Here is a 57,671-nt window from a genome sequence, read left to right as displayed (position 1 = left end):
TTTCCGCAACGGAAATGCTGTTCAAAGAGAAAAATACCTACCTAAATTAATCGATGGCTCCTACATTGGTGCGCTGGCGATGAGCGAACCTAATGCAGGCTCAGACGTAGTCAGTATGCAGCTCAAAGCCGAATTAAGCGGTGATCATTATGTGCTGAATGGCACCAAAATGTGGATCACCAACGGCCCAGATGCGGACGTACTCGTCGTTTATGCTAAAACCGACCCTAGCGCAGCTTCACGAGGCATCACCGCTTTCATCATCGAACGTGATTTTGAAGGATTCAGTCACGCTCAAAAGCTCGACAAACTCGGTATGCGAGGCTCGAACACCTGTGAGCTGGTTTTCACCAACTGCAAAGTTCCCGTTGAAAACGTACTTGGTGAAGTAAACCAAGGCGTCAAAGTCTTAATGAGTGGCTTAGATTACGAGCGCGTGGTACTGGCTGCTGGCCCACTAGGTATCATGCAGGCTTGCTTAGACCTTGTTGTGCCTTACGTTCATGACCGTAAGCAATTTGGTCAGTCCATCGGTGAGTTCCAGTTAGTTCAAGCCAAGGTGGCGGATATGTACACCCGTGCCAACGCAGCACGCGCTTATGTCTATACCGTTGCCGCTGCCTGTGACCGCGGTGAAACAACAAGAAAAGATGCCGCTGGCGCGATTCTTTACAGTGCCGAATTAGCAACACAGCTTGCACTCGATGCCATCCAGCTGCTAGGCGGTAATGGATATATCAATGAATTCCCTGCCGGTCGCTTATTAAGAGACGCCAAACTCTATGAAATTGGCGCAGGTACTTCTGAAATTCGCAGGATGCTTATCGGGCGTGAACTGTTTGAAGAGTCACGCTAACGAGGATGTTATGGCAATCATAAAAACTAAAATCAAAACTGACTCTCCCCTGTTCACTAAAAATCAGCAAGCGATGAGTGGACTGGTCGAAAAATTGAACGCAGATGTTGAATCCATCAAACAAGGTGGTGGCGCTAGGGCTGTCGAAAGGCAGCGAAAGAAAGGTAAACTTCCGGTACGCGAACGTATTGATCTTCTGCTCGATCAAGGATCAGACTTTTTAGAAGTCGGTCAGTTCGCAGCGTGGAATGTTTACGAAGAATCAATCCCTTGTGCAGGTGTCGTTGCAGGTATCGGCAAAATAAAAGGGGTTACCTGTATGGTGCTCGCCAACGACCCATCAGTCAAAGGCGGTACCTACTACCCACTGACAGTGAAAAAACACCTCAGAGCACAAGAAATCGCTGAACGCTGCCACTTGCCATGTGTTTATCTGGTCGATTCGGGTGGTGCGAACTTACCTCACCAAGCTGAGGTGTTCCCAGACAAAGACCATTTCGGTCGGATTTTCTTTAATCAAGCACGCATGTCTGCCAAGGGCATACCTCAAATAGCGGTTGTTCTAGGGCCTTGTACCGCTGGTGGCGCTTATATTCCTGCGATGGCAGATATCTCTGTGATAGTGAAAAAACAAGGCACCATTTTCCTCGCCGGGCCTCCTTTGGTTAAGGCGGCCACAGGTGAAATCGTGACGGACGAAGAACTCGGCGGCGCGGATGTTCACTGCCGTAAATCAGGGGTTGCAGACTACTACGCAGAAAATGAGCAACAAGCTTTCCATATGGCGCGAGAAGCACTTGCAAGCAGCAACCAAGAGCCTGTAATACCGCAGACAGAAAAGGTGTTACCACCACGTCTACCCGCTGAAGATATCTACGGCATCGTCAATGCCGATCTGCGTTTGTCTTTCGACGTGAGAGAAGTGATTGCGCGCATAGTTGATGATTCCGATTTCGATGAATTTAAAGCTCTATTTGGCACAACGCTAGTGTGTGGCTTTGCTCGTATCGAAGGCAAGCTGATTGGCATCGTCGCGAACAACGGTATCTTGTTCGCGGAGTCAGCGCAGAAAGGCGCCCACTTTATCGAGCTGTGTGCTAAGCGAAAAATTCCATTGCTGTTCCTACAGAACATTACCGGATTCATGGTTGGCAAAAAAGTTGAGGAAGGTGGCATCGCCAAACATGGCGCCAAACTCGTCATGGCAGTGGCTTGTGCTGATGTGCCTAAATTCACCATCATCATTGGCGGCTCATACGGAGCGGGCAACTACGGTATGTGCGGTCGAGCTTACGAGCCAACGATGATGTGGATGTGGCCTAACGCTCGCATCTCTGTAATGGGAGGCGAGCAAGCAGCTGGCGTACTAACTCAAGTGAAGCGTGAAGTCCTGAAACGCCAAGGCGAACCTTGGTCAGAAATGGAAGAAGGCCAGTTCAGGCAAACCATCGTTGATCAGTATGAAGAACAAGGCCATCCATACTACGCCAGTGCTCGCCTCTGGGATGATGGCATCATTGATCCGAAAGAAACTCGACATGTTCTCGACCAAGCGCTCACCGCGACAGAACATGCTCCGATGCCAGATAGCCATTTCGGTATCTTTAGAATGTAGGAGCATGACATGACCACTTTGAAAGATACCGACTATCTCACTTGTAGCGTCGATACGTTCGGCGTTGCCAGTCTGTCACTTAACCGGCCAGACAAGCACAATGCGTTCAACGCGCAGGTTATCGAACAGTTGATAGAATCGATTAACTCACTGGCACAGCGATCGGACGTTAGATACTTGGTGTTACGTGGTAACGGAAAACATTTCTCCGCAGGCGCTGATCTTGGCTGGATGCAGTCAATGGTGGGTAAAAGTGAACAGGAAAATCAGGAAGATGCGTCAAGACTTGCTCAGTTGATGCGCTGCTTGGATAACTTCCCTCACCCTACTCTCGCTGTTGTGCATGGCTGTGCGTTTGGTGGAGCTCTGGGGCTCATCTGCTGCTGTGATGTCGCGATTGCTGATCATAGCGCCTTGTTCTGTCTCAGCGAAGTTAAGCTAGGACTGGTTCCAGCGACCATCGGGCCCTATGTGAACCGCGCAATTGGTGCTCGCCAGTCTAGACGTTACATGCTGACTGCTGAACGTTTTGACGCTAACAAAGCGCTTGAGATTGGTTTGATTCACGAAGCCGTCGAAGCCAGCGAACTGGAGAAAACCGTCACTGAAATGGTAAATCAGTGGCAGCTTAATAGCCCTGCTGCACTTACGCAAACCAAATCTCTGATTCGAGAGTGTGATTCTCAGGCGCTTGACGATGCTTTAATTGAATACACCAGTCAATTAATCGCAAAAGTCAGGGTGTCTGAGCAAGGGCAAGAAGGTCTTAAGGCTTTCTTTGATAAGCGACCACCAAATTGGGCAATGGGAGGCCGTGAATGACGACGACCTCGTTACTGCCAGAGTCAGTCAAAATAGTTGAAGTAGGTCCTCGCGACGGTTTGCAAAATGAGCAAGCCGTTTCAACCGAGGCAAAAGTCGCGCTGATCAATCAACTCTCTTCTTGCGGACTCACCCACATCGAAGCCGGATCATTCGTCTCACCAAAGTGGGTGCCACAAATGACGGACTCGTTAGAAGTCATGTCCAAAATTACTCGCGCGCCGAATGTTACGTACGCCGCTTTAACACCCAACATAAGAGGGTTTGAGCAGGCACTTGACGCCAACGCTGACGAAGTCGCGGTATTCACATCCTCTTCAGAAGGCTTTTGCCAAAAGAACATCAACTGTTCTATTGAAGAAAGCCTGGAAAGATTTCGCCCAGTGGTGGCTCAAGCAAAAGACAAAGGCATTCCGGTTAGAGGGTACTTATCCTGTATCGTCGATTGTCCTTATGACGGTCCAACCGAACCTAGTCAGGTCGCCAAGGTTGCTCAAGCACTGCTTGATCTTGGTTGCTATGAAGTTTCTCTTGGAGACACGATTGGTACGGGTACGCCAGTACGAGTTGCGAATATGCTAGACGCGGTTTTTGAGAGAGTGCCTTCACAACAGGTCGCCGTTCATTTTCATGACACCTGGGGGCAAGCTCTCGCCAATATATACCAAGCCCTTCAAATGGGCGTACGTGTTGTAGATAGCAGCGTAGCGGGTTTAGGGGGATGCCCTTATGCCGCAGGCGCTTCTGGTAACGTAGCGACCGAAGATGTCGTTTATCTTTGCCAAGGTTTAGGTATTGAAACGGGCGTGGATCTAAATCGTCTCGCCCAAGCCGGATGGGAAATCAGTGACGCCTTAGGGCGCCAGCCGACTTCCAAAGTTTCACTGGCTTTGCGTAGCTAACAAACTCTCTCTATTTTTGGGCTGATAGGATTGAAGTAACAAACAAACCATTATCAGCCCAATTCCTCCCCACCCCGACATGCCAATATGCTCTCCGACTACAACTACGGCAAATACAGCGGCTACAGCAGGCTCAAACAACGTCAACAAACTCGCTTTGCTGGCAGACACCGTTTTTAACCCATAACCAAAGCAGACATAGCCAAGAAACATTGGAACAAACGCCATGTACAAGGCGACGGATGTATTTATTGGTGTCGCAAACAAATTACCACCAGTAAAGAACAATGAAGGTAACAGCAATAGTGAACCCAGCCCGAAAATACTCCCCATCGCAGATTTGGAATGTATGCCTTCAGTGATGAGCATTTTGGCTGCCCACGCGTAAGTGGCATAGGTGAAACCCGCAAGCAATCCGAGCGCTATTCCTATGAATTTCATGTGTTGAATATCAGTTTGTGTGGAAGTTGATGTCTCTGATAGAGTCAGTAAAAGGATACCAGTTGCGCCCACGATGAGGCTTATCACCCAGCGGGTATCGATTGTTTTCTCTTTGCCAAACAGGCACTCCAGAAATGCAACGAAGAATGGCGCACTCGCGATAGACACTACCGTCCCAATCGCCACACCGGCCATTCTCATAGAGCTATAAAACGCGAGAGGGTAAACGGCCAAAGCAAGTGCTCCAGTCAACAAAATAGCTTTATTGGATTTCAATATGCGCCGATCTTTTCTGATCGTGTTGCAAGCAAACAGAGCCAGGAGAAGTCCACCCACACCCATAGAAAAAGCACCAATAGCCAACGGGCTTATATCAGGCGCATACGTAGCTGCGGTACCAGTCGTCCCCCACAATAAAGAAGCAAACAGGATGACCAGAACTCCAAGATGTTCATTGTGTGTTTTTAGCGTCTGACTCATAGCTGTACTCTTTGTATTTATCATTTTGATAAGCACAGCTTAAACAAGCAAAGAGCATAAGACTTTGCAGAAAAGACACTTTACTTGATTTTATAGACTCAATTTCATCAACCACGTAGCTCTCGGGGAGACAGCCCAAATGATAATGAAAAACGTCGGCTAAAGGCTGACAGGTCAGCGTACCCGACTCTCTCCGCTATTAACTGAACTGGGATATCTGTATGCGTAAGTAGTGCCTTGGCTTTTTCCATTCTTTGCTTGGTCACGTATTGCAGAACACTTAATCCAGTGGATTGTTTAAAAATCTTTTTAAACTGCGTCGGGCTCAAACAGGCAACCTTAGCTAAGTTATCTACCGTAATCTCTCTGGCTAGGTCTTCCTCAATATGATGCAGCACGGCTCTAACCCTATGATCAAGTTGCTGCCCGGCCTGTTGTTCCGCCAATAGCTTCATAAACATGTCGACCATTGGCTCTTCGATGGTAGGGGTTACCCGATGCTGAAGCTGAGATTCAACAAATGTTAGGTAGGACTGAAGTGGTGAAGAAATCGGAAAAACCAGAGTGTCCATATTCAATAAATTCTCTGGCAAAGTGTTTAAATCAGCAACAATGAAACGCGCAGCCTCATTAGCGCGAAAATGGTGAAAAGTGTTGGCTTGTATCACCACGCACTCACCGACCGACACTTTTCCTTGATAGCCTTCCAGCTCAATAATGATGGTGCCCAAAATAGGAAGTACAAGTTGATGATGTTCATGAGCGTGACCTCTACGTTGACGGGTATAGGCTCGAATGGTGAGATTGTTTTCCAACATCGGACTGGATTCACTCCACAAAGTGAGACTGATAAAACTTAGGTGTCACAGCAAGTTTCTTTTTGAAATGTCGCTGAAAATGCGCTTGATCTGAGAAGCCTAGATTGTTGGCAACATCAACAATATCTTCTCCAGACTTGAGCATCACTTTCGCACGCTTTATCTTTTCGTCCATAAGATAAGCGTATGGCGGTAACCCATAGTGGCCCTTGAAAGCACGTAGAAGCTGATACCGGCTCATTCCCACTTCCTCTGCTAACGCTTCTAGGGAATGAGAGTTACTCAGTTCATCCATTAACTTCTCGCGCACCACCGCAAGACTTGACAAGCCGGTCTTTGCCATCGGTTTAACTCTCTGTCGAGAAGTAAACTCAATAAAATCATACAAACAAGATTGAGCTAACAACACATTTTCTTCGCTCTGAAGCGCGGAAAAAAGTGCTAAATACCGTTGCTGAAATTCCGGATGACGCTCTAAATCACTCTCAAAAGCTAAGTAGTCATATTGTTGATTCGAACTCATTTCTTGCTGGATTTGTCCCATCTCCAATGCATCAACAAACAACATACTATAGGACCAAGTACCTTGGTGTGGATTACACGAATGAATATCTGCAGGGTTAATAGTAACGATATCCCCCTGCCCAATCTGATGTGTATTGCGTCGATTTCGGTAATCTGCACGGCCCTGATTGATAATGCCAAATGAAAATTCATCATGGGAGTGAGCGTCATAACATGCCGTCGACTGATTGGCGACACGTAATTCGATCCATGGAAGAACCGTACTCTGCTTGAAGCTCGCACTTTTATCTTTCTTCATTCACTCACCATTGCATTCAGAGCCAAATCATCACGACAGACGAGCATAACATCATTGCCATGAATCTATTAAATTGGCGATGAGCTCGTGGATTTGCAAGTCGATTCGCTAAAACACTGCCAATCATCGCCCATATGCCAACCCCGATCACACAGACTAGTAATGAGACCAGAGTAAAGAGCCACAAGGAATATTGTTCATTTTCCTGCCCTATTACGTAAAGACTTACGCCGGACATCGCAACCAACCATGCCTTAGGGTTGAGTATTTGAGTCAAACTTCCAGTCACCCAGCCGGAACTTTGCCCTTGCTGCACAGTGACACCTTGTACCGGCGCTGCAAAGATTTGGTAAGCAAGATAAAACAAGAAGCTACTTCCAACTAACTGCATCCAAAACTCAAGCTTTGGTAACGTGGAAGCCAGCGTTTGCATCATCTGTCCGGTACCAAATACAACAACCGCATATGCTATCGATGCGCCCAGAACGTGCTTGGACGCCGCCCTTAGCCCATCATTTACCGCAGTGGTTGTCGCTAACAGATTCACCGGGCCAGGTGTCACGGCTCCAACAAATGCAAACACCACCATCACCAATATCAAATTTTCCATCTCGTTATCTCCTCTTTTTCACCAAGATAACGACTAGGAGAGAGACAGTATTGAACGATATTGCAGAGCATCACTCATTGGAAACAGGCTAAATAGCAACAAGGCAGCCAGAACATCTATTACCTTTACCATTGCGGTAGCCAACCCAATCTTGCCAAAGCCCCTAAGAACTTGGCCTCTCCTTTCCCAAAACGCGGTTATTCAAATATTTCGAACGAGTATGTTAATTTTCTCCGATTTTTTCTCACCTCATCAGCGCCTAAACTCAGTTTTAACCAATGAGGGAAAGAAATAAACCCTCTACCAATGAATTTGAAAAATTTGAGGATGACACTATGAAAGCTCTACTAAAAACACTGACAGAATCAAAAGTAGGTTACAGCGCTCTGGCGCTACGTATTCCAGTTGGGAGCATTTTTATGGCGCATGGAGCGCAAAAACTGTTTGGCTGGTTTGGTGGTTATGGGCTGGAAGGGACAGGTCAGTGGATGGCATCTATCGGTCTAGGGCCTGGTGTTCTAATGGCATTCTTAGCAGGTAGCGCTGAGTTCTTTGGTGGCCTTTTCATTTTGCTTGGCCTTCTTACACGTCCAGCTTCCATTGCTCTTGCATTTACTATGCTTGTCGCCATTTTCTCAGTTCACTTTGAGAACGGACTTTTCATGTCAAACAACGGCTATGAGTTTGGCCTAGCCCTTATGGCAGCGAGTGTATCACTGGCATTATCAGGTTCAGGCAAAGCAGCAGTTGATCAATTTATCGCAAAGAAATTCGCTTAATATCGAACACTGGAGGGCAATATTATGATTACAGTTAGACACTCAGATGATCGTGGCGGTGCTAGTTTTGGCTGGCTTGATAGTAAACATACGTTTTCCTTTGGAGATTACTATGATTCACAGCACATGGGGTTTTCTGCTTTACGAGTGATTAATGATGACATTGTTCAGCCAAGTTCTGGTTTTGCAACACACGGTCACAGAGACATGGAGATCATTAGCTATGTTTTGGAAGGCGCCATCGAACATAAAGATAGCGAAGGTAATATTCAAACCTTGCCGGCTGGAGAGTTCCAACTAATGTCCGCTGGCCGTGGAATTTATCACAGCGAATACAATGCATCCGACTCTGATACTCTGCGATTTCTACAGATTTGGATTCAACCAAACACGTTTGGTAATGAACCTGGCTATCAACAGAAGGACTTTGGTAAATCGGAAGGGTTAACGCCTATCGCAACACCCGATGGTCGCAATGGCACTCTGCATATAAAGCAAGATGCCTCTCTTCAACAGTTGATTTTGGCTTCTGGTCAGCGCATTACTTATGAGATTGCACAAGGCAGAAATCTCTACATCCACCAAGTAGAAGGACAATTGACCGTCGACAGTACCATTCTTAAGCCAGGTGATGGAGCAAAAGTTGATGCAACGACATCGGTTTCTTTCGAAAACACAGGAGATGCACCAGTTACTGCTCTAATCTTTGATCTCCCCTAGTTATGTAATCAAGCCTCGGAGCGAGTAAGATCTCTGAGGCTTAAAAGCTTTGGATATCTAGGCTTATATTGCAGCTGGTTGCGATATGAGCTTTAGCATAAGTGCCTCTCTGCGAAGCTCAAGAATATCTTCAATGATTCGCTCTTTTGCATTGAGACCAAAATGTTCCGCATAATTCTTAATCGTATCCACTTCGTGCTTTTCCAGCTTATACACATTGCGCTTTAAATACGCTTCAGCTTCGCTTTTGATAAATCCATTATCCTGAAGGTTCTTGATGATCACATCATCTAGTTCACTCAACTTTCTTGTCATTTTCTTCTACTTCTGGCTACAACACTCGTACATCATTCTAAAAAACATGCTAAAGGTGATATTCCGTCGGAAAAATACTCTCAGAGTATGACAAGAAAGTGACAGCGTTCTATAAGCTCTATAGTGGGCACATTTTACTCTCTGCCCGCCACTTGCAAAGCCTCTCTAGAACCACATTAGGTCAGTTTTAAGAGAGTGACTGGAACCGATATCCTCTCCGCACATTTCATCGTAAGCACTTTGATGAACCAATGACGCACTGTGGTAATGCTGGTCCTTAAAGTGTTCTTTTGCTTGAGATAAACTGCAAAATTTCAGCGGATTTTGATTGGTATCGCGCAAAAGCAATCTATCGCCTTCATCAATCGAATAAGCCAAGTAAATGCCGCCTTCCAATGATTCAATTTGAAGTTCCATACCTTATTCTCCTCTCGTGTCTTAGGAACCTATACGAGAGATACAGTAATTTTGATTACCACATTGTGAATTAGGCTCGTGAATACTCACAAGTGGCGAGTTAAACACCGTGAATCAATATTCACCTAAAGAATATAAATCATCACAAATCACTTCTTATGAGCCCTAACGCAAATTTGTCTGCTGTTCAAACTTTAATCACATAGTTTTATATTTCAGCTGCGAATACAGTATTAACAACTATATTAGAAACCGAATTATCATCAATAATTCCACCTTTAAGGCAAAAAGCAGTGAAGAAGTTCAATTTACCCGTCTCGAGTTAGCGAATATCAGAATTGTTTGCTGGATCAAGTTTTCCGCCAAAGATGTTGCGGACCTATTTATAAAATGAATAATACCAATTTGTTACACACATGTAACAAACACAACATCTATATAAATAATATTCATATAAACCATAATGCATAGGCAGGAAAAGCATGACAAAGCGTATATCGCTTGCCGTTTTGGCAAGTCTTTTTGCGGGTAGCGCTGCGGCATCCAACTTGGATGACAAAATCAACGAAGTCGTTGCACCTATCGTCAACCCATTTGTAGGTATGATCTTCTCGACCATTCCTTTCCCTTTTACAGACGTGCAGGTGCCTTGGATCGTTCTTTGGTTGGTTGTTGCAGCAAGCTTCTTTACCTTTTACCTTGGCTTTATCAACTTCCGTGGGTTCAAACACGCAGTTCAATTAGTCTCCGGTAAGTTCTCAGATCCAAAAGCCAAAGAAGATGGCGAGGTATCTCACTTCCAAGCACTGACTACGGCGCTATCTGGTACTGTTGGTCTTGGTAACATCGCTGGTGTGGCGGTCGCAGTTTCTATCGGTGGCGCAGGTGCAACATTCTGGATGATCCTTGCAGGCCTACTTGGTATGTCTAGTAAGTTTGTAGAATGTGCTCTTGGTGTGAAATATCGTAACACCAACCCAGACGGTTCTGTTTCTGGTGGTCCTATGTACTACCTAAGCAAAGGTCTAGCTAAACGCGGTAACGCTGCATTTGGCCGTACCCTAGCTGTTCTGTTCTCTGTGTTCGCGATCGGTGGTTCTCTTGGTGGCGGTAACATGTTCCAAGCTAACCAAGCGTTCAAGCAGGTAGTAGGTGTAACAGGTGGCGACGCTTCGTTCTTTGCTGATAAAGGCTGGTTGTTTGGTCTTATCCTAGCTGTCATCGTTGGTATTGTTATCATCGGTGGTATCAAGTCTATCGCTAAAGTGACAGAGAAAGTGGTTCCTTTCATGGCGACCATTTATGTCGGTGCGGCACTTATCATCATCCTAATGAACTTCGACCGCATTGATGACGCATTTGGCGCTATCTTTAACGGAGCATTCACTGGTGAAGGTATTGCTGGTGGTGTAATTGGCGTACTTATCCAAGGCTTCAAACGTGCTGCATTCTCGAACGAAGCGGGTGTGGGTTCTGCGGCTATTGCTCACTCAGCAGTTAAAACAAAAGAACCAATGTCAGAAGGTTTCGTGTCTCTGCTAGAACCGTTCATCGATACCGTTGTAATTTGTACCATGACAGCACTAGTTATCATCATCACAGGGCACCTAGATACAGACACAGGTCTAGCAGGTGTTGAACTGACTTCAGCGGCATTCGGTAGCGCGATCAGCTGGTTCCCATACATTCTTGCTATTGCCGTTGTTCTATTTGCTTTCTCTACAATGATCTCTTGGTCTTACTACGGTCTGAAAGCTTGGACTTACCTATTCGGTGAGAGCAAAACAGCGGAGCTTATCTTCAAAGTTAAATTCTGTATCTTTGTAGTGATTGGTGCAGCAATGAACCTTGGCCCTGTTATCGACTTCTCTGATGCTATGATCTTCGCGATGGCACTAGTCAACATTATTGGTCTGTACATTCTGGTTCCAGAAGTGAAGCGCGATCTAGCTGATTACCTAGAACGATTCAATGCAGGTAAAGTGTACAAAGTTCAGCAGAAGCAGTCTCAGACTGAAGCGGTTGAGCAGTAAGTAACCTCAGCCTCTAAGAAATTCAAGCCCGGCACTTTCGCCGGGCTTTTTATTTTCGTTTTATGTCCTCTTGCCAACATTCAACCAGATAGTCGATAAACTGTCGTACAAGGGGCTGCTGATAGCTTCGCGACAAATACACCGCCCATAGGGCATAACTTGGATAGTGATAGTCATTAAGAATGGAGATCAACTCCCCTTTCTCTATTAATGGGTTGGCTAAGTCGCACGGTAACCGAATCACTCCCTTTCCATTAACCGCGACCCTCACTAAAGTACTCAAATCATTCGCTCTAATATTGCCCGATACAGCAACATCCACCGTTTTATTGTCTTTAACGAACAACCAGTTTTTGGCATTTAAATGCGTTAAACAGTTGTGGTCTACTAACTCTTCGGCGTGTTTAGGTTCTCCAAATTCATTTAGATACTCCCGCGATGCGCATATGGCCGTATCAATTGCCATTAACCTTCGAGCAATTAGGTTGTCCGCTGGTTTATCAGTGAAGCGTAATGCAACGTCCACTCTCTCATCCACCAGCTCTGAGTTTTGATCCGAAGCCAATATATCGATAACAACTTGTGGGTGGAGTGACACAAAATTTTGGACTCTATCGATTAGCAGATTCTGTGCAAACCCAATCGGCGAAGCCACCCTAATTGTTCCCACTAAAGCTTCTTTGCCACACATTGAGTCTAATTCTAACGCAGCGGCTTCATCTAAAATGCGCTGACATCGAACAAACGCTTGTTCACCAGCGTGAGTTAAACTCACCTTTCTCGTCGTGCGATGCAATAAACGCTGTTGTAGCCAATTCTCGACCTCCTGTACATGTCGGGACACCTGCAGCCGGCTGATATCTAGTGATTCTGCTGCCTTGGTAAAGCTCTTAGCATTCGCGACTTCAACAAAACTTCTTATTGCGACTAAGCGATCCATAATACGCCACCATTAGTAACTTATATTGATACAATGTGTATCACATACGCTCATTTATCGCTAGATAGCCATCTATTAGACTGCATTTGTTGTTACGAAATACTAAATCACAGACAGGAGATATGAAGATGAAAATTGCAGTGTTAGGTGCATCAGGTTGGATTGGTAGCCACATCGTAAATGAAGCAAAAGCGCGCGGGCATGAGGTTATCGCTTTAGTAAGAAACCCAGATAGTTTCGAAACAGAGAATGTTGAAGCACGACAGTTTGATTTACTGGACCAAAATTCTGATATCACCGCCGCAGTTGATGGTGCAGAAGTAGTGATCTCAGCGATTGGCGGCCGCTCGGCAGGCAATCATGACATCGTCGCGAAAACCGCAGAAATGCTGTTGACTCAGTTGCCTCAATCTACTGCTTCTCGGCTACTTTGGGTAGGGGGCGCAGGCTCTTTGGAAGTTGCACCGGGTATTAAGCTTATCACTGTTCCCGAGTTCCCTGATGAGTATAAGCCTGAAGCTGTAGCTATGGGAGAAGCGTTACAGGTATTTCGCTCTCTAGAAAGTGACGTCAACTGGACCTTCGTTAGCCCCGCTGCAGATATCTTCCCTGGCGAGAAACAAGCACCTTACCGTGTAGGTGGTGACATGTTGTTGACCGATAGTGACGGTAACAGTCGTATCTCAGTCTCTGACTACGCCGTTGCCATGATTGATGAACTTGAGTCTGCTAAGCACACCAACCAACGTATTGGTGTCGCTTACTAAACACAAAGGAGCCTAAATGGCTCCTTTATGATTTCTACACGATGGTCATTAATCGACTGTCTACTGATCTAGGTCATATCTCACAAATAATGAAGATGTTAGCTTTCTGCGATCACACTACGGAAGCAACAAATCTATGAACCACATAGAAACAACAAATATAACAGAAGAATCGATCCTAAAAGCAGTCACTAAAATCGAGAACATCCATAAAGTACGACTGGACAGCTTTAAGCAATATCTTCACAACCACAGCTCAGAAGTTATCGACTCATTAAAAACGATTACAACCTTTTCTTCGCTCGATGAGAAATATCTGCGCATTGATAAGGATTTCACCCAATTTTCTGATAAATCAACACACATATTAGAAGTCTCGCTTTTGCTAAGTTGATCAAACTAGATTTAACAAGCTCCGTATTAAAAGGATATTTGGTAGCTGTTACTCGCCTGATCAAGTGATACAACCCAGCTCAGTTCGGTTTCGTTACTCACCATCGGAACCCAACGAGCATATATCTGCTGCCAGTTACTATTGACTTCCAATGTAACTGTTGAGGTTCTGTCTGGATAAATGGTTGTGATGCGGGATGTCGGATCTGCTATGACCTCTCCACTATCGCTGGTAAAGGCTGCTTCTGAATAGAGATGAACCGCCCCATCACTGGATCCGCTATAGTCCACGGTAAACGTGATGATCTGCCCCACATCGAATGAGAAATCTCTTGAGGCAACGATGTCGGCGGTGTTATCTATTTGGGTACTCGCTGCAGCTGGAGTCGTTGCAGATGCACCTCCTCCAGCAGAACCTGCGTCGCCACCTCCCCCACCACCACAGGCAACAAGGGAAAGCGAAACCAGTAAACTTAAAGTAATACGATTTGAATGCTTCATAATCCTCTCCTATTGCGCTGAAATGACACGATCAGTTTTCGGAGACTTGTACCATTCTCCATCTGTGTCTCCATTACTTTCTACCCAAGTCGGGAAGCTCGTATACGCTTTACTTATGTCCATGTATTCGACTGGGTGCTGCCAATCATCCCGAATGTTAATCACCCAAGGCATATTGTTTTCAGTTAAGAAGCATAGCCCTCCACCAGAATGGTCATCATGCTGGTTTAACAAGCTACTATCCATGTTACTGGTGCCTGGAAACTGTTTGAAATGGGTCTGCCACTGCATCCCTGGAAAAGAAGTAAAGAAGTCGCCGTGGTAGGTATTTTCTGCTGCAAATATGAACGAGTCATAAGGAGGGTAGCCAATAAGCTCCCGAGAGATTGGAGTCGTCAATTCAACGTTCAATTGGTATCCAAGCACACCAGCTGTTTGCTGTTCCAAACATGCACTTTCGGTCCTATAAAACTTACAGCCTCCTGAAAACACCCCTAAACCCTGCAGATCGTCTTTGACACTTTCCGCGACTATCAGCACCGTTTCGCCGTTGTCTGATTCAAGTACAGTATGCTCAACCTCTACACCGTTACGTGTCACGGTTGCAGAAGATACATTAGAGGGATCGACATTTGGCAATTGAACTGCAAATCCGTTCGAATAACCGGCTCCCATAGCCTGAAGGGTATAATCTATCGTGATACCCTTTAGCTCTCTGACCCCATTTAGGGTTTCTGTAACCCTATACTGCAAAACTACATCATTAAAATCGTAATCTCCCATCAATGGCCACCGATCTTCAAAAGCTATTGTCGCGAAGCTGTCTGAACTTGGGTAAACCGAAGTCACGGTAATGTCTGGGTCATTGTTTTGAGTCAATGTTTCATATTTTGAATCCGTTGAACCATCAGTATTCACTCCGTCCACAGCCGAAAATGGGGAGATACTTACAGTGAAAATCAGATCATTAAAATCGTTATCACCTTGAGGCCGGCGAATATCCTCAAAACCTAGCACTAGAAACTCGTTAGCGGTATCAATAAATGCCACGTTGTGCCTACGATATTCTGACGTGCTTTCTGGGTTCAACGACGGGTAGCTATAAAATGGTGTACCCCAGTTACCTAGGCTAGAAATATTATTGTAGGAACCGCTCCACCCCCAGCCATTGGGAATGATGAAAAAAGCCAAGGTTTGTCCTTCGGTCAGTTGAACGCTCAAATCAATCGAATCACCTTCCTGCATCTCACCTTCTCGTGGCTTTGAGGTATTTGGAAATATGATCACATGAGCGTCAATTTCATCTTTAGAAGTCGGAGGGTTATCAGTGTCGAAAACAAAATACCCTAGACTATTGCGATACCCAGCCCCTTCATTTAGAAAGGTAACGGTTGCTGTCGCATAAGCTGCACCATTCAACTGATCATCGATATCTATACTGGAATAACGCTCAGGCGCAATAAAATCACTGTTTACCACAGTGCCCTCAGGAAGCATTGAATAAACATTCTGAAGAACATCACTCGGGAGAGAATCAGCAACAGAATATGTGTTGTTTGGCTTTCCTTTCGTGGAATAATTGGAAGCATCTGATCCGGACTCAAATGTTAAGTCACTGGTTGTTAAAGCTCCCGAGAAAAATGGGATAGAGGTAGTAGCAAGGAAAATGATACTTTGGAGTTTCATAAAATCTGGCCCCTTATCTAGAACGAATCGCACTAGAAAGAGACGCAGCAAAAATAATACCTGATATTTTTTATCTTATTTACAACAACTTATAAAAGTTACCTAGCTTATTCTCATTTTGAGAATAAAGATGAATGTTAAAGTACCAAGTCACACTAGGCACTGCAGTTGCCCCCTATGGTTACCTGTTAACTCTCCAGAGCAGGTGTTTCTCTGCATTGTGTATTGATAGCATTTATCTTATTGATATGCTTAAGATATTCGATGACTTCTTCTTCTGGCATCGGGCGGGCAAATAGAAATCCCTGTATATAGACGAAGCCCATGTCTAAGAGAATCTGCAACTGAATGTCAGTCTCTACTCCCTCAACAATAACCGTCATATTACGGCTCCTTGCAAGATTGACCATCGATTCAAGAACAGGCTTCGTACTCAGCTGCTTATCAAGGTTCTTAACGAACACTCGATCTATCTTCATGATTTCAAAAGGAAGCTGACTAACAAAGTTTAAACCAGAGTAACCTGTTCCAAAGTCATCAACCGCTATTCTAATTCCCGTTCGACACAGCTCTTGAATATGTTTTTTTGCTATTTCCAATTCTTCATCGGTGTATTCACCATTCTCTGTGATCTCAAAGACAAGCTTTTTGAGGATATGGGGCTGAGCTTTTTGGAATTGCTTAACAATACGGAGTAACCTCGGCGCGATTAATGTTTTACGGCTTATGTTGATGCTAACGTATTGCCCTATCAAAATACTTTCATTTTTAGCAATAAAATCAACAACCTGATTAAACACATAATAGGTCAAGCGATTGATCAGATTTAACTTTTCAGCCAAAGGGATAAATATACCGGGAGATACAAATCCTCGCTTAGGGTCATTCCAACGCAGTAATGCTTCACATCCGATAGCCTTATGGCTACTCGCGTCAATGATAGGTTGATAATAACATTCGAAGTACCCTCGATTCAGTGCATCTACAAGCGAAAACTCCAAACTGTTTTTAGCAATGCGTCGTTTGCTAGAGAAGGAATAAGACACGATAACAACGCTAGAAACTAACAGAAACACCCAATATTTATCGAAGATGTAAGACAGGTAGTACACATGACCGGCTTGGGATTTTATAGCAAAAGGGAAACGCTCCCCCTGATACTCACTAAACCTGAAAACCTCTGAAATCGATGAGTTCATCGAAGACTTATTGTCTACAAGTTGACCACTTATCCAAAGGTCAAAATCGATCCCTTGAGGAGTAAACTTCTGCTCAATTAAGTCGAAAAGATAGCCAGGAGGAATCAAAATACTGACACCACGCTGCTGATCATCTAAGAACAATAGGCCGATTGAGTTAAGACGGTTTATCGCTGCTTTAAAATAGGCCACTGTTTGATGAAGCGGTAAGGATTTAAGCTCTTGATAGATATGAGGGTAAAGATTAAATGATACTTTTCCTTTATTAGTCGCACAGAAAAACTGCCCTCCTTTCCTAAAGACCGCGACCTCCTTCGCCATATGTGTTTCAAACACAGACTGTCGCATCTCAACTAACAGCACGTCACAGCTCTCAGCCAGCTTGTTGTCTTTCGCTAAGTAATTAAAGTCATCTTTAATTCTATCGAAGTGTGTTTCAATTTCTCTGGCTGCTTGTTTAGTAGAGGAATCTAAGTGAAGATTGGCGCAACCGATAAGAACCAAAATCAATATTACATTAAATAGGCAAAGCAATAACATTGAAAACAAATGCTTACGAGGTACATTAATACTATCCAACAATGCCATCGCACTCATTTTTCAAACACCCTATATTGCCCCAATTAATATTGATATCTTTATTAATATTATTCTTCGAGGCGCTGTCATGCGGCGCCACACAAAAACATTCAAGATGGCTATGTATCTTTTTTATGAATTAATATTAAGAATAATTTCGAAATGTAACAAAAGTAAGACGTCCAGACACTCTAACATCTTAGTTACGTGATAATAGTCTCATTATGGATTGCGACTTCGCTCGATTTGAAAACCAGAAAGATCGTTTTGTTCACGTTAGCTAGAGTGTTCCAACTCCTTGTTTAAACAGTGTATGTGACTCTTTTGGTTGAAGATTGTAGTTACTCATCAAGAGATCAGCGTAATCGTCTAATTGCTTGATTTAGGCGTTCCATAAATTCTGGGTGTTCTTCGAGAAAGCGTTTAGATATATACAGACCGAACTCTTTTTCCTCTTCAAGGATAACTCCATAACCGCTCAAATTACTGAAATTATGAAGGAACACGACTTCAGCCACCAAGATGGCATCTACCACTTTAATGTCCAACTTTTCAATCAAACCGTAGATATGGGTCGCTGGAGGGACCATTTGATAACCCTGGTTTTTTAACCAATAAGCAGTATTTGTATTCAGTAGACTGGTGACTTTCGCTTGGCTCCTAAAAGCAGAATCATGCGGGGCAAACTTTTCGACATCTTCACTACGAACAATCCAAACCCAACGATTGCTCATTACTGGCTCTGAAAACACCGCATACTTATCACGTTCTTCATTCTGTGATGCCATAAAGAAGCCATCTGAACGCTGTTTTCTCAGTTCAGACAGAGCTCTGCCATGGTTTGATGACACGGTCACGGTGTACTCAACACCGATTGACGATAAAATAGGTAGAACTTTATCTATCCCAATACCCGTTGGTTTACCCTGCTCGTCTATTGTCGTATAAGGTGGGAAATCTGGAAGGAAGAAGTGCATATTATATGCAGCATGGACCTTTGCACTTGCACAAATTAAAACCAAAACGGAAATAATTAACGGCTTTATCATCATTGAGTTTAAGCGTCTCTTTATAATTTTATCTAAGTATAGGTAGAGAATCTCTCTTTGTTATTTCGATAGATTATACAGTGATGAAGCTCAAACTGAAGTTTGCACTTCATCGCCAATTGTTAGGAGCAAATAGACAGATAACTTATGTAACTTGAGGCTATGGCAGCTTATATTCGTCACCTGTCATGCATACAATCCAAACCAGACTCCCGCCGTTGTATCTGATAACACCCGTCGAGTCGACGTCTTTTACACTCTGAATACCGTCAATCTCTTCGTTGATCCCTTTCGCCACTTCCTCAGGCACACTCCAGATACACGCAGCGATTTTGCATGATGTCGAGTTTTCATTACAGCCTTCAGGCGTACTCCCTTTGTTCCATTCAGTATCTTCTTTAGCCAGTAATTGAGCAGCAATGTATTCAGGGTGGCTGACGTACTGCTCAAACCCAAACCAATCATTGCTGTATGGTAAGTACGGCCCATTCCAACCTTCTATACCGGGGTCTTCAATTAAATTGTCAATCGCCAAATAACCGTATTCGACATTCGTATCTGGCGTGATTTCAAGCGCTCTCCCGGTATCTAACTGATACTGTTTAGCAGCGTTGAGCATTGCTTCCAGCTCACGAGTAACCTGCTCCTGCTCAGTGCTATCGTCGTTGGTGGCTCCAGCTGGTATGAAAACAGAACCAAGTAGCAATGCAATAACAAGGTAGATAGTTTTAACGTTCATAATCTTTTCTTTATGCGAATCAATAGACGGGATGATACAGCCTCTGTGGAATATTCCACCACAGAGGCTGTTACTTAGTTAAAGTACACGTTTCATCTGCCCATAATCACCACTGGTTCGTAAAATCACCATTACAGTACTGTCATTACGATTACGGAAAAACCAGCCGTGATTACCGGTAAAAGCAGCCACCAGCTCTCCTTCATCTTCTGGAACGCCTCGGCCTTTCTCATAGCTGATGGAGTTTCCGTTACCATCTCCATGAGTATCAAAGTTCACTGGCCCACCTTTCGACGTCCAGGCGAACGTCGCTGTTGTCCCTTCTTCCATGGTGAGTTTTACTTCGGCTCCTTGGCCTGGTTTTAATGATATGATGATTTTATCCTTCCATTCTGGTGCTGAAGGTGTCTCTTCCACGACTTCTGGTTGTGATTGAGCAATGGGCTTGGCCACTTCGAGTGTTGAGGCGACTTCACTTCTGGCTTGATCTTCAGCGGCCTCCTTAGCAAGCTGCTCTTTGATCTCTCCCATTTCCGTTAACCCAAGTAAACGGCCCGCACCTGTTGGGTCGATGGCATACTCTGCTGGTAGCACCACCGTAATGAGTACAGCAACAGCAGCCACAAGGGCGATAAGTGTTGAGCGAACGAGCTGTTTATTCGATGGCAAATCAGCGCGCGATGGTATTTCTGAGTTATACATGAATCTTTCCTTTTCTTGTTACTGAGCGACAACATAGCCCGTGAGCTGATAGCCGATGAGCATAAAACCCAAGCTCATCATGATGACGTTGGCTGAATAAGCCTGACGATAAAAGAACGACTGTCGACGCCAAAAGCCCATAGCAATTAAAATGATGCCAAGCGCGATGAGTTGCCCGATTTCAACACCAATATTGAAAGCCAAAAGGTTGGGCAACAGCCCATCTGGTGAGATGTCATAGTCGATAATTTTTGAAGACAACCCAAACCCGTGGCAAAAGCCAAACAATAGTGTCGCTAGTTTTGTGTTTGGCTGAACACCAAACCAACGCTGGAAAGCCCCTAAATTATCCATCGCTTTATAGACAACAGACAGACCGATGATGGCGTCAATGATGTAGCTATTGATGCCGATATTAAAGTACACCCCAAGCAGCATTGTTGACGAATGCCCAAAGGCAAACAAACTGACGTAAAGGGCGATGTCTTTCATTTTGTATAGAAAGAAAATCACACCAAATAGAAACAAAACATGGTCGTAGCCTGTCACCATGTGTTTTGCTCCTAGGTAGATAAAGGCAATAATATTAGTGCCTGTAATTTCCTGAATGTAGCCTTTGTCTCCTTGCGCTACGGCATGAGCCAACGCTTCGCTGCTCATAAGCATCAAAAAAGTAAGGATGACAACGGCGATTCCACGACGAAGGTGTTTTCCTGATGGTGCAAGGAAAACACTTTCTTCGCGTGAAGAAAGTAAGTTCATAAATAACTCCATTGTTTAAATCTGTAATAAGCCGCGAGCACTGCGGCTCCTATCAAACAAACAATTGAGTTCTTGGGGGGCGTTCTATCTTAAAAGGACTTCGGATAGGTAAGCCATGAGCTTGCCTATTAATATCGGCTTCTCTCAGATGCGAAAAAACAATCAAGTTCGCCTCTTTGATGTCAGCTTTATCATGGGAATGGCTGCTTGCATCGTGCTGGGAAGCAAGCTCGGTTTCTGTAGCACTTACAGGGTGGTGGACAGAGTGCGTGTGATGATGTTTCGTTACAACGACTGAAGCAAGCCCGTGAGAGCGAAACTCACCAATCGTAGAGGCCGTCATACCTATAGCAACAACGAGTAGCATTAGCAGGCTAATAAATTGTGTTAACGCTTTTGAGTGCATAGGCCGTCATTAATTGTTTGGATAAGCTTGAGTATGATGAAGTAGAAAAGTTCGAAAATGTCTCGTTGTTATAATATAACAAGTTTGAAATATCAACTGTTGTTCAAGGACTGTGTCTGTAAATTGTGTTTAGTAGAAGCATTCATATGCATACTCTATGCGACTCATAAAATCAACTTGAAGACATCCACTTAGTATTAACGGAATAAAATTAGATCTTTATTCAAAGTTTATTGTTTGGACTACAAATTAAATACAAGAAGAAATATAAAATTTTTATAGCAACACTCCCCCATGTGGGTATTAAAATCTAAAAAAAATAAATTTTCTCTAGCGACATTTTTTCCATAATTGCTCTTTTAAGTAGCACAATTTCATTTTCCACAAGACCCAAATTAAAACCAAAAAAATTGAAAATCATTCACCTTTAACATAACTAATCGCAATCTATAAAATAGCCACTCTTGCAATTATTAAGTTACTTACGTCAATAACGTCAAAATAATAATATAACGTTCCGTAATTAAACTATCAGCCCACCTTTGCAGATAATCGAAAACCTCTGTCAATAACGTCATCATTGACCTTAAGGGAGTCACAAAAGAGTTGAAGTTTTACCCTCACCTTCACTAAGCAAAATCAATCTTCAAATCAATCTTCAAATCAATTTTCAAAACCATCCCGATTTACATAACCAGTAGAATAAAAAATAGGATAACAACCAAAAATAGATTTATCATATATCTCAATCATGTATAAATTAAAACCAGCCCATAAATCATTACAAAAACATATAATTAGCCAACACATTAATTTAAATGAGGTGTACATTTAAATTTCGTTAATTACCAATCTAAGGTTTAATTACTTTAAATAAACATTTAAATTTTTTAAGTTAAAATGGATAAACATCTAAAAATCAGTCTATTAGCTCAGTTCTAGTTTATTAAGAATAATGAGGATGCATCTAATGCAATTAAATAAGAAAAAGGCAGTATTGCAGCTGAGTTTACTCACTGCAGCACTGAGCAGTGTTTATGTTACCCCAGTTGCAGCACACGGATATATGGTCTCCCCCCAAGACTATGCCTATAGCTGTTATGAAGGGACAACGAGTGACCCCACGCTATGTAGTGACACGGTTAAGAATCAAAAGAACGAGATTAACCAAGGCAACGCAGCTGGCGATCATCAAGCCGTCATTAACAATGAAGAACTTTGTTCAGCTTCTAAAGGCGGTGAATATGCAGTACTTGATATTCCAAGTGCTAATCGCTACTCCACAACAATTGAGTTGGATACTAACGGCGAATTTGAAGTCACCTATAAGCATACAGCCAAGCACAAAACTTGGTATTGGGACCTGTTTGTTACTCGCAACGGCTTTAACCCAGACACAGACAAACTAACCTGGGGAGATTTAGAGCGTCTTACTGTCATAGATGGTGAAGGTAAAGAAGCGGATGACTACATAACTTATAAAGTGAAGTGGCCAGAAGGGAAGTCGGGCAAACACATTATCTATCAAGTTTGGCAGCGCCCCCATCCTACCCACAAACCGCATGATGAATTAGGCCCGCCGCCACAAGATGTTTGGGATAGCGCAGAAGCGTTTTATAGCTGTGCCAACGTTATCGTCGGTGATCACGAACCAGGCCCAGATGAATCACCGTGGGTGAAAAATGAAGACTTTGCGACTGAAACTATCGAAGTCTCTCCCGGCGATCAAGTCAAAGCTCGCTTGATGTATAAGGGCTATGAGGACTTCGAAGTCCTGCAAGATATCACTGCGGAGAACGAGAATAACGAACATTGGAAGATTGACTTAGCTGAGTCTATCAACAACAACGCTACAATCTCACAATACGTTCAAGTCGGTGTATTAAACGACGATGATGAAATCATCCTTAGTGATGATCCATCAGAGAATAACATCTACTATACCAGTGAAAATTGGTCGCACTTGATTGAAAAAGTCGATCAAGATACGTCCATCGAATGGTCGAACAAAGAAGCTGAATATGAGCTGACACCTGGAGAAACACTGTCTATTCCCGTTGAAATAGAAGTAATTAATGGTAAACAGGACGTTTACTCCTACACTGCGATACTAAGAACTGTAGGCGGTGAAAAACCTGAGCAAATCATTGAGGGCACAACTGAAAACCCAGCCTCTTTCGAAATCAGTGTGTTAGGAGACTACAGCGTTCGTATCCACAGCCAAGTTGATGGCTCGCATGAGCAAGCCACCTACGAGTTCTCTGTAGTTGAAGAACAAGGCGAGATCGAATATGACTACCATTACCCTGAAGGCTTCGGCAGCTACGTGGCAGGTGATGTCGTCAAGTTTGATGGAGAAGGCATCTACGAATGTTACGGAGACTGGGCAGCAAACTGTAATGACGAACAGTTCTTACCTGGTGTTGCGATTGACCCAGGCTGGGTTGATCAACAGTGGAGAAAGTTAGACTAAGCGATGAAAGCCACCTGCTTGCAGGTGGCTTACTCCTTCTAAGCCCTCTTCCATGAACTTATTTATCAAGGCTTTATTGCCATTATTGCTGGGGCTGCTGACAACATCAGCCCTTGCGGAGAGCATTAGTGCTATTCAAGAGCTTGGCCGTCACCTGTTCTTCGATACCCAGTTATCACTTAAGGGCAATCGAAGTTGTGCGCTTTGCCATTCCCCAACTCATGGCTGGAGCAACACGTTTACACAAACGATAAATATTCATGGCGAACCCGACACGTTAAACACTCCCTCTTTGTTGAACATTTCTCAGCAAACCGTGTTTTCCCTTACCAATCCTAGCCGGACCAAAGTTGAAATGGCCATCACAACCCCTATGTTTTCAATTGATCCATTGGAAATGGGGCTGACGCCTGACTTGCTTCTTTCTCGATTAAAGAAAAGCGCTTCCTACTCTGAATTGTTTGAACAAGCCTATGAAGACAATGACATTACCTTAGAGCGTGTCGTTCATGCGCTTAAACATTACCTCACACTGATTGAAAGTCGGAATACGAGATTTCATCGGTATCTTGGCGGAGAAGAACAAGCTCTGACAAGCGAGGAACAGGCAGGCTTTCGATTGTTTAATAGCGTACGATTACAGTGTTCACGCTGTCATGGCGGAGCTTTACTCAATCAACCTGAGGCCACAATTAGCCAATACCAGAATACTGGCCTTTACGGAATCAGCCGACAAGGAGAACCCCCACATTACCCTGCTACAGAGCCGGGGTTGCGCCGTCACACCAACGATCATCAAGATGACGGCAAGTTTCGGGTTCCCTCGTTAATTAATGTCGCGAATACAAGCCCTTGGGCGCATGATGGTAGCGTGCAATCTTTAGCGTCTGTGATTGATAACTATGCAAGAGGCGGCAGAGAAACAACCTATGGACCCAATCAGGGAGATGGCTTCCACCATCCCAATAAAAGCTTCTTAATCAACGGATTTAGCCTAACTCGCAGCGAGAAGGCTGCGCTCATTGCATTTCTGCATTCTCTATCCGTAGAAGATGATTGGACACGCTACCCATTCAATTCTCCATTTTGCATCTCGAATGATAAGCAAACTAATACCAGTCCTGACGGCGCTTGTTCACCCACTCAACATACCCAAGAGCACCCAAAATGAACCTGAAAATAATTACCAAGATTGGCTTGTTGGCCACAGTAATACTGCCCATCGCACAATCCTATGCGGATATGAGTTCTGCTCGAAACAAACATTTTGCGAGTGAATATCTCACTCTATGTGAAACCTCAGCAGAACCTGTAGAAACGGCCAACACCCCCGATGAGGCAGCTCAGCAAAGCCTCCGAGTTTCCAAACCGTTTGCAAAAACACTGACGCTAAATGAACAAGGACTTGCCTACCTGAATTTGTCGATAGAAAACTGGGACGAAAAGTTAGTGTTATTCCATAGCAAACAAGCCAGCATTGAAATAAAAGACACCGACGTTACGGGCGAAAACATTACTAACCAGCATTGTGACAAACCGGATATGACCATCAGTCATATCAATACCCATGAATGGGGTAGCTACCCGGTTAAGGTTTCTGGCAAGCCTAATCAACGTATTACGATTAAGTTTTACCGTGAACAAAGTCGTTAAGCTTAATAGCGAGCCATCAGGCTCGCTATTAACTCGTAAATTGCCGGTAATTGTGAGTCGTTAAGTTGACGACAAAGCAATTAAAGACACTTCAGAAAATATTTAGCCCAAAGACACCTTTAATATCAAAGAGTACTTTTTCCGTTTTGCTTCTAGAGATTTGACTTCCTTTCTTTAATATATCAATTAGTTGCGCCTTGTCGTTTAAATAATCGGCTCTCCTCTCTCTTATCGGTCGTAGTAAATCTTGTAAGCATTCCTCTAGTACTTTTTTTGTTTGGCCGTCACCAAGGCCACCACGTCTATAATGCTCTTTTAATTGGTTGATATAATTCTCATCTGGATGAAAAGCATCAAGATAGGTAAATACAACATTACCTTCAATTTTGCCTGGGTCTTCAACTCTTAAATGGTTAGGATCCGTGTACATTGAATTTACTGCGGTTTTGATTTCTTTTTCAGTAGAACCAAGATTAATGGTATTCCCCATCGTCTTAGACATCTTATTTTTGCCATCTGTACTCGGTAAACGTGGTGCGTTGCTTAACAAAGGCTGACACTCATTCAAAACAGTTAGCCCTGCCAGAGAGTTAATCTTTCTCACTATTTCGTTAGTTTGTTCAAGCATTGGCAACTGGTCATCACCAACAGGGACTAAAGATGCATTAAATCCCGTTATATCAGCAGCTTGTGAGATTGGATAGGTTAGAAATCCAGCTGGAATTGATCGTTCGAACCCTTTGTTTTGGATTTCATTTTTCACTGTCGGATTACGTTCTAAGCGACTGATAGAGACAAGATTACTGTAATACATAGTCAGCTCAGCAAGAGCGGGCAACTGAGATTGAAGACAGATAGTTGTTTTAGAAGGATCAATACCAACAGCCAGATAATCTGCAACGACATTTAGAATGTTGGACGAAACTTTTTTGGGGTTATGAGCGTTATCGGTAAGCCCTTGCATATCAGCAACAAGGATCGTTTGGTCATGAGTTTCCTGTAAAGCTACGCGCTGCTTTAAAGAGCCAACATAATGACCCAGATGCAAAGGGCCTGTCGCTCTATCGCCAGTTAAAATGACTTCGCGTTTATCAGTACAGTGATTTTTTGTGTTCATGAGAATATCCCCTTAGTTAAAACAGATCGCTACTGGAGATATAAAAGAGATTACAGTCTTAGCTACCTACCAGCAGCTTAAGAATGTAAGAATCCTGAGCCGCTCTAATTAGAGCGCCACCAGAAGAAGAATAATGTAGACGTTGAATTAATTTTCATTGAGACAATCTAACAATAATCCGATTCGGACTCAACTCTCTCTCAAGAGCAATTTAAGGTTTAATTCTCTTGTGATTAAATCCGGACTTTTAACCATCGGTTGTCTTATTTTTGTTAGTGTGAGAAAGAATGTGCGATTTAAATAAGGCGCGCTATGACCAAAGTAAGCTCAAAAGTACCCGATTAACAGCATGCGCCCTTCTGATGTATTCATCAGAAAGGCTACGATTATAAATATGCACTACGAACGCTCAAATACAATCGTTTTGTCGTTATACATGAACACGCGTTTCTCAACGTGATATTGGATAGCTCGGCCTAGTGTGAGTGATTCAACATCCAGCCCTTTTCGTGCCAAATCTTCTGGGTAATAAGTATGATCAACCGTCTCTAACCCTTGAGTGATAATTGGCCCTTCATCAAGATCATCACTTACATAGTGCGCAGTTGCACCAACCAGTTTAACGCCCTTGTTGTATGCCTGATGATAAGGTTTAGCCCCTTTGAAGCCAGGCAATAGCGAGTGATGAATATTTATCGCTCTGCCAGACCAGCGGCTGCACATGTCGTGCGAAAGAACCTGCATGTAGCGTGCAAGTACCAGCAGTTCACAGTCTGTTTCGTCCAACACTGATTGTACTAATGCTTCCTGTTGAGGCTTGGTCTCCGCCGAAATAGGAAAATGGTGGTATGGAATATCATGCCACTCAACCAGAGATTGTAGGTCCGGGTGATTGGAAATCACCGCCTTGATGTCGACTTTAAGATTACCCGTGCGGTAGCGGTAAAGCAGATCATTTAGGCAGTGATCATACTTAGAAACCATAATCACGACTTTTGGTCGATAATCGGAAGGTGTTAATTCCCAGTCCATATCAAACTCTGAAGCGCGCGCTGAAAATGCCGCCTCAAAGGATGCTCGGTTTAGCTCTTGGCCGTTTTGTACACTGAACACTGCGCGAATGAAGAAACGTTCGTTTAGAGTGTCGTCAAATGAGTTTAACTCTTTGATGTAACATTCAAATTCTAGTAAAAATCGTGTAACTACATCGACTGTCCCTGCTCTACTCGGGCAGCTAGCGGTTAAAATATAAGTTTTCATCTCTTTTCCTAACGCCGTATTAACCAGCTTTTGTTTCTCATTTTTCATGCAACGGCATAGATTACGCAACATGAGTATCACCTTATTTTAAAGTGATTTGGCGCTAAAGCTTGAATACGACTCCATATTCTTGACCGGCATCCACTAACTAGGCAAATAGCTGTACGGCGCAGTAGAGCAATGTTATCGCTAAGACCATATTGATAGCCTTACCATATTTCTGAAATTGCGATTGAAGCAGCTTACCTGCGACAGCCCAGACCAAGTTACTGACAAGCGCGATAAGTGCAAGTAACAAACTCGTCGCTAAGATCCAGTAGATGTTTTGTGTGTAAGGCAGCACGAATGTTGATATTGATGTTACTCCATACAGAATAATTTTTACGTTCACGAACTGTAAACCAAAGCCAGTAAGGAAAGTGATACCTTGTGAGTTTTTTGACTCAGTGTCGATGTCACTCATCGCAATTCCCCAAGCTAGCCACACGATGTAAACCGCACCCAACCATGTCAGCCAAGGTGTAATTACGGGCAAAACGTTAACCATGTGGTAAGTAAACAAGCCACACAGAAGCATTAGCACAATGTAACCACAGAACATTCCACAAATGACTTTTGTTGAACGCTTTAGTCCGTATTGTGTCGCAACACTGAGCGACAAGATATTGTTTGGCCCCGGCGTGATGGAAGTAATGATAACGTAGGTGAAAAATGCAGTGTAGATGGCACTCATCTCTATCTCTCCTGTTTTTTGTGCACTATACTCCGCCACAATTAATTAAAAAATTGAATGTATTTGAACCTTGAGTTTGAATTTTTCGAACTATAAAGTTGGGAGTTTGGCCATGAATCTAAAACGCCTCCTTACGTTTAAAACCATTGTTGAGGAAGGATCATTTCTAAAAGCTTCACAAAAGCTTTATTGCACTCAGTCGACAGTGACCTTTCAAATCAAGCAGTTAGAACAAGATCTTTCACTACAATTGTTTGAAAAAATCGGCCGTAAGATGGTGCTCACTCAAGCGGGAGAAAAAATTCTTCCTTATGTTTACGAGCTCGCACGAGTGATGGAAAACATAGAGGGAACGGCACAACAAGAAAGTTCTGAGCCAACAGGAGAGCTGAAAGTATTGGTCGCCGAAACTCAACTCGCATATAAAATGGCCAAGGTTTTAAAAGAATTTCGAATTAGAGCACCAAAAGTCAGGCTCTCTTTGCAATCACAAAACTGCTATCAAATTCGAGATGAGCTGATTGCTGATAAAGCCGATTTAGGCGTGTTTTATCAGGTCGGCAATGACGATGCGCTAGAAGTTCATGAATTTGAGCAAGAACCGTTAGTGCTGATCGGATCACCGCTTTTAAAAGAGTTGGATTTACAAAAACAAGGCCAACACATTGAGTTAGGATTCATCAGTAATGGCCCTCAGTGCCTTTTTCGCCAGACCTTTGAGCGTATCATCCGAGAGCGAGCAATAACCATCGATAACATGATTGAGTTGAGTAGTATTAACACTATAAAAAACTGCGTTGAGAGCAACATTGGAATTTCATATCTGCCTCGTTTTACTGTTGAAAAAGAACTACAAAATGGCCGCTTACAAGAGATTTTATTCACCAACGAACCACAAATGATAGAGCCTAGGTGTGGGTATCATGCGGGAAAATGTGTAACACCTGCGATGGATGTCTTCATTGATTGTATGCGTAATGAATACTAAATATTACCCCGCTCCAAAAAACCAAAAAGCGAGCACTAAGCTCGCTTTTTTAATGTTAACCGCAACGTCTATTACAGTAACTCTACTGACTGCTGGGCGATAACAAATTCTTCGTTAGTAGGAATCACCATAGCCACAGCGTCGAGTATGTCAGATTTAGCGATTATACCGGCACTGCCAAAACGTGCTTCTTCATTCCCTTTTTCGTCTTCGATAAAACCAAGTAACTTGAGATTATTGAGGATTTCTCGACGGATAGGCAACGAGTTTTCACCGATGCCGCCAGTAAAGATGATCGCATCTAACGATTCAAGAGGAATAAGATATGAGCCGATGTACTTAGCGACGCGATAAGTGAAGACTTCAAAAGCCAGTTTAGCGCCTTCATGGCCATTTTCCATTGCTTCCAAAATACCGCGAGCATCAGACGTCAAGCCGGACACACCAAGGAAACCTGACTTCTTATTCAACGTTTCGAAGACTTTTTCCTGACTCCAGCCCTTCTTCATCAAAAACTCGATAATACCTGGATCTAGGTCACCAGAGCGTGTACCCATCATCAAGCCTGCCAATGGCGTAAAGCCCATCGATGTATCGACAGATTGGCCATTACTGATTGCACAAACAGATGCACCATTACCTAAATGCACAGAGATAAAGCTGGATTGCTCAACAGGTTTACCTAGCATTTTAGCCGCTTCACGACTAACAAAGTAATGACTGGTGCCATGGAAACCATATCGGCGGATGCCGTATTCCTTGTACAGTTCGTTTGAAATCGCACCTGTAAACGCCTTTTGAGGCATTGTTTGGTGAAACGCTGTGTCAAAGACAGCAAACTGAGGAAGGCTTGGGAACGCTTGCATTGAAGCTCTGATTCCCTTTGCGCCTGCTGGGTTGTGGAGCGGTGCCAAGTCAGACAAGGTTTCAATTTCAGCCAAGACTTCGTCGTCGATACGAACTGTTGAAGTGAACTTTTCGCCACCGTGCACGATACGATGTCCCACAGCAACCAGATCCTGAGTAAAACCTAATGACTCCATCAGGCCAACAATTCGGTTAATTGCGTGTTGATGGTGGTTGTCTGGAGCAGTGATGGCCTCCTCTGTTTTCTCACCCTTATATTTCCAGCCGATTACCGCTTCGGAGAGGCCAAAGCATTCCCCTAATCCAGTTATGACAGCCTCACCAGTGACGGAATCGATAACCGCGAATTTAAGAGAAGAACTACCAGAGTTGATAACCAGCACAAACGAGTTAGACATGGAGTGTATATCCTGTTTCAGACCGAATTTTGAAAGCAAAATGCTTTTTGTTGTGTGCTTTACATTATTCAATATTTTTTTAATGATTCAACTTTATTTTAATCACAACCTCAATCGAAACGATTTTTTGTTGATCTAACGCAATCTGCGATTTAATTCGAGCAATGAATTTATTGTTAGTTTTATAAATATGCGATCCAGACCTACACTAAACTCTAACAAATGAACGTTATGAAATAAGCGAACTGTGTTTCTATGGTTTAAATCGTGTCGGCGTTAGCAATTTTTCTGGTTATATCAGGCATCATCATTTTATTAGCGGGATACATTCCAGCTAACAAAATTTGTCGAAAGATAAAACACGTAGGCTGGCAGGTACTGAGTTACCTTATCATCGGGTTTGTTGTCGGCTATACCTTTGTTTTAGGGTCAATTTTCGCCAATCCAGACGTCACACCCGTCTTGTTTAGCTTATGTATTATTCTGTTTAGCGGCAGCGTATTCGTGTACATGGTCACCACTTATAGCTTGCAAAGTATTGAGCAACTTCACTTACTTGCTGATGAGGAAAAACACAATGCACTGCATGACTCGTTGACCGCCCTACCAAACCGAAAGCACTGTATTGAAACCATCGAACTACTTATCGAATCAGACAAGCCCTTTGATCTGATGCTGCTTGATATCGTCAACTTCAAGCAAGTTAACGACGGGATGGGTCATTTTTGCGGGGACCAGCTACTCATTCAGATTGGCCAACGAATTTCCTCGCTGCTTAAAAAGGAAGACTTTATTGCTCGTATTGGTGGTGATGAATTTGTCATCATATGCCTTGATAGCAATGAAGCCAGCGCAAAAGCACTCGCAAAGGAGATTGACGTCGAACTGCGCAAACCATTCGCCATTGACGGATTTGAACTTAGTACAGGTGCCGTCATAGGTTTGAGCGAATTTCCACGGCACGGAGACGATGCAGAACAAGTCATCCATGCCGCAGACGTTGCGATGTATTGGGCGAAAAAATCAGGCCATTTAGTGGCATGCTACGACGATAAAATGAGTCAGGGGGCAAAACGTAAGTTACGTATTGCGAGGGAAATAGATGCCGCTCTGCTACACGATGAGTTTTGCGTTTATTATCAGCCAATCCTATGTGGAACGAATGCGTTTGTCTGCGGTTATGAAGCCTTGATACGCTGGCTAAAGCCAGACGGCACGCTAGTCAGCCCTGTAGAATTCATTCCCGTTGCCGAACAAAGCAACAAAATCACATCTATTACCAGTTGGGTGCTCGATCAAGTCTCGGCGGACATTGAAAAGCTCAAAAAGAATGGAATTGACTGCCCTGTTCACGTCAATCTATCAGCCAAAGACTTAATGGGGAACAACCTCAAGCGTCAGCTGGAAAAGCTGATTCAGATTTATCCTGATATTACCGAAACACTCATCTTAGAAATCACAGAAAGCACGGCGATTAATCGATTGAGAAGCCCAGAAAAATTGCTAGAAAGCCTGAAAAGTCTTGGATTTAAAATCAGCTTAGATGATTTTGGTACTGGTTACTCTTCTCTGTCACTGTTACGTGATTTGCCTGTTGATCAAATCAAGATTGACCGTTCATTCCTATATCAATTGGAAACGAATCAGCGTAATGGTTCTATTGTCTCTAATGCCATCGCGCTGGCACATGGTTTAGGCTATACCGTCGTTGCTGAGGGTGTTGAAGATGAGCAAGTATTGAACATGCTTAGGCATTATGGTTGCGACTATATTCAAGGCTTTTTCTACAGCCCTGCACTGAAGATTGATGAAGCTATCCGTTGGACACAGAAACACAATCCCCCTCAAATTGTCGAATTGGCTAAACAGCCTTAACAATCCATTCGAGCTGAAGTAGAACATAGACACCTCGCCAACTACTAATGCCTCCAAGAAGATGTTTGGCTTCCCAACAGCAGAGGTTAAGTCTTAGATACTAATGGATAAGTCGTATCTTCATACTGTTGCGCTTTGTGATGACTTATTTACTAAGTAAACAGCTTATGGCTATTAGGTATCATTTTCATGATTGAATCGTCGAATTTATCACTGAGCAATTTCCACTCGATATCACCAAATCACTACCAATAACCCCTACCCATGAGTAACAAAATGTATCTATAAAAAATACAAATATAAAAAAACATAACGGTATCAATTCATTGTTATTTAAGGTTTTTCTTTCCCTCTAACTTTTTATTTTATTTTTTGAAGAACCAAGGAACTTTCACAGTAGAGTCTTTCGCATCGTGTATTCACGAGCAAACATCAAGCCAACTAACTGGCTAAATAATATGGACTTTATTATGAAAAAAACGATTTTAGCTGTTGCAATCGCTTCCCTATCTGCCACGTCTTACGCTGTTGAGCTATACAACAACGATGGCACCACTTTCGCTATTGGCGGTCACGTTTCTGTGAACGTTAACGGCTCTGAGCAAGGTCACACTGACGTAGGCACAAACTCTCCACGTATCAACTTTAACGCTACTCAGGACATCGGCCACGGCTTCACAGCAGACGCAAAAGGTGAATGGGCGCTTAACTACCTAGATGGTGGCGATCAGACATTTACTACTCGTCTTGGCTATGTGGGTATCACTCATGAAGAACTAGGTCGTGGTGTTGTGGGTACTCAGTGGGCGCCGTACTATGACGTCGCTGGTGTGGCTGATATGCCAATCGCGTTCGCTAACGAATTTATCTACGACGATCACGGAATCCTTGGTACTGGCCGTGCTGACAAGATGGTGAGCTACCGTAACGGTTTTGATTTCGGCGAGATGGGTAGCCTGTCATTCGGTCTAGGTTGGCAGGGTTCAAAAGACGAGACTAACGAAGAAACTAGCGTAAAGACGGTATACGATGACCGTGGTCAGATTGCTTTGACTTACGCTATCGCTGATTTCGGCTTAGGTTACACATTTAACACTGGTGATTTCACCACAGGCACTTCAACAAAAGAAACGGCAGAATCTCACCTAGTTTCTGTTAAGTACGGTACTTACGGTAACGGCCTATACCTAGCGGGTGTTTACGGTTCAAATGAATACATGAACTACAACGGCTCAACTCTGCTTGTAGAAAGTGATGCATACGAAGCACTGGCATCTTACGCATTCGAAAACAGCCTCAACCTAATCGTGAACTACGAACAAGTTGAAGGTAAAGAAACTAAAGCTGGTTCAACGGTGACTGCACGTGAAGAAATGGCGCTACAAGCTGAATACAACTTCACACCTAAGTTCATTGGTTACACGGCGTACCAATTCGACCTGAAAGACGAAACAGGCTACAACTCTGATGACAAATGGGTTATCGGTGCTCGTTACTACCTGTAACTCTTAGAAAAACTGTCCTATTCCTGGCGTAGAATACGCATGCCAGTTTTTGCTCACTCCCGTCGGAGTGAGCTTTTTCCGTTTCTGACGCTAAAAAGTTTGGCGTAAGGATCATAAAGTAGTACAACTGAATAGAGATGTTTCAGCGCTCGCAACGCTATCTGTGGCAGAGGTACACCATGAATATAGGCTCCGTGGCAAAGCTCACCGGATTATCCAGTAAATCCATTCGTTTGTATGAAGAAAAAGGCGTCATTACTCCCCCAACTCGCAGTGATGCGGGTTATCGTGAATATGGCGAGCAGCACGTTCAGGAGCTTAATCTGGTTTCCCGAGCAAAAAATGCCGGGTTTTCATTAGCAGAATGCAAAGAGTTTGTGGAGTTAGCTCATAACCCAAAACGCAAAAGCAGCGAAGTAAAAGCCAAAGCTCAGGAGAAGCTCAAAGAAGTTGAATTAAAAATTCGAGAGCTACGTGAAATAGAGAAACAACTAAAAGGTTGGGTTAATGCCTGCCCCGGTGATGAAAATAGCGATTGTCCGATCATAGAAGACCTGACCAAGTAAAGCTCACAAACGGCTGTTGTTTTTCTTAACCTTTTCAACAACCCATCATGAAGTACATCCTCAGATCATGTAACATTGAAAGACTACACAGTTACTTCGGATGTCTTCATGGAAGCAGAATTACTGGAAATAAAGAATTTCCTCTCTCAGCACCCACCTTTTGATGAGCTCGAAGATGAAGTGCTCAACTTCGTTACCAAGCATGTTGAAATTTCTTATTTTCGTGAGGATACGCCAGTCATCCACTTTGGCGACGAAATCCACGATTTGTACATGGTTCGCAGTGGTGTTGTTGAAGTTTATCGGCGCAAAGGCGAACTCTACAACCGACTGGATGAAGGTGCGCTGTTCGGGCAAATGGGCCTGCTCACCAATAACAAAGTACGCTTTCCAGCCAAAGCGACCAAAGATACATTGGTGTACTGCATTCCTGAAGCAGTTTTCCAGGAGCTCTACGACAATCACGAAACCTTTGCAGATTTTGTTGAAGTTGAAGATACCGCCCGACTTCGCCAAGCCGTTTCAAGCACCAATGAGCAAAATGATCTGACCACATCCAAAGTACGCACGCTCCTCACCGGTGACGCTCCATTTTTGGAAAAGACAGAAACTATTCAGAATGCAGCGATCAAAATGGCTGAAGAAAATGTCTCTTCACTATTGATCATCGACCCCGATATTCTTGAAGACAACGAAGAAGATAACTCACCACTTGTCGGCATCATCACCGACCGAGATCTGTGCACCCGAGTGTTGGCTGAAGGTCTGGATGCTAACGATGAAGTGTCCAGTGTGATGACAACGGAGGTCATTTCCCTTGACCATAATGCGTACGTTTACGAAGCGATGCTTACCATGCTGCGTTACAACGTACATCACCTTCCTGTTTTAAAAGACAAGAAGCCTATTGGCATCATCGAAGCCACAGATATCGTCCGCTACGAATCTCAAAACTCTTTACTCCTAGTTAGCAGCATCTTCCAGCAGCAATCGATCGAAGAGCTTGCGTCACTATCTGAGCAGGTAAAAGACAGCTTCGTACGACTGGTCAACGAAGATGCGAATTCTCACATGGTCGGCAGTGCCATGTCGGTGATTGGTAAGAGCTTTAAACAGCGAATTATTGAACTGGCCGAAGAAGAGCTGGGCGAACCCCCTATCCCATACTGCTTTCTCGCTTTAGGCTCTATGGGCCGAGACGAGCAAATTCTGGTCACCGATCAGGATAACGCCATCATTCTCGATAACTCCTATGTCAAGGAAGAGCACGACGAGTATTTCTCAGCACTGGCAAAGAAAATCTGTGATGGATTAAACGAATGCGGTTACACCTATTGTACAGGTGATATCATGGCCACCAATCCAGAATGGCGAATGACCCGAAGCGAATGGGAAGAGTGTTTTGCCGACTGGATTGACGACCCGAACCCGAAGGCCCTATTAAATGCCTCCATCTTCTTTGACCTAGTAGGTGTATACGGACGCCTGAAATGGGCAGAACAACTCAATGGGTTTATTGTCAGACGTTCACGCAAAAATAATCGCTTCCTAGCCTGTCTGGCTCGTAACGCCATGAATCGAACTCCACCACTCGGTTTCTTCAAAGATTTTGTGATGGAGAAAGATGGCCAACATAAAAACTCTATTAACCTCAAGCGTCGCGGCACTGCACCACTTGCCGACTTAATTCGCGTCCACGCATTAGCGGTAGGATCTCGTTCTACCAACTCCTTTGAACGCTTAGATGATATTCACGAAGCCGGCATTTTACCTAAAGGCAAAGCACGCGACTTACGAGACGCGCTTGAGTTTATTTCCATGGTGCGAATTCGTCACCAAGCACTCGATGTAGAGAATCAGATCGAACCGGATAACAATATCGAACCGGAGAACTTATCTGATTTCGAACGACGCAACTTGAAAGATGCTTTCCAAATCCTAAGTAACGCACAGAATTTCCTTAAATTCCGTTACCAAGCCAGCAACAACTTTAAGTAGGTGAACGATGTTCAAAAATATGATGCGTGCACCAGCGATTGATTGGGAAAAGAAGTTTCAGGCGAAACAACAGACTAGCCGAAATGACTCACTCAAGCGTTACTACAGCGCTGAAGTTCCAAGTGCCGATACCAATCTGGAAGATGTGACCTTTCTAGCCATGGATTTTGAAACCACTGGTTTAGATTCAGAGCAAGATGACATCATCACCATTGGTACGGTGCCGTTTAACCTCAACAGGATCTTTATGAATCAAGCTCATCATTGGACGGTACGACCTCGTCAGCAACTGGCTGAAGAGTCCGTGATCATTCATGGAATCACCCACAGTGATATTCTCGACGCACCGGACTTATCGGAAGTTTATGATCAAGTCTTGCAGCAGATGGCAGGCAAAATCATGGTGGTACACTATCAGCGAATTGAGCGAGAGTTTTTTGATCGAGCACTCAAGGATCGAATTAATGAAGGGATTGAGTTTCCTGTCGTCGATACCATGCATCTTGAAACCCTCTACCAACAGCGCCTACACGGCGGAATACTAAATAAAGTGTTAGGTAAGAAGCCGGATTCAGTCCGGCTAGGCGCAAGCCGAGCGCGTTATGGTCTTCCTCCGTACACGCCACATCATGCTTTAACTGATGCAGTCGCCACGGCCGAGTTGTTACAGGCGCAAATCGCCTATCATTATGAACGGTCGACAAAACTCAATCAGATTTGGGTCTGATAAGAAATAAATCGCGGATACAAAAAAGGGACGAAAATTCGTCCCTTTTTCAATTTTACCATTTCGGCTAGCGATCGTATTTTTCAGTGCGCATGCCCATTAGCAAACTTACACACATCATCAACAATACAAAGGTGAATGGTAAGGCAGTTGAAATGGCACCCGCCTGTAGCGCCTGAACCGCTTCAGTCCCACCAACCCATAAAAGAGCAACTGCAATTGCACCTTCCATAAAGGCCCAGAATACACGCTGAAGTACAGGTGCATCGACTTTACCACCAGCAGTAATGCTATCGATAACCAGTGAGCCCGAGTCAGATGACGTGATAAAGAACACCAAAACCAGAATCACCGCGATGATTGAGAGAACAGTACCGAAAGGCAGTACGTCAAACATCTGGAACATTGCTAGCGAAACATCCGTCAGACCATTTGCACCTAGCTCACCGATGTTGTTAACCACTTGGTCAATTGCGATGCCGCCGAATACTGACATCCAGAGTAGCGTTACCGCTGTTGGAACCAACAGAACCGCTGTCATAAATTCACGTACTGTACGACCTTTAGATACGCGTGCGATGAACATACCCACGAATGGCGACCATGAGATCCACCACGCCCAGTAGAATACTGTCCAGCCTTGGAACCAAGCTTCATCTTGACGGCCGTGAGGGTTACTTAGCGGAATGATATTCTCGACGTAAGCCATTAGTGTTGTGCCAATATTGCCAAACGCCACCGCATAACCAATCAGAGCAACCAGAATCAGTAGCAAGAATGCTACGATCATGTTGATGTTACTAATAACCTTTACACCACCATCAATACCACGAACTACTGATACGACAGCCAGTAAAGTTACAACCGTAATGACAACGATCTGTAGACCCATACCTGCATCTAGGCCAAATACATGATGGATGCCGCTCGCAGCCTGCTGTGCGCCCAAGCCAAGGGAAGTAGCAAGACCAAACAACGTCGCTAATACCGCTAAGATATCAACAATATGGCCAGCCCAACCCCAAGCACGGTCACCAAGAATTGGATAGAAAATAGAACGGATAGAAAGCGGCAAACCTTTGTTGTAAGCAAAGAACGCTAGAGACAGAGCAACTACACCATAAATAGCCCAAGGGTGAAGGCCCCAGTGGTACATCGTTGCGCCCATCGCCAGTTTCGCAGCTTCGGGGGTGTTGGCTTCAACACCTAACGGTGTTTCAAACCAGCCTGTGTAGTAAGCAACTGGCTCAGCAACACTCCAGAACATCAGACCGATACCCATGCCCGCAGCAAAAAGCATCGATAGCCAAGAGATGAATGAGTAATCAGCCGTCGCATCTTGACCACCAAGACGTATTTTACCCAATGGGCTTACGATTAACGCGAGACAAAAAACAACAAAAATGTTTCCAGACCAGATAAATAGCCAGTCAAAGCTCCCGATAATTTGAAACTTCAAGCCATCCAGCAACGATTTTGCAGACTGCGCATCCATAACCAGCACTGCAAATAGGAATAATCCGATGAATCCGGCACTCACGCCAAATACGGGGTTATGAACATCAAACCCCCACTTCTGTACATTATCTTGTCCGATGGTGTAATCGGTACTATCGATACTGTACTTGTCTATACCTTTAGTCATCTTTCCTCTCTTGATGAATATTCTTCCCTAATCAAGTCTTCAGATAGAAAAATCGTTAGTGATAAAAACAATTTAATCTATATCAAGACTTGATCGACTCAACACCATTGTACGCCTAGATACAGATCATTCCAGTAAATCACTATTATTTGACCACTTTTTGGACGAATACGAATTCAAGAGCCTACTATTCACACAACAATCAACTATCTCTCACCCCATATTCATTTTGACTTCTAAACATTTGAGAACATCACATTTACACAAAAAAGTTTCTTCTCAAATCTCATAACTATTCATTCCCTCACTAATATGAGAAATAAGTATGATATTTATGAGTTTTCAGGCTTCATTTCGAGGGAATTTTCATGTATTTTCTCGCCTCCAAACGCTTCGCTCATTAAGGATTAACATTGGAAAAGCACGAAGAAGTTCTTATCTCTATTCGACAGATTATCCGCGCCATTGATCTGCACTCGAAAAGACTAAGTAAAGAGTCTGGGTTAACAGGCCCACAACTGATTCTTATGCGCTCAATAAGAGAGCTTGGAGAAGTGACGATTCGAGAGCTTTCTAACCATACGAATATGAGTCAAGCGACAGCAACGACAATATTGGATCGCTTAGAGCGCCAAGAGCTGGTCAAGCGTGTACGCAGCGTTCAAGATAAGCGAAAGGTTCACGCACACCTAACTGAAAAAGGGCTGGCAGTCCTCGACCAAGCACCAATGCCTTTGCAGCAAAACTTCATCAATAAGTTTCAGCGACTGGAAGAATGGGAACAATCACTGCTTCTTTCTTCGGTGCAACGTATCTCCTCAATGATGAATGCTGAGGATATCGATGTAGCACCTGTACTTGAGTTAGGAAGTATTACTAAGCCAGAATAACCACCCGCACCAGAATTGATTTAGCAACACTTTAGGCTTACTTTTTATAAAGGCGTAAAGGACAGCCAAAGGTGTTGCATGGTGAAAAACGAGACGCTTCAGACCCGACAGAGTGATGCTATCCTCGACATCAGACAACAGAAACAAGTTCTGAAGTTCATCGCCGCTATCACGCTCATTTTCTTCGTTCCACTCGGAATCAAAAATCTTCTCATAGGTGAAACCATGCTCGGCGCTGTATTGCTAGCGTTTGAGATTACCTTGCTTCTTGAAATTGCTGCCATTATCTATAACAAGGTCGGCCTCTTCGGGCATTTTATCCCTTTGGCTCTTCTCGTTACCTCAATCATTATGGCAGTGAACATCTTTGGCACATTGGCCACTTACTGGGTGTTCCCCATCATCATTAGCATTGTATTTCTTCTGCCAGCTCGCACTGCCACTATTGCTAATATCGTGGTATGTCTGGGTTGCACCATTGCCGTATTACCTCATCAGGAATTATCGGAAACCTCTCGCTATGCATTTTCCTTACTCGCGACCGCGGTCATTGTCCATGTGGTTGTGAAAGCGGTCAGACAGCTACAAACCGACCTTCGCTACTTGTTAGTAAGGGATCCTATGACCGGCGCTTACAACAGACACCAATTACAGAGCTCACTTGAGAACATTCGCCAGCTCTATACAACCTCGTCAATCGCGCTTATTGATATCGACAAATTTAAAACGATTAATGACCTCTATGGGCACGATGTCGGTGACCAAGTCATTACGCAGGTGGTAAAAATTATTGATGCCGAAACCGAGCACTCAACCATGTTGTTTCGTTTAGGGGGCGATGAGTTTCTTTTGTTGTTCCCTCAAGCGGATCAATATGCCGTTGAATCTTCAATGGAAGCAATCAACCGCGCCGTCAAAGAGAGCGACTATCCACAAGAAGCCAAAGTGACCCTCAGTTCAGGAGTGGCGGAGTCCCAACCCTTTGAAACTATCGAAGATTGGGTCAAACGCGCTGACATTGCACTTTACCAATCAAAAAGCCTGGGGCGCGACCGTGTTTCACTGTTTTCCCAACCAGATCGTGTGGACAATGACAATCAGAGCACTTATCAGCGCGCGTCTCGTTAATTAGTTGAATATGGGCAGTTGTCGAGCTTCTTTGACCTGTCGAATTGCCAAGTGTGTATGGATATCCTTAACATTTTCTAAGCGCTGGATTTTACGTGTAAAGGCTTCGTACCCAGCCAGATCATGACTGACAACTTCCAAGAGGTAATCATAAGCACCAGACACAACGTGGCAACTCACCACTTCCTCCATATCCCGAACAGCTTGCTCGAAGTCATCGATAGAAGAGGCTTGGTGGTTACTTAGGCTGACCTCGACAAATACCGTCATCCCAACCCCAACCTTATCTTTACTTAAGCTTGCACGGTAACTGGCGATCACTCCCTCTTCTTCAAGCCGTTTAATCCTTCGAGCACAAGGGGAAGGTGACAAACCGACTTTGTCGGCAATATCTGCTGTCGACTGACGGGCATCCTTTTGTAACAACATCAAGATGTGTTGATCGATCCTATCCATGGTTCACGCCTCTAAATAGCAATTTTCATTCATAAGTTAGCTGATTCAGCTAATACTCATATTGTTATTAGTTAACTTTGCCATATTTGGTCTTAAGAAACGACTCATAATTACTTACACCAAATTAATATACTAACAACGTTATGATCTCAGGTTACTTGGCAATGGCTGCCACACTGCTGCTCTGGTCTGGCTTTTTTCTTTCACTTCGTGGTGGCGCACATTCGGAGCTCACGACAGCAGATATCGCATTGGCTCGATTTCTCATCCCTTGTATCGTGCTGCTCCCTTTGGTACTTAAATCAATAAAACTCATTCAAAAAGTACCGAAGCGCTACATGCTAGGGATGTTTGTTGGCTGTGGTTTGCCTTATTTGTTGGTTGCCGGCACAGGCATGCAGCTGGCGCCAGTTTCCGACGGCAGCGCGTTAATACCGGGCACACTGCCACTTTTCGTGTCAGGCATCGCGGTAGTGCTATTTCGACAACCGTTAAGCTCTCACCGTATTTTGGGACTTATGCTAGTGCTCGGTGGCATCGCCGCTTTTCTCTTTCAGGGCTTTGGACACTCTGGCAATGGCTTATTGACCGGATACGTTCTGTTCCTGTTGGGGAGCATGATGTGGGCAACGTTTACTATTTGCGCGCGAGTTTCTAATCTGAACCCTTTAGTTGCTGCGGGAGTTATTTCGTTACTCTCGACACTTGGATTAATCACCCTTATCGCCAGTGGCATGCTCAAGAGTCATTTAATCGTGACCAGTGTGGCCGACTGGCCATGGAAAGAACTCGCGGGTCATATCACCCTACAAGGCATTGGTGCGGGTCTGGTTGCTGCATTTACCTATTTACATGCGATTTCAGTATTGGGCGCTGAACGCACCGCTGCGTTTGGTGCTGCAACGCCCGCGATAGCGACGTTACTTGCTATCCCTGTGTTCAATGAACAGCCCACCTTATTGGGATGGTTTGCGCTTGGAATGGTGTGTGTTGGCAGCTTGATCGCCAGTAATATATTTATGAAGCAAGACACTTCTCTGCTGTATCAGCCGCCAAAATTTAAATGATTCGAGGGATCAGCGTTAAACAGGGAACGAGAACACACAGAACGTAAATCTGGCGCGCAAGAGCTTTGTTCTCCATTTTGATAAGGAAGGGAGAAGCGATAAACATAGAAACTAGAACGTGCAGTGCCATATTAGTGACAAACTGTTCGAGTATGAGCGTAAACAGCAACCAGATCCCGATCTGTAGGCGGGAGATACGAATTTTAATTCCTAGCCCTACTATAAAGACTGACGCTGCAAGCGAAGAAATCATCAACAAAACTACTTTTTGATATTAATTATCATTTGCAACAAATACTAGTGGGAATCATTATCAAAAACAACTGATTTTTTGTTGTTACACGCAGAGTCCGGTATAGTCTGCAGCGAAATTTCTTTGCTCGGATGACCATTTTGAAAACCCCCTGTATCGCTGCATGCAAAAATAATGGTGGAATATGTAGCGGTTGCCATCGAACCATTGATGAAATCGTCAACTGGCGTCACCTTTCAGATGATGAAAGAGACACCGTTATGGATGCGCTTCAAGGAAGCACCACAAGCCATACCTGCCCTTCCTGTGGTGAGCCAGCCCAATGCGACATCAGCGCGGGTAAAAACACCTGCTGGTGTTTTTCTCTCGAAAAGCGAGATACATCTTCTCTCCCGTCCAATGAATCTTGCTTGTGTAGAAAGTGCCTCAACCAACTGCCTCTAGAATAATTATTCGTTCAGTAGCCTCTCAAAATTTGGATTAGTTTATCTAATCCAAATCATAGAAATTAATCTTGCTTAAGATCACACTTTTCAATTGCACGCAAACCAATCTCCTTCTAATATTCTGCGCCTAAATCATCCGTTTTTCTTTATTTAGTTAGGGTTGCATTACGCAGCACCTGTGGTTTCGTGCGCTTTAAATTTAGGTATGTCTGAAAATGTCCGCATCATCTCAAGTTATCAAACTGACATTTTTAATTGCAATACTGACCGCGGTAGGTCAGATGACTCAAACCATGTATGTGCCGTCTATCGGTCATATGGCAGATGAGTTTCTTGTGTCACCCGCTGCACTTCAGGCAGTCATGGCGTGTTATCTAATACCATACGGTTTTTCTCAATTTTTCTATGGCCCGCTATCCGATCGTTTAGGCCGGAAACCGATTATTATTGCTGGTTTGCTGATCTATATTGTCGGTGCAATCGTTGCTCTGTTTGCACAACAATTCGAGTGGTTTCTTGCTGGCAGCTTTATTCAGGGATTGGGAATTGGCAGCGGTGGCGCTATGTCGAGAACCCTAACACGAGATGTCTTTTCGGGCAGAGAGCTTCATCAAGTGAACAGCTTGATCAGTATGTGCGTGATTTTTTCTCCACTATTGGCCCCTGTTCTTGGGGGATATCTGACGGAAACCTTTGGCTGGCGCTCCAGCTACATGTTCTTGGCATTGTTTAGCATCGCAGTGGTGATCACCATGATGACCCGATTCGAAGAAACCTTGCCTAAAGCGAGTCGACGCGATGAATCTGCACTACGTAGCTATGGTTTTGTGCTCTCCAACAAAAGGTTTCAGGGTTATTTAATGTGCCTCGTGGCAACATTCTCTGGTGTGGCCATCTTTGAAGCCGCCGCAGGCGTTCTACTTGGTGGCGTGTTAAAGCTACCAGCAACGACGGTGAGTATGTTATTTGTTTTGCCTATTCCCGGTTACCTCGTCGGCGCTGCGCTGTCTAGCGTCATTGCATCTAGAAGAAGCGAGAAAGTTTCGATGATGTTTGGTTTGCTAGCCATCGTACTTGGCTCACTCATTGTACTTGTGCCAGGACTAATGGGACAAACCTCCGCGATGACGTTGGTTGGCGGTGCAACTATCTACTTTTTGGGGGCTGGCATTCTATTCCCTGCCGCAACCACGGGTGCTTTGTCACCTTTTCCATACCACGCGGGAACCGGAGGAGCCATTCTGGGCGGTATGCAGAATTTAGGTGCAGGTTTAGCCACCCTAGCCGCCTCAATCATCCCATCGCATGACCAGATGCCAGTAGGTGCATTAATGTTGCTCATGTCATTTTTAGCGTTGATTGGGCTGATTCGTGTATATCACAAGCACGATCCTTCCAATGAAATGCCTTTGGCAGTCTAACCAACGTAAAAAAGGAGCATGAACTGCTCCTTCTTTATTTAGTCTGATTCGGTTAAGTCCAATTAGCCGTTACCATTTTTTCATTATCCTACCGACCAGATTAGGATGATAAGCCCAGCTGTGGTCAAACATAGACATCAGTTCGGGATTACCATATTTGGATAAGCTAATAGCGTGAAAACGGTTCTTAAGCTTTTTGAGCTTAGCGACTTTCGCCAGCATTTCATCCGATTGCTTGGGCGCGATAAAGTCAGAAATCACTACCATATCGGCATTTTTGTATCTATCGCCACCCATTAAGTCGATAGACTTCATTAGCACAGGCTCTAAGTCTGTTCCGCCATGAAAACTGTATGTGAGAAAGTCACTCGCTTCACGCAAACCATCTTGTCTCGTCAGCTCATAGGTGATTTGTTCCGTAGAGAACAAAATAACAAAGCAGTCGCGATCTTCCGCCAGTGCAATCTGCATTAGCGCATACGCCATTGCTTTCGCGCATTGTTCAGGGAAGCCGCTCATCGAGCCTGAAGCATCCACACAAACAATAAAAGGCCCCTTTTCAACATCGACCTGTTTGTTGTCTGGCCTGTGCGCCTTAACCTTGCGCAGCGTACGAGATTTACCCTGCATACGATAATTCATTAAACGTTTATCGACTAAATGCTTATAGAACACGACTTCTAATTCAGGGTAAGCCAAAAACATGGTTTCGTTAGGTAGCAACTTGTTGAGGTCATCGCTTTCATGAATACCAACAATGTCGTCCGTCGCTTCGTCTGACTTTTCCTCGACCATTTGTAGCTCTTCAGCTGGCGCACGATTTAAATCTGGGTCATCAACCTGACCCGCCATGCGGCCCAGGTTTTCCGCGATTTCCTGCAGCCCTTGATTCTTTTTCAGAAACTCAGCATGGCGCTTCATCACGGATAAATCTGTTTTACTCAGCTTAGCCGCTGCCATATCCCATAAGCGGCCAACGCTGTTCTCATCTCCTTCTTCAGTGACCTTATCCATGTTTTTCATGGTTTCCATTCGCTGATAGAGATCTTTCAAAGCTTTTTCTTTGCTTGCTTCTAGCTCTGTTACCTGAGCCTGACGAATTGCCTCAGAGAGACTTTGATACCACTGATCACAGAAGTAATGTGGGAACATCGGGTTGTTCAACCCTTTGTTCTTTTCCATAAGACGACGGGCTTGTAGATAAAAGGCTGAGTGCCATTCAAGCTTCTTGATAATATCGGGGATCTGTTCAAAGAATGTCGCTTCATCCCAATGAATGACTTCTTGATAAAGCGCGAGCTCTTGCTGGAATCGCTCTGTTTCACAGACTTTGGTAATGCGTTTTTTAACGCTACCTCGCCACTTAAGCAGATGGTTTTTAACTTTCGTTTTCATCCCTCTGTTTTCAGTGATCGCCATGACTTGAGAACGAGCCATTAGGTCGTTGACCGCAGAATCTATGATCCCTGAGTCTGCAATCATTAACGCTAGGTTTAAACCGTCAGCTCCTAACATTCATCGCTCCTTTAAGAGAAGAATTGATTTAGGTTTCTAAAACGGAAAACCGTGCGTTCGCATTCGGTTTTGGTCGATTCCAGTACTTGCTGAATGTGCTGGAGACTGGCTTCCATCGCGCGAGGTAAGTCTTGGTCAATAAAACTATGCGGTAGAGCACCATGAAAGTTAGAACGTACTTTAAGAAGATGATGCTCAGCGTGTTCAAGCTGAGCCAAAGCCTGCTCTGACTTAGTCAGCCAACTTTGATACAGGCCGTCGTCGAGACCTTTCTGTGTAACAACAGAAACCAATACCGCGCGATTAGCGATGTCTTTGATGACGAGATTATTGCCAGCATCAATATCAAAACGTAAACGGCACATGTTGGAGTTCTGATTCACATACCCGTAAACATCACCATGGCCTTCTTTAATCACGCGCTCCAGTTCATTCTTCGGAACGTAAACCCAGCGGCTGTCGCCTTTCTCAGATTCAGACACTGACATGTTGCTTTGCAATAGCACCAATTTCACTAGATCAAAGGCGCTACCCACTTTATAGCTTTTTGCATCTGATATGTCGTAGCTGTGGATTTGTTTTTTTAACAAGCCCGTGGTCGATTCCATAGATAGCATAATGCCAAACTCAGACTCTAACTCTTCCTGGACTTCCGCTAGCTCCTCACGACATAAGCTAATCTGTTGTTCAACCTCTTGCTGATCAAAAGCATTCTTCAAAGCAAACTCTTTCACGACTCGCTGCACCACTTCTCTTGACTCTGGGCTATTCCATAAGCAGTCTTGCAAAAGCAAGAGATCGAGTGGATTAACACTATCGCGACCATTAAAATAGGCACTTGCTTTAAGCAACTTAACGGCTTTTTTCCAACGACGGTCTGAGACATACATATCGGTATCAGAGACATCAACACCCATCCCTTCGGTCGCTGATTGCTCTAGCATTTCTTTGAGCTCATAAAGTTTTTCAAATACTTCGTCGCTCAGTTCAAGTTTTTCAAGCTCAGATTGCCACAAATGATACTCTTCATCAGTAATTGCCAAGCCTTCAGGGATTTGTGCTTCCTGCGGCGTACCTACTGTCAGCATCGATTTAAAGTTTTGTTTGTTCTGAATGCGATTAACAAAGATGCGGACTAACATTCGGTCATATAGCGCTTCCAGACCACTGTCTTCATCCGGCAGTTCATTAGATGCGGATACCAGCAGACGCATAGGAACGCGTTCTACATCGCTACCATTTTTAAAGGTCTTTTCATTCACCACCGTCAAAAGTGTGTTGAGAATCGCAGGGCCAGCCTTCCAAATCTCATCCAAAAAGACAACTTGCGCCGTCGGCAAATACCCTTCTGTCAGGCGTAAATAGCGTCCATTATCCTTAAGTTCTTGAATGCTCAGAGGTCCGAACACCTCTTCAGGTGTTGAAAAGCGAGTCATCAAGTATTCAAAATAGGAAGAATTGTCGAATGCTTGGATAAGGCGTTTCGCAATGAGGCTTTTTGCGATGCCTGGAGGGCCTAAGAGGAAAACACTTTCACCCGCCAAAGCTGCGAGCAAACACATTTTGATGGTATCTTCGCGCTCGTAGACACCATCGGATAAGGCATGAGCCAGTTTGTTAATTCGTTCAGAGAGCAACGCTTTTTGCGAGTGGGAGACTCTGGTAGGGCTAATCATTCTGCGCTCCTCTGACTTCGACCAGAACTGAATATATGTATACTTTTATACATTTGTTATCATTTTGTTACAAGTGCATTTTTTTAGTTTTGACCCATCTTTATAACAGAAGCCAGTTTCACGTAACTTGTTGAAATCAAAGTTTGCAATTTTGGGAGACAAGTCACTGGGAGAGTGTCTCATATTTGAGTCACACCCCTTATTAACCTTTTATTCACTATTTGTAGGCTGTAATGTAAGGCCGCATCTCAATTAATGAGTCACGTTAAGAATACTATGGACACACCTTTGAATATTCTACACACTTGGAAGGGTATCTCCCTTCAGGAAGAGCAAACCACACTACCTAATGGTAAAACCATTACTCACACCACGATTTCTCACCCTGGCGCTGCCGTCATATTACCGATAGACAATAATGGCAATATTATTGTGATCAATCAGTACCGCCCTTCTCTCAAAAAATGGCTACTTGAATTACCGGCTGGCACGATTGAACCTAACGAACCTGTTGAGCTCTGTGCAGTAAGAGAATTAGCAGAAGAGACTGGTTACAGCGCAGAAACCATGATATCTCTAGGGCAAGTCACACCTTTAGCTGGGTTTTGCGACGAGATTCAATATCTGTTTGTCGCAAAAGGCCTGTCCGAGGTAACAAGATTTAATTGCGACGATGATGAAGTCATTGAGGTGCTGTCTCTGCCTGTTAGCGAAATCGAACAAAAGATTATCGAAGGCGAAATCACCGATGCCAAAACGATCGCATGTTTAAGTAAAGCAAAACTGTGTGGATACATATAGGAGAGAGCACATGGATTTCCGTTCGGATACCGTCACCAAACCCACCCAAGCAATGAGACAAGCCATGGCTGACGCGTTAGTCGGTGATGACGTATACGGTGACGACCCGACCGTTAATGAATTAGAAGCGTGGGTTGCAGAGCGCCACGGGTTTGAAGCAGCGCTTTTTACCACATCAGGCACACAGGCAAATTTGCTTGGTTTGATGTCACATTGCGACCGTGGTGACGAATACCTGTGTGGCCAGCAGGCCCACAACTACAAATACGAAGCTGGCGGTGCCGCCGTGTTAGGATCTATTCAACCGCAACCCATCGAAAATAACCCAGATGGTACCCTTGATTTCGGCAAACTAAGAGCAGCAATCAAACCAGATGATAGCCATTTTGCTCGAACTAAACTATTAAGCTTAGAGAACACCATCAATGGTAAAGTACTTCCACTGTCTTATCTCGCACAAGCCCGAGAGTTTGTTGATCAACACGGCCTGTCACTCCATCTAGACGGAGCTCGTGCATACAATGCAGCTGTTGCACTCAATGTTGATATTCGAGAAATCGCCAAGCACTTTGACTCGATGACAATCTGCCTGTCAAAAGGCCTTTCCGCGCCTATTGGCTCATTACTTCTTGGCAGCAAAGCTTATATCGCTAAGGCTCGCCGATTACGCAAAATGGTTGGCGGTGGTATGCGTCAGGCTGGTATTCTCGCTGCTGCAGGCAAACTGGCGTTGACCGAACAAGTCGAACAGCTGAAAGTTGACCATGCCAATGCAAAACTGCTGGCCACAGAACTGAGTCAACTTCCAGGTTTCCACGTCAACCCTGAGTTCGTTCAGACTAATATTGTATTTGCTAAGCTGGACGACAATGTTGATATCCACGCTATTGCAAATAAATTGAGCGAAGATGGCATTACCGTTTCGCCAGGAAACCCAATACGCTTTGTGACTCATAAAGACGTTTCTGAGTCTGACATTAAGTTGCTTGTTGAAAAGCTGAAAGCGTATTTGTAGTTTTAGGCACTACTCAATTTAGAAGCCAGTCACCTAAGTGACTGGCTTTTTCTATAGGTGAGAACATACAAATAAGATTGCTTTCCGTAAAATACCGAACGATATTATTGTGTCGGATTCTCAGTAAGCAATAAATAGAATACTGTTTATCAACATATCCTGAAAACAAACCTGCTAGTACGAAGAACATCTTAATATGAAAAATTATCTTATCACTTGTGCGACAGGCGGAATCGCATCTAGCTTAGCTCTCGAGCTCGCTCAAGAGCATTCACTTTTTTTGGCTGCAAGAAATATATCTAAACTAGATGATATTGTCTCTAGCCATGCATTTCAGCATCCCGTACAAACGTGTGCATTAGATTTCTTCAGTCCCGATTCCATTGATGAATGTGCTTTAGCAATCAAAAGCTCTGATAAATTTGATGGTGTGGTGTTTTTTATCCCAAGAATCCCACCTTCCAAAGAAGTATTTCCTAACGATGAAAAGTGGCAAGAGTATTTCAATAACTACTTTATTTTGCCCCTGCGTTTGCTTCGTCAGATTGTCGAGCAAGATAAGTTGAAGGAGAGAGCTTCCATCGTTTTCGTTTCAGGAATCAGCTCCAAAGCCGCACTTCCAAACTACTCAATAAACAATTGCTTACGCAGCGCTTGGGTCGGACAAGCGAAAACCATGGCGTTGTCACTGGCCGAGAAAGGTATATCCGTTAATACCCTCTCCCTTGGTGGTGTAATGACTCAAAGCTATACGCAGAAGATGGAGCAAAAAGCTCTCGACCAGAATCTATCGTTTGAAGAACTGATGGAGAACGAAGTGTCTAATATCCCACTTAGAAAATACGCATCGGTAACAGATGTCATTGATGGTATTTTAGCGCTACTCGGGCCCATCTCTAACCACATGACAGGTCAAAACATCGTGCTAGACGGCGGTTTTAATCGAGCTTATTGACCCCTTCAATATCGTTCCATAGGCTTCGAGTTACTCAACTATTCAAATCAGCGAGAAACATAAATCGTTCTCGCTAACTCACACTTCAAGCTTGCTTAATCCACAAGAAGGAGGAACACGTCATGATGTACACCTACTCAAATTAAATAAAACTTCCACTATGCCATGTTATTTTATGATGATTTACAGTTAATGACTGGCCAAGAACCGTCGAACAAATCAAACTACAAGCAGTTTAATACCGTCATTTGGCAACACCATCAAGCTATTAATAGGTTTAAAATTAAATAAGCCTATTTCTTTGATATCTATTAAGCTATATAACCACTCCGCCAAAGCCGTCAAAACTCCACCATCCATTTTTAACAATATTAGCGAGAATAATAGAGCTTTAATTCTATTTCGGACTGCCACCTGGTTTAGGGAAAGTCCAATAATCAATTATGAAATAATATTAATTGCCACCATTAGTTCCATATTGAAAAATTGCCTTTTTAACCTTTTTTAAAGCCCTTCTAGATTAAATTAGTCTGCTAAATAAGTTCCCATTGAAATTATTTTCAGGCTTGAACATAGGGTTGAATTAAAGGAAAAGAACAATGGATAAGAATAAAAGTCGTCAGTTTGGTAAGAGAGGCATACTGAAACCTCTATCTGTAGTGATTGCACTCAGTCTAGGTGCGGCCAGTGTCAATGTGCAGGCGGCTCCCTCTGCAGCAGCATTAGACTGGAACATGACCAGTGTAAAAAGCCAATCATTTGTTGAGATTAACGGAGAAGCAGGCCAACAGTCATACAAGAAAACCGTGGTGAGGCATGAACAAGTTACCTTTCCTGTTGAGTGGGATGTTTGGTACAACGGTGGGACGCCAGCAACCGAGTGGCAAGTCAGGCTTAACAATGAAGTGATCTTTTCTGCCCCAATTAATGGTCCTACAGGATCTGCTTTTTCTGGAGATACGCAAGTACAGATAGATGAAGCAGGCCAATATGATATGACTGTCAACATATGTGATGCTGACGGGGAGTGTTCGACTTCTCCCGTGCACCAAATTACGGTGACGGATACTGACGGCAAAGGCATGGCACCGCTGGTTATGAATGTCGACAGCAATAACCAATCTTTCCCTCCACAACCAGACGGCACAGTTGTGGGTACCTATTTTGTCGAATGGAGCCAGTATGATCGCAAATTCACGGTTGATAACATTCCAGCCGACAATCTGACACACATCATCTACGGATTTGTGCCTATCTGTGGTCCAAATGAATCATTAACCGATCAAAACTCGCAAAGAGCACTTCAACTAGCTTGTGGCGATTCTCAAGACTACGAAGTCGTCGTTCATGATCAATGGGGCGCTTTTGGCTCTAGCCTACCAGGCACTGCCGATTCTTCGATTAAAGGAACATACGGTCAGATGATGGCATTAAAACAACGCTACCCTGATCTGAAAATTCTCCCGTCTATCGGTGGTTGGACGCTGTCCGACCCCTTCTTCGGATTCACCGACAAAAAGAATCGCGATACCTTCGTCGCATCTGTCAAAGAATTCCTTCTTACTTGGAAGTTCTATGACGGTGTTGACATTGACTGGGAATACCCTGGTGGTACAGGAGCAAACCCAGACTTAGGTGACCCAGAAAAAGATGGCCAAGCGTACGTTGATTTGATGAAAGAGCTACGCCAAATGCTTGATACTCTATCCGCTGAAACTGGGAGAACGTATGAGCTGACCTCAGCTATTGGGGCGGGATGGGATAAAATCGAAGACGTAAACTACCCAGATGCAACTCAGTACATGGATTACCTCTTTGTCATGACTTATGACTTCTACGGGGCGTGGGATAACAACCTTGGTCATCAAGCTGCTCTATACTGTGGTTCACACATCACAGCAGCTCAGTGTGAAGGAACATTAACACCTGATGACGGCCCAGAATACACTACGGATAACGGCGTAAAAGAACTGCTTAAGCAAGGTGTATCTCCAAGTAAGCTCGTATTAGGTGCTGCAATGTATGGCCGAGGCTGGAGCGGTGTCACTCGAGATAGTATGACGGATACATCCAATCCTATTACTGGCGTTGGCAACGGTCCAATTGTAGGCAGTTGGGAAGCTGGCGTGATCGACTACAAAGACATCGTCACGGACTACCTAGGTAAATCTGGTGTTGAACAATTCTACGACGAGCCAGCAAAAGCTCCTTACCTCTATAAAGAGTCTACCGGTGAAGTGATCACCTATGATGATGCTCGTTCTGTTGAAGCAAAAGCAGCTTATGTGCGCTCTCAAGGGTTTGCGGGCTTGTTCTCATGGGAGATCGATGGAGACAACGGCGATATCCTCAATGCCATGCAACGTGGACTACTGGAAGGTGGAGAGCCAGGCAACCAACCGCCAGTCGCCGACGCGGGTGATGACATCGTCGTCAACACTGCTCAAGTTGTTCAGCTTGATGGTTCAGGCTCGCGTGACAATGATGGCAGTATCGTTTCCTACAAATGGGAGCAGATTGCCGGCAATGATCTTAACATCGGCGATGCAGACAAAGCTGTTGCGACTGTTTCTATTCCGGATACAGGCACAAATGACACCTATAGCTTTAAACTAACTGTGAAGGATGATGAAAATGCAACCTCATATGACACAGTTAACGTCAAAGCCGAATTTGGCAGCGAGCCAGAAAACACACCACCTGTCGCTGATATCAGTGGTCCTACTCAAGCGGAAGCTGGCGACAATGTTGTTTTAGATGCATCGGGTAGCTCTGATGCAGACGGTGACAACTTAACCTATAGCTGGTCTTCCTCTGACGTTACGCTTAATGAGAATGGCAACAGTGCAAGCTTTATTGCCCCTGAGTTTACGCAAGATACCAATGTTCTAGTTTCAGTGACTGTTTCTGATGGAACTGATTCTGACACTGCAAGTCTCTCAATTCTTGTCAAGGCCAAAGATGATGGTGGTAACCCGGGAGAATACCCTCAATATGTTGAAGGTACTGCATATGAGGCTGGTGACCGCGTAACTAACGCAGGAAACAGCTACGAGTGTAAACCTCACCCATACACAGGGTGGTGTGCAGGAGAAGCATGGGCCTACGCGCCGGGTACAGGGCTTTACTGGGACCAAGCGTGGACCGAACTATAATTCACTAGATCCAAAACACCCCGCCAGCGCGGGGTGTTTTTTTAAATGCGGTACAAAACCTTAACTACATGCCAACCAAATTTGGTTTTCACTAAGTGTGGTACTAGCGTTTCTCCGCTAAAGCAGACTTTATCGAACTGAGGAACCATCTGACCTTTGCGAAACTCACCTAAATCACCACCCTTTTTACCAGATGGACATGTGGAGTATTTCTTTGCCAGAGTCTGAAACTTCGCACCTTTCTTCAACTGCTTGATGATGTCTTCAGCCTGTTCTTTATGCTTTACCAAAATGTGTAAAGCTGCCGCTGTATTTGCCATGTCAAAATCTCAATGTATTGGGCCTATCTGAGGGCGCATATTGTAACGAAATAGCATGGAATCACCATCCTATTAACTAAATATCCACACAAACTATCAAAGAATCTGACTTAATTGACCTATCTTAATTGATTCGAACCGTAGATGCGTTACCATCTCATATTATAAAGTATCAAATTTGAGAAACGTCCGTCATGGCAAAAACAATCAGTAAAGCAAATCAGTCTCAAGGCATGTTGATGTTTACGCTCACTCGCAGTGAACAGCTATTTGCGATTGGTACACTAAAGGTTCGTGAGATTGTCCCTTATCAACCGACAACTCAAATTCCTTACTCACATCACCATGTAATTGGTACAGTCACCATTCGTGATAAAACCATCCCTGTGATTAATATGCCTGCCGCTATAGGCTTTAGGCCAATCCAGCCAGAAGAATACGACTCTTGCTATCTAATCGTCACCGATTGTCTGAGAACCGTTGTTGCCTTCATGGTTCGCTCGATTGAGAAAATCATCGAATGTGACTGGCGCTCTATTGAGCCTTCCCCTCAATCAGCAGGTAGCAATGTTTTCGTTACGGGTATCACGCGATTCGAAGAACAGATTGTACAGATGCTCGATGTAGAGCTCCTTTTGTCGAAAATTTACCCTCAATATGAATCTACTAAGATTCCGATGTTGACCGATATCGAACGTGAGCGACTCAAAGCACTGAGTATTTTGCTCGTTGATGACTCCTCTATTGCAAGAAAACAACTCGCTGATGCACTCGATAGTATTAATATTTCTTATCAGATCCGAAACAATGGCATTGAAGCACTTGAACTGATGCGAGAAGAGGCGGAACGAGGCCAGCCAATTCAACTTCTCGTTAGCGATATTGAAATGCCTGGATTGGACGGTTATGAGTTGGCGTTTGAAACCCAGAGTGAACAGCAACTCAGTAATGCCTACATCATTCTTCACACTTCATTATCGAGTGAAATTTGTGTCGACAGAGCTCGTCAGGTTGGCGCACATGAGGCTCTTGAGAAGTTTAATGCAGGTGACTTAATTAAGGCTATGCTGAGAGGTGCCGCCATGCTCGAATCAGGAAGTACAAAAGAACGAATTGAAGTCGCGGTGTAATACCAAAAGTTAAGCGTTCTAGACTTTAGTGTGATGAACTTTGTTGCGGTAAGTTCATCAAATCTATTAAATATTCAAATTTTATTGACATTAACTCAAGCATCTCAGGAGTAAATCCGCTAATCTTAACGTAATCGGTAGTTAACGTAGAATTCTTATAATCAGATGACAGAAGACGATTTTAAAAAATCGACCGCTAACTTAAAGAAAGCTGTCCCACTTATGATGCAAAACCACGTAGCCGCAACGCCAGCTAATTATGCGTTATGGTATACCTATGTGGAAAATGCCATTCCTCAAATGAACCGTGAGCTCGAGACCATTCTGGAGAATTACGGCGTGTGTCCACCAGCAGCCGGCGAACAGCTCTACAACAACTATGTTGCTAGTAGAGCTGAAACTGACATGAAAGAGTTGCGCGCCAATATTGAAGTGCTCGTAGGTCAGGTTGCCTCTTCAATGACAGATACGCTCGCGGATACTTCACACTTTTCTCAAGTGATCGACAAAAGCTTCGAAAATCTCGAAAGAGTCGATGATGAAGCAATGTCCATCGACGAAGTGATGAAAGTCATTCGTCAACTCGTTGCCGAGTCTAAAGAGATTCGTCACTCGACTAATTTTCTAAATAACCAGCTCGAAACAGCAACCGAAGAAATTCAGCGACTCAAAACACAACTTGCTGAAGTACAACAAGACGCCTTGTTTGATGGGCTAACTAGCCTGTATAACCGTCGTTCATTCGATAATGATCTGGATACGCTGTGCCGCTCGGAACAGAAAATTTGCCTGATTCTGGCCGATATCGATCACTTCAAGAGCTACAACGACACTTATGGCCATCTATTTGGGGATGCTGTGATTAAAGGCATCGCTAAGCGCCTTCAGATTAGTAGCCGTGATGGTATCCATGCCTACCGCTTCGGCGGTGAAGAGTTCGCATTGATTATGCCCAACAAGCAATTGAGAATCGCCCGTCAATTTGCAGAGAGTCTGCGCCGTTCAGTAGAAAAACTGTCGATTAAAGACAGACGCTCTGGCAAGCAAGTGGGTAATATCACCGCTTCATTTGGTGTAGCCGAATTGCAACCGGGTGAAATGCCTAACTCGATCATTGAGCGAGCGGATAAGCTTCTCTATGAAGCAAAACAACTCGGGCGCAACCGTGTAATGCCACTTTAACCTATAAAAAGAGCCCCTAACAATTAGGGGCTCGTTTTTAATCTTTCACTAATTATTAGCCATCTGCAGTAATGGCCTCGATGAGTTCCCGCTCTACGCTTTCCGCGTTATCATTATCAATCTGGCAGGTTCCTGCAGCTTTATGCCCACCTCCACCATATTTCAGCATAAGCTCACCTACATTAGTTTTTGAACTTCGATCGAATATCGATTTGCCTGTCGCAAACACGGTGTTTTGTTTTTGAAACCCCCACATCTTATGTATTGAAATATTGCATTGAGGGTACAAAGCGTAAATCATAAATCGATTACCAGCATAGATGACCTCCTCTCCCGTGAGGTCAAGAAACACCAGGTTATCGTAGACAGTCGCACAGCGTTGTATCTGCTCTTTGAACAGATTTTCATGCTCTTTGTAAAGTTCGATACGCTCCCTGACATCTGGGTGATCTAATATTTCTTCTATCGAGTGTGATGTACAGTACTCAATCAGGTCCATCATCAGGTTATAGTTGGAGATCCTAAAGTCTTTGAAACGCCCTAAGCCTGTTCTGGCATCCATAAGAAAGTTGAGCAAGTTCCAGCCTGTAGAGTCCAAAACTTCGTCTCGCGAAAACTGAGCTGAATCTCCTTTATCAACTGCTTCCATCATGCCAATCCAATCAGTTGGGAAGGTTTTTTCTCCCCCATAATGCTCCCAAACCACACGTGCTGCTGAAGGCGCATTCGGGTCAATAATATGATTAGGTCTCTCACCTGGATTTCGAATCATTTCAGATAGATGGTGGTCAAACACAAGATGAGCTTGTGCGACGTATGGGAGGTTGGTGACAATATCTTGCGGCGTTATCTCTATGATGCCATCTTGCATGTCTTTTGGATGAACAAACTTTATGTCGTCGATAAGTTCAAGTTGCTTCAAAAGAACGGCACATACGAGTCCGTCAAAATCACTCCGTGTCACTAAACGATGTTTCTGCTCCGACATCTTTATATCCTTATCTTTCACAGCACAATGCACACATTTCGAATAACTGGTACTTTTGCTTCAATACTTGTTTCATAGATAAGTACTATGAGTACATTTTTAATTTTAGACACC

At 44.0% G+C, this 57,671-nt stretch carries 54 protein-coding genes (1 of these 54 only partly in view); 28 read left to right on the top strand and 26 right to left on the bottom strand.

All coding sequences use genetic code 11. From position 1 onward, the window contains the following. The 4 genes in view from QMA41_RS13620 to QMA41_RS13605 are tightly spaced (at most 10 nt apart) and all read left to right on the top strand, a layout consistent with a single transcriptional unit that may run on beyond the window. Window positions 1-856 carry the 3' portion of an isovaleryl-CoA dehydrogenase gene (locus QMA41_RS13620; protein WP_019275779.1) on the top strand. The gene continues 314 nt to the left of window position 1, outside the view, so 856 of the gene's 1,170 nt are visible here — the last part of the coding sequence; its start codon lies beyond the left edge, outside the window; its stop codon occupies window positions 854-856. Between the two features lie 10 nt (window positions 857-866). Then, window positions 867-2,471: a carboxyl transferase domain-containing protein gene (locus QMA41_RS13615; protein WP_281629942.1), complete on the top strand. Its 1,605-nt coding sequence runs from the start codon at window positions 867-869 to the stop codon at window positions 2,469-2,471. 9 nt (window positions 2,472-2,480) lie between these two features. Further along, window positions 2,481-3,293, top strand: coding sequence for an enoyl-CoA hydratase/isomerase family protein (locus QMA41_RS13610; protein WP_281629941.1), 813 nt, complete (start codon window positions 2,481-2,483; stop codon window positions 3,291-3,293). Further along, the gene (locus tag QMA41_RS13605) at window positions 3,290-4,195 is read left to right on the top strand and encodes a hydroxymethylglutaryl-CoA lyase (RefSeq protein WP_281629940.1); all 906 of its coding nucleotides are present in this window, start codon (window positions 3,290-3,292) and stop codon (window positions 4,193-4,195) included. Before QMA41_RS13610 ends, QMA41_RS13605 begins: the two co-directional genes overlap by 4 nt. Here QMA41_RS13605 and QMA41_RS13600 read toward each other — a convergent pair. The 4 genes from QMA41_RS13600 to QMA41_RS13585 form a co-directional block, all read right to left on the bottom strand. Continuing rightward, the gene (locus QMA41_RS13600; RefSeq protein WP_021455121.1) at window positions 4,175-5,116 is read right to left on the bottom strand and encodes an EamA family transporter; all 942 of its coding nucleotides are present in this window, start codon (window positions 5,114-5,116) and stop codon (window positions 4,175-4,177) included. The two genes, QMA41_RS13605 and QMA41_RS13600, sit on opposite strands and share 21 nt — an antisense overlap. A 107-nt stretch (window positions 5,117-5,223) precedes the next feature. Beyond that, the gene (locus QMA41_RS13595; RefSeq protein ID WP_040121537.1) at window positions 5,224-5,934 is read right to left on the bottom strand and encodes an AraC family transcriptional regulator; all 711 of its coding nucleotides are present in this window, start codon (window positions 5,932-5,934) and stop codon (window positions 5,224-5,226) included. Window positions 5,935-5,944: 10 nt separating this feature from the next. Next, window positions 5,945-6,757 carry an AraC family transcriptional regulator gene (locus QMA41_RS13590; protein ID WP_281629939.1) on the bottom strand — a complete coding sequence of 271 codons (813 nt, stop codon included), beginning with the start codon at window positions 6,755-6,757 and terminating at the stop codon, window positions 5,945-5,947. Window positions 6,758-6,773: 16 nt separating this feature from the next. After that, window positions 6,774-7,367 carry a LysE family translocator gene (locus tag QMA41_RS13585; RefSeq protein WP_281629938.1) on the bottom strand — a complete coding sequence of 198 codons (594 nt, stop codon included), beginning with the start codon at window positions 7,365-7,367 and terminating at the stop codon, window positions 6,774-6,776. A 335-nt stretch (window positions 7,368-7,702) separates the two neighbouring features. On the opposite strand from QMA41_RS13585, the gene QMA41_RS13580 reads away from it, so the two are divergent. Both QMA41_RS13580 and QMA41_RS13575 read left to right on the top strand, forming a co-directional pair. After that, window positions 7,703-8,146, top strand: coding sequence for a DoxX family protein (locus tag QMA41_RS13580; RefSeq protein WP_281629937.1), 444 nt, complete (start codon window positions 7,703-7,705; stop codon window positions 8,144-8,146). Window positions 8,147-8,170: 24 nt separating this feature from the next. Beyond that, a complete protein-coding gene (locus QMA41_RS13575; protein WP_281629936.1) occupies window positions 8,171-8,866 on the top strand; it encodes a pirin family protein in 696 nt (231 codons plus the stop codon). A gap of 63 nt (window positions 8,867-8,929) precedes the next feature. On the opposite strand, the gene QMA41_RS13570 is transcribed toward QMA41_RS13575, so the two are convergent. Both QMA41_RS13570 and QMA41_RS13565 read right to left on the bottom strand, forming a co-directional pair. Beyond that, window positions 8,930-9,181 (bottom strand): hypothetical protein, encoded by a 252-nt coding sequence (locus QMA41_RS13570; RefSeq protein WP_006960822.1) that lies wholly within the window; start codon window positions 9,179-9,181, stop codon window positions 8,930-8,932. A 165-nt stretch (window positions 9,182-9,346) separates the two neighbouring features. Beyond that, window positions 9,347-9,598, bottom strand: coding sequence for a DUF6482 family protein (locus QMA41_RS13565; protein ID WP_006960821.1), 252 nt, complete (start codon window positions 9,596-9,598; stop codon window positions 9,347-9,349). Window positions 9,599-10,080: 482 nt separating this feature from the next. Here QMA41_RS13565 and QMA41_RS13560 point away from each other — a divergent pair, with 482 nt between their 5' ends. Then, a complete protein-coding gene (locus QMA41_RS13560) occupies window positions 10,081-11,631 on the top strand; it encodes an alanine/glycine:cation symporter family protein (RefSeq protein WP_281629935.1) in 1,551 nt (516 codons plus the stop codon). A 49-nt stretch (window positions 11,632-11,680) separates the two neighbouring features. On the opposite strand, the gene QMA41_RS13555 is transcribed toward QMA41_RS13560, so the two are convergent. Then, window positions 11,681-12,571, bottom strand: coding sequence for a LysR family transcriptional regulator (locus tag QMA41_RS13555; protein WP_281629934.1), 891 nt, complete (start codon window positions 12,569-12,571; stop codon window positions 11,681-11,683). A 128-nt stretch (window positions 12,572-12,699) separates the two neighbouring features. On the opposite strand from QMA41_RS13555, the gene QMA41_RS13550 reads away from it, so the two are divergent. Continuing rightward, window positions 12,700-13,338 carry an NAD(P)-dependent oxidoreductase gene (locus QMA41_RS13550; RefSeq protein ID WP_281629933.1) on the top strand — a complete coding sequence of 213 codons (639 nt, stop codon included), beginning with the start codon at window positions 12,700-12,702 and terminating at the stop codon, window positions 13,336-13,338. Between the two features lie 420 nt (window positions 13,339-13,758). Here QMA41_RS13550 and QMA41_RS13545 read toward each other — a convergent pair whose 3' ends face one another. The 8 genes from QMA41_RS13545 to QMA41_RS13510 all read right to left on the bottom strand — a co-directional run bounded on the left by QMA41_RS13545 (window position 13,759) and on the right by QMA41_RS13510 (window position 21,354). Then, window positions 13,759-14,232 (bottom strand): hypothetical protein, encoded by a 474-nt coding sequence (locus QMA41_RS13545; RefSeq protein ID WP_038157863.1) that lies wholly within the window; start codon window positions 14,230-14,232, stop codon window positions 13,759-13,761. Between the two features lie 9 nt (window positions 14,233-14,241). Then, window positions 14,242-15,918, bottom strand: a complete 1,677-nt coding sequence (locus QMA41_RS13540) for an LruC domain-containing protein (protein WP_281629932.1) — start codon at window positions 15,916-15,918, stop codon at window positions 14,242-14,244. A 188-nt stretch (window positions 15,919-16,106) separates the two neighbouring features. Further along, window positions 16,107-17,714 (bottom strand): EAL domain-containing protein, encoded by a 1,608-nt coding sequence (locus QMA41_RS13535; RefSeq protein ID WP_281629931.1) that lies wholly within the window; start codon window positions 17,712-17,714, stop codon window positions 16,107-16,109. 338 nt (window positions 17,715-18,052) lie between these two features. Further along, a complete protein-coding gene (locus QMA41_RS13530) occupies window positions 18,053-18,673 on the bottom strand; it encodes a transporter substrate-binding domain-containing protein (RefSeq protein ID WP_231115555.1) in 621 nt (206 codons plus the stop codon). A gap of 232 nt (window positions 18,674-18,905) precedes the next feature. Then, window positions 18,906-19,484, bottom strand: a complete 579-nt coding sequence (locus QMA41_RS13525) for a type II secretion system protein (protein ID WP_281629930.1) — start codon at window positions 19,482-19,484, stop codon at window positions 18,906-18,908. A gap of 78 nt (window positions 19,485-19,562) precedes the next feature. Further along, window positions 19,563-20,186, bottom strand: coding sequence for a transmembrane anchor protein (locus QMA41_RS13520; protein ID WP_281629929.1), 624 nt, complete (start codon window positions 20,184-20,186; stop codon window positions 19,563-19,565). An 18-nt stretch (window positions 20,187-20,204) separates the two neighbouring features. Then, complete coding sequence (locus QMA41_RS13515; RefSeq protein WP_281629928.1) at window positions 20,205-20,948, bottom strand: HupE/UreJ family protein; 744 nt, start codon at window positions 20,946-20,948, stop codon at window positions 20,205-20,207. A gap of 52 nt (window positions 20,949-21,000) precedes the next feature. After that, window positions 21,001-21,354 (bottom strand): hypothetical protein, encoded by a 354-nt coding sequence (locus QMA41_RS13510; RefSeq protein WP_281629927.1) that lies wholly within the window; start codon window positions 21,352-21,354, stop codon window positions 21,001-21,003. 970 nt (window positions 21,355-22,324) lie between these two features. Between QMA41_RS13510 and QMA41_RS13505 the strand changes: the two genes are divergently transcribed. The 3 genes from QMA41_RS13505 to QMA41_RS13495 are packed head-to-tail and all read left to right on the top strand — an operon-like array spanning window position 22,325 to window position 25,480. Then, complete coding sequence (locus tag QMA41_RS13505; protein ID WP_281629926.1) at window positions 22,325-23,827, top strand: lytic polysaccharide monooxygenase; 1,503 nt, start codon at window positions 22,325-22,327, stop codon at window positions 23,825-23,827. Between the two features lie 52 nt (window positions 23,828-23,879). Next, window positions 23,880-24,998, top strand: a complete 1,119-nt coding sequence (locus tag QMA41_RS13500) for a cytochrome c peroxidase (protein WP_281629925.1) — start codon at window positions 23,880-23,882, stop codon at window positions 24,996-24,998. Beyond that, window positions 24,995-25,480 (top strand): hypothetical protein, encoded by a 486-nt coding sequence (locus QMA41_RS13495; RefSeq protein ID WP_281629924.1) that lies wholly within the window; start codon window positions 24,995-24,997, stop codon window positions 25,478-25,480. The genes QMA41_RS13500 and QMA41_RS13495 overlap by 4 nt, the downstream gene beginning before the upstream one ends. Window positions 25,481-25,571: 91 nt before the next feature. Here the strand turns inward: QMA41_RS13495 and trpS are convergent, their stop codons facing one another. From trpS to eamB, 3 genes are all read right to left on the bottom strand, one after another. Further along, entirely contained in the window at window positions 25,572-26,597 is a 1,026-nt protein-coding gene (gene trpS, locus QMA41_RS13490; RefSeq protein ID WP_281629923.1) for a tryptophan--tRNA ligase, read from the bottom strand. Between the two features lie 399 nt (window positions 26,598-26,996). Beyond that, window positions 26,997-27,857: a formyltetrahydrofolate deformylase gene (gene purU / locus QMA41_RS13485; protein ID WP_029236238.1), complete on the bottom strand. Its 861-nt coding sequence runs from the start codon at window positions 27,855-27,857 to the stop codon at window positions 26,997-26,999. Window positions 27,858-28,005: 148 nt separating this feature from the next. Continuing rightward, the gene (eamB, locus tag QMA41_RS13480) at window positions 28,006-28,590 is read right to left on the bottom strand and encodes a cysteine/O-acetylserine transporter (RefSeq protein WP_281629921.1); all 585 of its coding nucleotides are present in this window, start codon (window positions 28,588-28,590) and stop codon (window positions 28,006-28,008) included. Window positions 28,591-28,702: 112 nt separating this feature from the next. On the opposite strand from eamB, the gene QMA41_RS13475 reads away from it, so the two are divergent. After that, entirely contained in the window at window positions 28,703-29,578 is an 876-nt protein-coding gene (locus QMA41_RS13475) for a LysR family transcriptional regulator (RefSeq protein ID WP_281629920.1), read from the top strand. 71 nt (window positions 29,579-29,649) lie between these two features. On the opposite strand, the gene QMA41_RS13470 is transcribed toward QMA41_RS13475, so the two are convergent. Then, complete coding sequence (locus tag QMA41_RS13470; protein WP_065741967.1) at window positions 29,650-30,843, bottom strand: acetate/propionate family kinase; 1,194 nt, start codon at window positions 30,841-30,843, stop codon at window positions 29,650-29,652. Window positions 30,844-31,110: 267 nt separating this feature from the next. On the opposite strand from QMA41_RS13470, the gene QMA41_RS13465 reads away from it, so the two are divergent. The 5 genes from QMA41_RS13465 to QMA41_RS13445 all read left to right on the top strand — a co-directional run bounded on the left by QMA41_RS13465 (window position 31,111) and on the right by QMA41_RS13445 (window position 37,514). Beyond that, a complete protein-coding gene (locus QMA41_RS13465) occupies window positions 31,111-32,718 on the top strand; it encodes an EAL domain-containing protein (RefSeq protein ID WP_281629919.1) in 1,608 nt (535 codons plus the stop codon). A 470-nt stretch (window positions 32,719-33,188) separates the two neighbouring features. Next, complete coding sequence (locus QMA41_RS13460) at window positions 33,189-34,223, top strand: porin (protein ID WP_281629918.1); 1,035 nt, start codon at window positions 33,189-33,191, stop codon at window positions 34,221-34,223. A 179-nt stretch (window positions 34,224-34,402) separates the two neighbouring features. Further along, window positions 34,403-34,789, top strand: a complete 387-nt coding sequence (gene cueR, locus QMA41_RS13455; RefSeq protein ID WP_006960797.1) for a Cu(I)-responsive transcriptional regulator — start codon at window positions 34,403-34,405, stop codon at window positions 34,787-34,789. A gap of 108 nt (window positions 34,790-34,897) precedes the next feature. Beyond that, complete coding sequence (locus QMA41_RS13450) at window positions 34,898-36,787, top strand: DUF294 nucleotidyltransferase-like domain-containing protein (RefSeq protein ID WP_040121504.1); 1,890 nt, start codon at window positions 34,898-34,900, stop codon at window positions 36,785-36,787. Window positions 36,788-36,794: 7 nt separating this feature from the next. After that, a complete protein-coding gene (locus QMA41_RS13445; protein ID WP_281629917.1) occupies window positions 36,795-37,514 on the top strand; it encodes a 3'-5' exonuclease in 720 nt (239 codons plus the stop codon). A gap of 67 nt (window positions 37,515-37,581) precedes the next feature. Here the strand turns inward: QMA41_RS13445 and QMA41_RS13440 are convergent, their stop codons facing one another. After that, window positions 37,582-39,159, bottom strand: coding sequence for a BCCT family transporter (locus QMA41_RS13440; protein ID WP_006960794.1), 1,578 nt, complete (start codon window positions 39,157-39,159; stop codon window positions 37,582-37,584). A gap of 413 nt (window positions 39,160-39,572) precedes the next feature. Between QMA41_RS13440 and QMA41_RS13435 the strand changes: the two genes are divergently transcribed. Continuing rightward, window positions 39,573-40,049, top strand: a complete 477-nt coding sequence (locus QMA41_RS13435) for a MarR family transcriptional regulator (RefSeq protein ID WP_006960793.1) — start codon at window positions 39,573-39,575, stop codon at window positions 40,047-40,049. 78 nt (window positions 40,050-40,127) lie between these two features. Then, window positions 40,128-41,177 (top strand): GGDEF domain-containing protein, encoded by a 1,050-nt coding sequence (locus QMA41_RS13430; protein WP_006960792.1) that lies wholly within the window; start codon window positions 40,128-40,130, stop codon window positions 41,175-41,177. Here QMA41_RS13430 and QMA41_RS13425 read toward each other — a convergent pair whose 3' ends face one another. Then, complete coding sequence (locus tag QMA41_RS13425; RefSeq protein WP_006960791.1) at window positions 41,178-41,633, bottom strand: Lrp/AsnC family transcriptional regulator; 456 nt, start codon at window positions 41,631-41,633, stop codon at window positions 41,178-41,180. 164 nt (window positions 41,634-41,797) lie between these two features. On the opposite strand from QMA41_RS13425, the gene QMA41_RS13420 reads away from it, so the two are divergent. Next, window positions 41,798-42,700, top strand: coding sequence for a DMT family transporter (locus QMA41_RS13420; RefSeq protein ID WP_019275166.1), 903 nt, complete (start codon window positions 41,798-41,800; stop codon window positions 42,698-42,700). Here QMA41_RS13420 and QMA41_RS13415 read toward each other — a convergent pair. After that, complete coding sequence (locus QMA41_RS13415) at window positions 42,693-42,953, bottom strand: hypothetical protein (protein WP_281629916.1); 261 nt, start codon at window positions 42,951-42,953, stop codon at window positions 42,693-42,695. The two genes, QMA41_RS13420 and QMA41_RS13415, sit on opposite strands and share 8 nt — an antisense overlap. Before the next feature lie 140 nt (window positions 42,954-43,093). Between QMA41_RS13415 and QMA41_RS13410 the strand changes: the two genes are divergently transcribed. Both QMA41_RS13410 and emrD read left to right on the top strand, forming a co-directional pair. After that, window positions 43,094-43,402, top strand: coding sequence for a cysteine-rich CWC family protein (locus QMA41_RS13410; protein ID WP_080555938.1), 309 nt, complete (start codon window positions 43,094-43,096; stop codon window positions 43,400-43,402). 212 nt (window positions 43,403-43,614) lie between these two features. Beyond that, window positions 43,615-44,820, top strand: coding sequence for a multidrug efflux MFS transporter EmrD (emrD, locus tag QMA41_RS13405; protein WP_281629915.1), 1,206 nt, complete (start codon window positions 43,615-43,617; stop codon window positions 44,818-44,820). A 69-nt stretch (window positions 44,821-44,889) separates the two neighbouring features. On the opposite strand, the gene viaA is transcribed toward emrD, so the two are convergent. Together viaA and QMA41_RS13395 are read right to left on the bottom strand one after the other, a co-directional pair. Then, on the bottom strand, window positions 44,890-46,335 hold the full coding sequence (gene viaA, locus QMA41_RS13400) for an ATPase RavA stimulator ViaA (RefSeq protein ID WP_038157902.1): 1,446 nt from the start codon (window positions 46,333-46,335) through the stop codon (window positions 44,890-44,892). Between the two features lie 11 nt (window positions 46,336-46,346). After that, complete coding sequence (locus tag QMA41_RS13395) at window positions 46,347-48,011, bottom strand: ATPase RavA domain-containing protein (protein WP_019275161.1); 1,665 nt, start codon at window positions 48,009-48,011, stop codon at window positions 46,347-46,349. Between the two features lie 276 nt (window positions 48,012-48,287). Between QMA41_RS13395 and QMA41_RS13390 the strand changes: the two genes are divergently transcribed. The 4 genes from QMA41_RS13390 to QMA41_RS13375 all read left to right on the top strand — a co-directional run bounded on the left by QMA41_RS13390 (window position 48,288) and on the right by QMA41_RS13375 (window position 53,937). Next, window positions 48,288-48,812 (top strand): NUDIX hydrolase, encoded by a 525-nt coding sequence (locus QMA41_RS13390; protein WP_043010510.1) that lies wholly within the window; start codon window positions 48,288-48,290, stop codon window positions 48,810-48,812. A 10-nt stretch (window positions 48,813-48,822) separates the two neighbouring features. Then, on the top strand, window positions 48,823-49,827 hold the full coding sequence (gene ltaE / locus QMA41_RS13385; RefSeq protein WP_281629914.1) for a low-specificity L-threonine aldolase: 1,005 nt from the start codon (window positions 48,823-48,825) through the stop codon (window positions 49,825-49,827). A gap of 196 nt (window positions 49,828-50,023) precedes the next feature. After that, a complete protein-coding gene (locus tag QMA41_RS13380) occupies window positions 50,024-50,782 on the top strand; it encodes an SDR family oxidoreductase (RefSeq protein WP_281629913.1) in 759 nt (252 codons plus the stop codon). Between the two features lie 599 nt (window positions 50,783-51,381). Further along, a complete protein-coding gene (locus QMA41_RS13375; RefSeq protein WP_281629912.1) occupies window positions 51,382-53,937 on the top strand; it encodes a glycosyl hydrolase family 18 protein in 2,556 nt (851 codons plus the stop codon). Window positions 53,938-53,978: 41 nt separating this feature from the next. Here QMA41_RS13375 and ppiC read toward each other — a convergent pair whose 3' ends face one another. Further along, window positions 53,979-54,257, bottom strand: a complete 279-nt coding sequence (ppiC, locus tag QMA41_RS13370; protein WP_281629911.1) for a peptidylprolyl isomerase PpiC — start codon at window positions 54,255-54,257, stop codon at window positions 53,979-53,981. A 194-nt stretch (window positions 54,258-54,451) separates the two neighbouring features. Between ppiC and QMA41_RS13365 the strand changes: the two genes are divergently transcribed. Both QMA41_RS13365 and QMA41_RS13360 read left to right on the top strand, forming a co-directional pair. Further along, window positions 54,452-55,387 (top strand): chemotaxis protein, encoded by a 936-nt coding sequence (locus tag QMA41_RS13365; protein WP_021455082.1) that lies wholly within the window; start codon window positions 54,452-54,454, stop codon window positions 55,385-55,387. A 165-nt stretch (window positions 55,388-55,552) separates the two neighbouring features. Beyond that, window positions 55,553-56,569 (top strand): GGDEF domain-containing protein, encoded by a 1,017-nt coding sequence (locus QMA41_RS13360; RefSeq protein ID WP_019275155.1) that lies wholly within the window; start codon window positions 55,553-55,555, stop codon window positions 56,567-56,569. A 55-nt stretch (window positions 56,570-56,624) separates the two neighbouring features. On the opposite strand, the gene QMA41_RS13355 is transcribed toward QMA41_RS13360, so the two are convergent. Next, window positions 56,625-57,557, bottom strand: coding sequence for an exopolyphosphatase (locus tag QMA41_RS13355; protein ID WP_038157935.1), 933 nt, complete (start codon window positions 57,555-57,557; stop codon window positions 56,625-56,627). Window positions 57,558-57,671 lie beyond the last annotated feature (114 nt).

This window comes from Vibrio sp. St2, from assembly GCF_947311885.1.
Lineage (GTDB): Bacteria > Pseudomonadota > Gammaproteobacteria > Enterobacterales > Vibrionaceae > Vibrio > Vibrio coralliilyticus.
Note: the sequence above shows the minus strand (reverse complement) of the source record. Positions and strands in the feature narration are given on the sequence as shown.

Excerpts from the sequence above, each read along its gene's own strand:
- QMA41_RS13475 (WP_281629920.1), top strand. The coding sequence starts at position 28,703 with ATGAATCTAAAACGCCTCCTTACGTTTAAAACCATTGTTGAGGAAGGA.
- QMA41_RS13560 (WP_281629935.1), top strand. The coding sequence starts at position 10,081 with ATGACAAAGCGTATATCGCTTGCCGTTTTGGCAAGTCTTTTTGCGGGT.
- QMA41_RS13470 (WP_065741967.1), bottom strand. The coding sequence starts at position 30,843 with ATGTCTAACTCGTTTGTGCTGGTTATCAACTCTGGTAGTTCTTCTCTT.
- emrD (WP_281629915.1), top strand. The coding sequence starts at position 43,615 with ATGTCCGCATCATCTCAAGTTATCAAACTGACATTTTTAATTGCAATA.
- QMA41_RS13425 (WP_006960791.1), bottom strand. The coding sequence starts at position 41,633 with ATGGATAGGATCGATCAACACATCTTGATGTTGTTACAAAAGGATGCC.
- QMA41_RS13520 (WP_281629929.1), bottom strand. The coding sequence starts at position 20,186 with ATGTATAACTCAGAAATACCATCGCGCGCTGATTTGCCATCGAATAAA.
- ppiC (WP_281629911.1), bottom strand. The coding sequence starts at position 54,257 with ATGGCAAATACAGCGGCAGCTTTACACATTTTGGTAAAGCATAAAGAA.
- QMA41_RS13355 (WP_038157935.1), bottom strand. The coding sequence starts at position 57,557 with ATGTCGGAGCAGAAACATCGTTTAGTGACACGGAGTGATTTTGACGGA.
- QMA41_RS13450 (WP_040121504.1), top strand. The coding sequence starts at position 34,898 with ATGGAAGCAGAATTACTGGAAATAAAGAATTTCCTCTCTCAGCACCCA.
- QMA41_RS13540 (WP_281629932.1), bottom strand. The coding sequence starts at position 15,918 with ATGAAACTCCAAAGTATCATTTTCCTTGCTACTACCTCTATCCCATTT.
- QMA41_RS13615 (WP_281629942.1), top strand. The coding sequence starts at position 867 with ATGGCAATCATAAAAACTAAAATCAAAACTGACTCTCCCCTGTTCACT.
- QMA41_RS13375 (WP_281629912.1), top strand. The coding sequence starts at position 51,382 with ATGGATAAGAATAAAAGTCGTCAGTTTGGTAAGAGAGGCATACTGAAA.
- trpS (WP_281629923.1), bottom strand. The coding sequence starts at position 26,597 with ATGAACACAAAAAATCACTGTACTGATAAACGCGAAGTCATTTTAACT.
- QMA41_RS13595 (WP_040121537.1), bottom strand. The coding sequence starts at position 5,934 with ATGTTGGAAAACAATCTCACCATTCGAGCCTATACCCGTCAACGTAGA.
- QMA41_RS13415 (WP_281629916.1), bottom strand. The coding sequence starts at position 42,953 with ATGATTTCTTCGCTTGCAGCGTCAGTCTTTATAGTAGGGCTAGGAATT.
- QMA41_RS13590 (WP_281629939.1), bottom strand. The coding sequence starts at position 6,757 with ATGAAGAAAGATAAAAGTGCGAGCTTCAAGCAGAGTACGGTTCTTCCA.
- QMA41_RS13570 (WP_006960822.1), bottom strand. The coding sequence starts at position 9,181 with ATGACAAGAAAGTTGAGTGAACTAGATGATGTGATCATCAAGAACCTT.
- QMA41_RS13550 (WP_281629933.1), top strand. The coding sequence starts at position 12,700 with ATGAAAATTGCAGTGTTAGGTGCATCAGGTTGGATTGGTAGCCACATC.
- QMA41_RS13515 (WP_281629928.1), bottom strand. The coding sequence starts at position 20,948 with ATGAACTTACTTTCTTCACGCGAAGAAAGTGTTTTCCTTGCACCATCA.
- QMA41_RS13535 (WP_281629931.1), bottom strand. The coding sequence starts at position 17,714 with ATGAGTGCGATGGCATTGTTGGATAGTATTAATGTACCTCGTAAGCAT.
- QMA41_RS13555 (WP_281629934.1), bottom strand. The coding sequence starts at position 12,571 with ATGGATCGCTTAGTCGCAATAAGAAGTTTTGTTGAAGTCGCGAATGCT.
- eamB (WP_281629921.1), bottom strand. The coding sequence starts at position 28,590 with ATGAGTGCCATCTACACTGCATTTTTCACCTACGTTATCATTACTTCC.
- QMA41_RS13605 (WP_281629940.1), top strand. The coding sequence starts at position 3,290 with ATGACGACGACCTCGTTACTGCCAGAGTCAGTCAAAATAGTTGAAGTA.
- QMA41_RS13380 (WP_281629913.1), top strand. The coding sequence starts at position 50,024 with ATGAAAAATTATCTTATCACTTGTGCGACAGGCGGAATCGCATCTAGC.
- QMA41_RS13460 (WP_281629918.1), top strand. The coding sequence starts at position 33,189 with ATGAAAAAAACGATTTTAGCTGTTGCAATCGCTTCCCTATCTGCCACG.
- QMA41_RS13580 (WP_281629937.1), top strand. The coding sequence starts at position 7,703 with ATGAAAGCTCTACTAAAAACACTGACAGAATCAAAAGTAGGTTACAGC.
- QMA41_RS13395 (WP_019275161.1), bottom strand. The coding sequence starts at position 48,011 with ATGATTAGCCCTACCAGAGTCTCCCACTCGCAAAAAGCGTTGCTCTCT.
- QMA41_RS13500 (WP_281629925.1), top strand. The coding sequence starts at position 23,880 with ATGAACTTATTTATCAAGGCTTTATTGCCATTATTGCTGGGGCTGCTG.
- QMA41_RS13505 (WP_281629926.1), top strand. The coding sequence starts at position 22,325 with ATGCAATTAAATAAGAAAAAGGCAGTATTGCAGCTGAGTTTACTCACT.
- purU (WP_029236238.1), bottom strand. The coding sequence starts at position 27,857 with ATGAAAACTTATATTTTAACCGCTAGCTGCCCGAGTAGAGCAGGGACA.
- ltaE (WP_281629914.1), top strand. The coding sequence starts at position 48,823 with ATGGATTTCCGTTCGGATACCGTCACCAAACCCACCCAAGCAATGAGA.
- QMA41_RS13610 (WP_281629941.1), top strand. The coding sequence starts at position 2,481 with ATGACCACTTTGAAAGATACCGACTATCTCACTTGTAGCGTCGATACG.
- QMA41_RS13585 (WP_281629938.1), bottom strand. The coding sequence starts at position 7,367 with ATGGAAAATTTGATATTGGTGATGGTGGTGTTTGCATTTGTTGGAGCC.
- QMA41_RS13390 (WP_043010510.1), top strand. The coding sequence starts at position 48,288 with ATGGACACACCTTTGAATATTCTACACACTTGGAAGGGTATCTCCCTT.
- QMA41_RS13525 (WP_281629930.1), bottom strand. The coding sequence starts at position 19,484 with ATGAACGTTAAAACTATCTACCTTGTTATTGCATTGCTACTTGGTTCT.
- QMA41_RS13510 (WP_281629927.1), bottom strand. The coding sequence starts at position 21,354 with ATGCACTCAAAAGCGTTAACACAATTTATTAGCCTGCTAATGCTACTC.
- QMA41_RS13430 (WP_006960792.1), top strand. The coding sequence starts at position 40,128 with ATGGTGAAAAACGAGACGCTTCAGACCCGACAGAGTGATGCTATCCTC.
- QMA41_RS13360 (WP_019275155.1), top strand. The coding sequence starts at position 55,553 with ATGACAGAAGACGATTTTAAAAAATCGACCGCTAACTTAAAGAAAGCT.
- viaA (WP_038157902.1), bottom strand. The coding sequence starts at position 46,335 with ATGTTAGGAGCTGACGGTTTAAACCTAGCGTTAATGATTGCAGACTCA.
- QMA41_RS13565 (WP_006960821.1), bottom strand. The coding sequence starts at position 9,598 with ATGGAACTTCAAATTGAATCATTGGAAGGCGGCATTTACTTGGCTTAT.
- QMA41_RS13440 (WP_006960794.1), bottom strand. The coding sequence starts at position 39,159 with ATGACTAAAGGTATAGACAAGTACAGTATCGATAGTACCGATTACACC.
- QMA41_RS13530 (WP_231115555.1), bottom strand. The coding sequence starts at position 18,673 with ATGCACTTCTTCCTTCCAGATTTCCCACCTTATACGACAATAGACGAG.
- cueR (WP_006960797.1), top strand. The coding sequence starts at position 34,403 with ATGAATATAGGCTCCGTGGCAAAGCTCACCGGATTATCCAGTAAATCC.
- QMA41_RS13495 (WP_281629924.1), top strand. The coding sequence starts at position 24,995 with ATGAACCTGAAAATAATTACCAAGATTGGCTTGTTGGCCACAGTAATA.
- QMA41_RS13420 (WP_019275166.1), top strand. The coding sequence starts at position 41,798 with ATGGCTGCCACACTGCTGCTCTGGTCTGGCTTTTTTCTTTCACTTCGT.
- QMA41_RS13600 (WP_021455121.1), bottom strand. The coding sequence starts at position 5,116 with ATGAGTCAGACGCTAAAAACACACAATGAACATCTTGGAGTTCTGGTC.
- QMA41_RS13445 (WP_281629917.1), top strand. The coding sequence starts at position 36,795 with ATGTTCAAAAATATGATGCGTGCACCAGCGATTGATTGGGAAAAGAAG.
- QMA41_RS13545 (WP_038157863.1), bottom strand. The coding sequence starts at position 14,232 with ATGAAGCATTCAAATCGTATTACTTTAAGTTTACTGGTTTCGCTTTCC.
- QMA41_RS13575 (WP_281629936.1), top strand. The coding sequence starts at position 8,171 with ATGATTACAGTTAGACACTCAGATGATCGTGGCGGTGCTAGTTTTGGC.
- QMA41_RS13365 (WP_021455082.1), top strand. The coding sequence starts at position 54,452 with ATGGCAAAAACAATCAGTAAAGCAAATCAGTCTCAAGGCATGTTGATG.